The organism is Streptomyces sp. OZ13 (assembly GCF_052068155.1).
Taxonomy (GTDB): Bacteria; Actinomycetota; Actinomycetes; order Streptomycetales; family Streptomycetaceae; genus Streptomyces.
This window is the reverse complement of sequence record NZ_JBQHCZ010000007.1, coordinates 1-55049: the sequence shown is the minus strand read 5'-3', so window position 1 is coordinate 55049 and position 55049 is coordinate 1. Positions and strand designations below refer to the sequence as shown.

The following is a 55049-nucleotide window of genomic DNA, read 5'->3' as shown; positions in this document are numbered from 1 at the left end:
TCAGTGCCGACGACGCCCGGCTCCTTGCGCTCGAGTCGGCGGCGATCGCCGGTCACACGCTGAAGATGATCGTGCTTGAGCCGAGTGACGTTCCGCTCGACCTCGATCGACTTCGGGAAAGCGTCGACGCGAGGCTACGTGCCGGATCACGCGGCCGCGAGCGGGTGGCGCTCCCCGACGCCCACTGGGTCACCGACGACGCGTTCGACATCGCCGCCCATGTCCGCCGCCGCGACGGCACCGCCGGCATCGACGAGCGGAGCGCCTGGGCGGTGACGGGCGAGCTGATGGCCGAACGCCTCGACCACCGCCGCCCGCTGTGGGCGTTCGACGTCCTCGGTCCGTTCGCCGACGGCCGCGAGGCGGTCGTCGCCCGCATCCACCACGCGATGGCCGACGGGATCAGCTGCCTGCGCTTCCTCGACGAAGTCATGTGGGAGCCGTCGGGCGACGTGCCGTCACCCCCTCGTGGAGGTGCGTTCCTCCCCGCGGTGGCCGGATCGCGCGGCCACGAACTGCGCCGGCTTCCGGCGACGCTCTTGCGCGAGCTCGGACACCGGGCGGGAGACTCGGTGCTCGACCGCGGGATCGGCACGGCCCGCGAGCTCGCGTTCGCCACCGCGCCGCTCGGTGAGCTGAAGGCGATCGGTGCCTCGCGACCCGGCCGGGCCACGGTCAACGACGTCCTGCTCGCCTCCGTCTCCGGCGGCTTGCGCGCCTGGCTGGCGGCCGCCGGCGAGCGCGTCGGCAGGATGCGGGCCCAAGTGCCGGTCAGCCTCCACCATCGCGACGAGGGGCCGGCCGAACTCGGCAACCGCGACTCGTTCCTGAACGTCGACCTGCCGCTCGCCGAGGCCGATCCGCTGGCCCGCCTCGATGGGATCAGCGCCGGCACCGCCGCCCGCAAGGCCGCCGGCGACGCACAGGAGCTCTACGACCTCTTCCACGCGCTCGCCCGCTGTCCGCCGCTCGAGCGCGCGGTCGAACGCATCGCCGCCGGCCCGCACGAATTCAGCCTCGCCATCTCCAACGTGCCCGGCCCGCGTGCGGCGCTGGCGGTGACCGGCCGACCGGTCGAGAGGCTGTATTCGGTCGCCGAACCGGCGCAGCGCCATGCGCTTCGGGTCTCGGCGATCTCCTACGCGGGGACGGTCGGCGTGGGGATCTGCACCGATCCCGAAGCGCTGCCCGGGATCGCCGGGCTGGCCGACGCGATCAGCGGCTCGATCGCCGAGCTGCGGCAGGCCGCGATCGGATAGCACCCATGCGGGCGAGGTCCAGGCGCGGTGCGTGGCGCCTCCGGTCAGGGGCGGCGGCTCGCAAGGACGCAGAACTCGTTCCCTTCCGGGTCGGCAAGGGTGACCCAGCTTTCGTCGCCCGTTCGGCCCACGTCGGCGTGCCGGGCCCCCAGGGCGAGCAGTCGGCGGACCTCTTCGTCCTGCTCCCTGTCGGTCGGGTTGACGTCGATGTGCAGCCTGTTCTTGACGATCTTGCCCTCGGGTACCTGTGCGAAGGTCAACACCGGCGGCACCGGGCCAAGTTGATCCTTGCGTTCAGCCGCCACAGGAGGGCCGATGGTGACGATTCCGTCGTCTTCGTCCTGCACCTCGTAGTCGAGGACGGAGCACCAGAACCGGGCGAGACCTCCGGGATCGGCACAGTCGATCGCAAGCTCGGTCAACTTACTGGCCATGTGTCAGGACCTCCCGGTCGAGTAACGGGTCCGCCGAAGGCCACGCTAGTCGCTGCGGGGGTGTTGCCGTTGCCGATGGGTCCGTATGCGGCCGGCGGTCCCGCGCGGCCCCGGCCGAGCGAGCCCGGACGAACCCTTGGTGGCCGGTCCCTTCGGCGGCCTTCAGCCGAGCTGCACAGCGTGCCGCCGAGCACCGTAGGCGTGACCACAGAGGTAGCCGCGGGCGCGGAGGGGCGCGGATCCTTCAATATCGGCACGCCTCCCGATCGATGGCGGGCCGGCCGGCGGGCGCTGTGGGGGCCGGCCTCACCAGAGGCCCAGGAAGCTCCGGACATCGTCGAGACCTTCGAGGGCCCGCCCGTCCATGTCCGACGGATCCGCGTCGGCCCGTGCCGCCAAGGAGCGCGCCGGCGAAACGGCCTCATCGCCGAGGTGGCCGAACCGTCCAGCGGTATGCCCCAGACACAGGCCGGTGAGCAGCGGGCTGCCGGGCACGGCTCGCGTTCCGACCTGCACGCACCAGTGCTCGACGAACGGGCGATCGTCGTCGTTCAGGGCAGTCCCGACCAGAGCGTCCGCCGCCTCGGCCTCATGCGCCCGGTCCCCGAGCGCCCGCTCCAGCGTCTCGACCACCACGTCGTGCGGGAGGGCGGGAGGGCGGGAGGGTCGTGGAAGCTCAGGTGTGAGTGCATGCCGCGAGACTACGCATTCGACCGCGGCGCCCGGTCCCCGTGCGTGCGCGCATCCACGGAGGGGTCGCCGTCGGCGACGATCCGGCACGGCATTCGTGACGACCGGGTGCCCTGACCGAGCGGGTCCGCCTCGGGGCCGCCCGGCAGCGGTACGAGAGTGCCGTCGGCGTGCGGGGCCTGGGCGCGCCCGGACCGGGGCCGCCACGGTGCACGGCGGGGCGACTTGATAGGCAAGTGGCTGCTTGCCTATGCTGTGGGTGTGGCCGACGACATCTTCAAAGCTTTGGCCGACCCCACCCGCCGTACCATCCTCGACGAGCTCGCGGAGAAGTCCGGACAGACACTGTTCGAGATCTGCTCCCGACTGAGCATGAAGCACCAGCTAGGCATCTCGCGGCAGGCGGTCTCCCAGCACCTCGCCGTGCTGGAGGCCGCCGGGCTCGTCGGGACCAGGCGGGAGGGCCGCTACAAGTTCCACGACCTGAACACGGCCCCGCTGCGGCAGATCGCCGAGCGATGGCTCGTGTCGGACACGCCCGGACCGGAAGAGAGCACCTCATGAAGATCCACCTGACCAGCGTCTTCGTCGACGACCAGGCCAAGGCCGAACGCTTCTACACCGAGATCCTCGGCTTCGTGAAGAAGCACGACGTCCCCGTGGGCGGGGAGGACCGGTGGCTGACCGTCGTCTCGCCCGACGAGCCCGACGGCACCGAACTCCTCCTCGAGCCCGCCGGCCACCCGGCCGCCAAGACCTACCGCGACACGCTCGTCGAGGACGGCATCCCGCTCGCCCAGTTCGCCGTCGATGACGTGAACGCGGAGTACCAGCGCCTGCGCGGCCTCGGTGTCCGCTTCACCCAGGAGCCCCTGGAGATGGGCCCCGTCACCACCGCCGTCTTCGACGACACCTGCGGCAACCTGATCCAGATCGCGACCAAGCCGCAGTAGCCGTGGCCGTGTGCGCAGCTCGGCCGCTGCGGCGACCGGCGCTGCGCTGCCCGGTGGCGCATCCCCGCGCCGTCGCGCCACGCGTCGGCGTCGCGGTTCTGCTGCCGGCAGACCGGCTGGACAGCACGTCGCGGACTGTCAGAGTGGCTGTATGGGGATGAACACGGCAGTGCGCCGACTCGACCTGGGCTACTTCGTCCGACCGGCTTCAGAAACAGGCGGGCCGCAATCGCGAGTTGAGCCCGTGCTCGCCTATCTGGTGCAGCACGACCGGGGACTGATCCTCTTCGACACCGGCATCGGCATCGCCGACTCCGGGACCGAAGCGCACTACCGACCCCGGCGGCGTCCGCTGCAAGAGGCGCTGTCGGAAGCAGGAGTCACCCTCGGAGACATCTCTCTGGTCGTGAACTGCCACCTTCACTTCGACCACTGCGGCGGGAATCCTCTTCTCGGCGGCAAGCCGATCCTGGTGCAGGAAGTCGAGCTGGCCGCCGCCCGCCGGGGCGACTACACCGTTGACGAGCTTGTCGACTTCCCCGGCGCAACCTACGAGGAACTCTCTGGTGAGGCCGAGATCCGGCCGGGCGTCTGGATCGTCCCGACCCCCGGGCACACCCCAGGACATCAGTCGCTGGTCGTTCGGCAGGGTGACGGCACGGTGATCCTCGCCGGCCAGGCACACGACTTCGCATCCCGGTTCGCGTCCGACCACCTGGCCCGCCGGGCCGCGCTTCACGGCGTTGAGCAGCCGCTGCCCGACTACGAGCCTTGGTTGGACCGGCTCGCACAGTTCGACCCACGGCGTGTGCTCTTTGCCCACGACTGCTCGGTCTGGGAACCCTCGCACAGCGACTTCTGGAGCTGACCGGGCGATTCGACCCGCCGGTTCCCGTTCCACCAGGTCACCCGTACCGTTTTTGCGGCTGGACATCGAAGAGAGCCATGGAAGGCGGCGGTGGGGCAAGCACTGCGCGCAGACCGGTGAGCATCACTTGCCATCGCTTCCGGTCCTCAGCGTCGACCCGGTTCGAGGCCGGTCCATCCTCGTCGCCGGCAATGCGGGCGAGGGCTTCGTCGGCGATTGTCCGAACCGGGCAGGCGGGAGCCGGGCGTCATGCATCATCCGACAGCGGATGATCCGCGCTTGGGGACGGGCTGAATCCGGGGCCCGCCCGATGCCCGTACCCGGCCCTCCTCGGACGCCGGACGCCGGACACGGCGGCCGGCGTCCGAGGGCGGGTCACGGACGGTAGGTCAAGGTGGTCATCATGCCGGATTCCGAGTGGTAGATGTTGTGGCAGTGGAGCATCCACAGACCGGGATTGTCGGCGTCGAAGTCGAGGACCAGTTTGTTGTGGGGCAGGACGGTGGCCGTGTCCTTGCGGGCCCCTAGGGAGTCGATGCCGGCGAGGGCGTAGGTGTGGCCGTGGAGATGGACGGGATGCCACATGTCGGTCGCGTTGATGACGACGAGGCGTACGCGTTCGCCGCGTTCGATGTGGTGGACGCGGTCGGGCGAGTAGGGGCGGTGGTCGATGCCCCAGTCGTAGTCCTTCATGCCGCCGGTGAAGGTGAGTTTGACGATCCGGTCGGGTCTGCGCCGGTCGAGTTCGACGGATTCGTGGGGCCGGAGCCGGCGCGCCGAGGGTAGAACGTCGCGCCGCAGTTCGGCGGGGCGGACGGTGGGGCCGGGCAGTGCGCCTCCTGCCGTGCGCAGGACGGCCATGGCGGCGCCGTTCTTGCCTTCGGCGAGCGCTGTGAGCGGGAAGACGCCGTCCTTCGCGGTGATGAGTACGTCATACCGTTCGCCCATCCCGAGGAGCAGGGAGTCGGTCCGGTGGTGGCGCACGGGGAAGCCGTCGCTGTGGGTGATCGTCATCCGGTGACCGCCGAGTGCCACACGGAACGGTGTCTCGGCGCCGGCGTTGATGATGCGCAGCCGGATCCGGTCGCCCGCTCTGGCCCTGAACTGGGACGGGTCGTCGGGTGTGCGCCCGTTGATCAGGTAGTGCGGGTAGGCGACGTCGCCGGCGTGGCCGCCGAGCAACGGGCTCTCGGCGCCCGTCATCAGCCGGCGGGGTCCCTTCCGCTTCGGAGCGGGTGACGCGTCGTCCCGCTCCGGCGCGCGGGCCGCCGGCGGCCCGTAACCGGCCGCGATTCCCCCTGAGGGTCTCGACGGTGCGGCCCCGGATCCGTGGCCGCCCCCACGCCTGTGCGGGGAGCCGTGTCCCATGGCGGGCTTGCCCTTGCGGAGCTGGTCGAAGACATCCTCGGGGCTGGAGCCGTCGACCCCGTCGATCCAGTCGTCCAGCAGGACGATCCACTCCGCGTCGTAGGCGAGAGGCTCGTTGGGGTCGTCGACGATCAGCGGAGCGTACATCCCGCGGTCGATCTGCAGGCCCAGATGCGGGTGGAACCAGTACGTGCCCGGGTGCGGCGTCCGGAAGCGGTACGTGAACGAGCCGCCCGGCTTGATGGGCGGCTGCGTCACCTCGGGTACGCCGTCCATGTCGTTGCGCAGCGCGATCCCGTGCCAGTGCACCGTGGTGGGTTCGGACAGATGGTTGGCGAGCGTCAGCTCGAGTGTGTCGCCGGCGGTGACCCGGACTTCCTTGCCCGGCAGTTCGCCGTTGTACGTCGAGGTCCTGACGGTGCGTCCGCCGCCGATCCCGACCGTGGCCGGTGTAGCCGTGAAGGTGAGGCCGCGGAGCTTTCCTTCGGGGCTGGGTGTCCATGTGGGCCGGAGCTTCTTGCCGTCCGCAACGGCGGATCCTTCTGCGCCACGGGCAGCGGCCTCCCGTCCGGCGCCGCCTGCGTGGTCCGCGCCGCTCCCCGAGCAGGCAGTGGACAGCGCGGATCCCGCCGCTGCGATCCCGGCGCCGAGCACGGCGCGCCGGGTCGGAGAGGCGGGACGGGTGTGATCCTGGCGGTACATGGTCCTCCGTGGGTCGGATCCGCGGGTCCCGCCCCGGCCGAGAGGGACGGTGCCCCGGGCGGGGCCTGACGCGGCACGAACCAGCATGGAGCATCACGCCGAAAACATGCGGTAAGTCCGCATATGTCATCCCTGTGGTGCCGCCGGAATTCCCTTCGTGACGGCGCGTCGCACCCACGGACGGCAGATCGGCGCACGCGCGTGGCGTCACCGACGAGGGCCGCTGGGGCGCGCCTGCGAGCCGTGCGCTGCTGTGCGCGGGTGGCAGCAGTTGAAGTCCGGCGGGAGGAGTCAGCTCAGAGACGCGAGCGTGAAGTGCCGGACCTGAAGCGGTGCCACCAGGTATTCGTCCTCGCCCGGCAGAACCACGGGCTGGTCACGCCAGTTCTCACCCGCGTAAGCGGCCAGGTCCTCCTCGCTGCGCCAGCGGCTGACGTACAGCAGTGAGCCGGGCGGCGCGAGAAGCACCTCGTGGTCCACCAGTCCCGGGTAGCGGCCGGGGAACTCCCGAACCGCGGAGACGATCATGTCGCGGAATGCTTCGAAGCGTTCAGGACGTACGTGTGCCTCACTCACCCTGATGATCACGGCCAGAAGAGTGGCACACAAGCAGACCGGACGGCAACGATTTGACCGGGTGCCTCGACGATTGGTTGTGAGGTCCGGCTGGGGCCCGTTTCCGCCGGAGAGTGATCGGCCTCGCGATGGTGCCCTCACCTGTGGCGGACGACAGGCCGGCTCCGCCGGAGCGGGGGCGGTCGGGCTCACGTGTCGCGCAACGGGCCCTCGCCACCCTCCGCCCCGGACTTCGCGGCGGCCGGGGGCCGGATAATTCGATCGCTTGGCACGCGAGTTGAACGGGTGCACCAGGACGTGTATTGAAAGTGGACACGCGACCGTCATGCGGCGGGATCCACGTTCCACGCCGCGGACAGATCACTGCCGCAGAGACGCAGACGAGAACCGGGCCCCGGCCCCAGCACGTCGTCTTCGATCAGACGGTCGGGTCGGGCATGATCTCCCGGACCTCTTGCGCGCAGCGGCACGCAGCAGCGATCTTGGCAGCCCACTCCAGCGCCTCCTCACGTGAGGGCACATCGATGATCGAGAACCCGCCGAGCACTGCCTTGGTCTCCGGGTACGGGCCGTCGGTGACGGTCCCGTCAGTGAACACGACGCTCGCCTGCTGCCTTTCCAATCCACCACCGAAGACCCATACACCGGCGCCCTGAGCCTCCCGCACCACCTCGCGCGAGGCCTCGGCCACGTGGGGCAACTCCTCCTCTGGGAAGGTCATCGCGCCGTCATCGAACGAGATCAGATACCGCGTCATACATGGCTCCCGTGGTCGTTGGCCCTTTTCGGCCGTCCCTCACCATACGAGGAACGCCACCCTTGAGAACCGACACTTCCCCTGGCTGCTGGAGTCGAGACAATTCGCGCGGTGTGCGAGCGAATTCTGCAGGAGCTGATCGAGGAGGAGGCCACCGCCCGGATCGGCGCCGAGTGGAACGAGCACACCGAGTCGCGCACCACGTGGCGCAACGGGCGCCGCCGTGAGAAGACGCTGACCGCGCAGGCCGGCGACGCGGAGCCGGCGATCCGGAAGATTCGGGTGGGGAGCTTCTTCCCCTCGCTGCTGGTGTGCCGCCGCCGGATCGACCGGCCTTGTTCTACGGCCGCGTAGCAGAGCCGGACGAACACCCTGAGATCCGCGTTTCAATCTCACTCAGTACGCAATCCGGTGACGTACGGTCAGGACACTCGATTTCGGTGCCGGCGCGATGTGCAAGAGGTGTCGTGGTGTCAGGCAGAGTCGATCATCCGGTCGGCCGTCGTCATTGCTTTCCCCTCAAGGAGTGTTCGTGAAGCTCTCCCCCCGTCCTCTTCGAGCCGTATTGGCGGGAGCGTCAAGTGCCGCGCTGGTCATGACGGCGTTCTCGGGACCGGCTCACGCCGAGTCCGAGCGCGGTCCGGAAGTGCGTCAGGCGGGTGCGAGCGCTCTCGCCCCGTGCGGCTTCTTCCGGTACGGCGTCCGCGAGTCCCGGTTCGCCGCGTACAACCACTGCGGCGGGACGACGGTGCGGGTACACGTCGACGTCAGAGGGGGCGGTAGCACGAATGACTACCATCTCTGCGTCAGCCCCGGTCCCACGCAGCTGCCGGGCGCAGGTCCGAACTATCTCAACGCGTACTACATCGGCGGTGCCGGCTGCCGGAGCGGAGATCGCACCGGGCACACTCCTCACTGAGTCTTTTATCCGACTTCGGCAGCAAACGGTCCGGGATCCTGTTCGACCCTGTGGACCCGTTGCTCGAGCGGGTCGCACAGATGATCTGCCTGACTTCGCGGAACGGAAACGACTGCGCAGAGCCGCCGGACCGAGCCAGGCCCAGGTCGCTGCCGCCCTGAACGACCGGCGTGAAGCTGTAGGGAACCGAAAAGTCGGCCGGACTGAGGCGCGGCCGCTGAAGCGCGCCGCTCATGCCCGGCTCCTCGAGGGCCACGCCGCGCGCTTTCCCGCGCCGGCTGCCGAGCCTGTCGGGGGAGTCCCTGCGGCGGCGGAAACCTTCACCGGCCGAGACACACCGGCGGATAGGCCGTTCCCGTCCTGCTCGCGCCGCATTCCCTTCAGCCGGCGGACGCTTTCACCGGTCCGGCAAGGCAGCCGACCCCGTACTCGTTCTCACCGATGCCGCCGCCGAACACCACGGCCGTGCCGGTCCGGGTGTCCGACGACGAGCGCCGCGTCGGCCGCCGAGCAACTCGCCAAGGAGCCGGCCATGGCCCGCCGCAGCGGGCCGTGACCGGCCGGCGGGCCGGTCCGCCGACTGACCCTCCCCGGATCCGGTCGATCATCTCAGCGCTAAGATTCTCAGTGCCGTGACAAACTGCGGCTGTCCGGCGGAGCCGTCGCCGGTTTCGACGTGCTGACCGCGCTGCGGCGGACGGGTGCCGTGCTGGCTCACGGCGGGCCGGCTCGCCGACTCGGGACTGGTGTCGTCCGCCGGAGTGACCCTGCGGACGACCGCTTGGAGAAGGACGGCCTCATTGTGCGCGAGCGGACGCGGACGACCGCAGAGTCGATACAGCACTGCTGCCGCGGAGCGCGAGGTCGGCGCCGCCCGACGTGCCGTGCTCGCCGACATCCCCGGCCCCGGGGTCGTGGCACGCGAGGACTTCGCCATGCTCTGCGAATCGCTGCCGGCCCTGTACCGGGTCTCGCCCTGACCGGCGGCCTGCTGTGCGAGAAAACGGCGTTCGACGACGAGCTGCCGGTCTGTGCGCGGCGCTTCCTGGCAACCGGGCGGTAAGGCGCCGATCCGCAGCCGACACACAACAGTAGGAACGCAACGGTGCCCGCGGGCCTGTTGAGCCCGTGAGGAAAGGACACACATGCTGGAGGCTTTGGGCCTAAGCAGGGCCGAGTCGCAGGTGTACCAGATACTGGTCGGGTCCGGGCGCTGCCCGGTGGACGCGCTGGAGCAGCAGACCGGGCTGGTCGGGGGCCGGCTCGATCAGGCGGTCGCGGCCCTGGTCGCGAAGGGGCTGGTGACGCTCACCGGCGACCTGCCCGCGCAGCTGGTCCCCGCCCCGCCGGACATCGCCGGGGAGAGACTGCTGCTGACGCGCATGAACGAACTGCATTCCGCCAAAAGCCTCCTGCAACGGCTCACCAAGCAGTACCGCGAGGCACTGCGGCCGGCGGCACTGGATGAGATCGCCGAGATCGTGCCGGCCGAGACGCTGTCGCACCGCTACGAGCAGCTCCAACTCCGGGCCCGCCAGGAAGTGCTGCGCTTCGACGCCCCGCCCTACCTGCTGATCGACGAGTTCAACGCCGCCGAGTTGGAACAGCTGGCAGCGGGCGTGCGCTTCCGGACGGTGTACGACCGGGCAGCGATCGACGGGCACGCGGCGCAGTTGGAGATCCGCCGGTACATGGACGCCGGTGAACAGGCTCGCGTGCTGGCCAGACTCCCGGTCAAGCTGATCATCGTCGACCGGTCCACGGCCATGCTGGCGGTGCGGACGGAGGACGGGCAGGCGCCGGGCGCCGTCGTGCAGATCCACCAAGGGCCCCTGCTCGACGCCCTCCTCGCACTGTTCGAGCTGGTGTGGGTCACCGCGCTCCCCCTGGACCCTTCCCCCCGCGAGACGCACCGGGGCGAACTCTCCGGTTCGGACACGTATTTGTTGCTCCTGCTCCTGTCCGGTCTCACCGACGACGCGATCGCCCGCCTCATGGGGATCGGCAAGCGGACGGTCAACCGCCGGGTGCGCGGCCTGATGGATCTCGCGGGCGCTTCGAGCCGGATGCAGTTGGGCTGGCAGGCCCACGAACGCGGCTGGATCACCGCACAGGACCTGGAGGGACTGCAGCCGCCGGGGGGCGATTAGGGCGACTCGGGCCGCATCGACGGCCGGTCGGTGCCCGGATCGCGGACCCGTGTGGCGGGCATGCGCCATGTGGCGCCTGTCCGCCACCGCGCCTCTGGAATACACCCCGACCGGAGAGCTAGGTTCCGGGCTGCGCGCGGAGTCGGCCGGACGTTCGGTCGGTCCCCCTCGGCATCAATTGCCCCGCGACGCCGACCAGTTGAGCGTGAAAGGACAACCGATGCAGAGAGCCCGCCCCAGACGGAGGCGCTCCGCCCTCGTCAGCGGGATCGCGGTGACAGTCGCCCTGTCACTGACGAGCCAGCTCCCCACCGCGACAGCAGCCCCATCCCCGGCGGTCCAGGACCTGGACGGCCGGCCGGCGCCGCAGAAGCGGGCTGAGACGACGACGGCCGTGACCCTGATAACCGGCGACAAGGTCTCGCTGACCACGGGGCCCGACGGCAGGCAGGCGGTCTCCGTCCTCTCCGGGGCGGGGACGTCCAAGACGTTCGAGACCGTCAGCGGACAGAACGGCGACCTGTACGTCTACCCCGACGACACCTCGGCCGCGGTCGCCTCGGGCACGGTGGACCGTGAGCTGTTCAACGTCAGCCGGATGATCCGGGACGGATACGGCGACGCCAAGGCCGACGAGATCCCCGCCATCGTCGACTTCCAGGGCGCGCCGTCGGCCACCGTCCTGAAGCAGAGGGCCGAGGATCTGCCGGGCAGCCGGAGCAAGCGCGTCATGCCCAGGCTGGGGCTGTCCTCCGTCCACGTCGACAAGGACGGGGCGAAAGGCTTCTGGCACGCCGTCAAGCCGACGGAGGGCCCGGCCCGCGGCAGTGGCGGCACCGTGGTGCCGGGCAGCGCCGGGGTGGCCAAGCTCTGGTACGACGGCATCGCGAAGGTCGCTCTGGACAAGAGTGTGCCGCAGATCGGTGCCCCTGCGGCATGGGCCGCGGGCTACGACGGCAAGGGGGTCAAGGTCGCCGTACTGGACTCCGGCGCGGACCTGAACAACGCCGACATCGCGTCCGAGATCACGGCAAGCCAGAGCTTCATCAACGGCCAGTCGGTCCAGGACGGCCACGGCCACGGCACCCATGTCGCCGCCACCATCGCGGGCAGCGGCGCCAACTCCGGGGGTACGCACAAGGGCGTCGCCCCCGGAGCGGAGCTGCTGGTCGGCAAGGTGCTCAGCAACAGTGGGCAGGGCCCGGCCTCCAGCATCATCGCCGGCATGGAGTGGGCGGTCGCCCAGGGCGCCGACATCGTCAGCATGAGCCTCGGCGGCGCCGACGCTCCCGGCGAGGACCCACTGACCATGGCGGTCGACTCACTCAGCGCCTCGTCGGGCACCCTGTTCGTCATCGCTGCGGGCAACGACGGTCCCGGCGACAGCACCCTGGGCACCCCCGGCTCCGCCGACACGGCCCTCACCGTCGGCGCCGTCGACAAGTCCGACGTGATCGCCCCGTTCTCCAGCCGCGGCCCGCGCCTCGGCGACATGGCGATCAAGCCGGAGATCACCGCACCGGGTGTGGGCATCGTCGCCGCCCGCGCGGCCGGCACCGCCATGGGCACGCCGGTGGACGCCCACTACACGGCGGCCAACGGCACCTCGATGGCAACGCCACATGTGGCCGGCGCCGCGGCGATCCTCAAGCAGCGCCACCCGGACTGGACCGGGCAGCGCATCAAGGATGCCCTGACGGCACACGCCAAGTCCTCCGCCGGACTGACCTCGTACCAGCAGGGCTACGGCCGGGTGGACATACCCGCCGCGCTCGACCCGTCGCTGGAGCTGTCCGGCACGGCCGACTTCCGCCTGATCCCGTGGCAGAAGGGCACCTACGAGAAGCGGACCCGCACTCTGACGCTGCGCAACAACGCCACGACCGACACCGTCGTGACCCTGGCCGCGTCGGCCGAGGACGCGAGCGGCGCCGAGGTTCCCGCAGGGTCCCTTGCCCTGTCAGGGACAGGGCTGTTCGAGGGCCGGCTCACCGTCCCGGCGGGCGGTACCGCCGAGGTCGTCCTCACCCTCGACCCCAACGGCCTGAAGAGCGGGGGGTACAGCGGCTCCGTCACCGCGACCGCCGCGAGCGGTGAGTCGGTGCACGCCGCGCTCGGCTTCGTCACCGCCGTCGAGCAGCACGACGTCACGCTGAACATCACCGACCGCTTCGGCAAGACGCCCCACGCGTTCAAATTCACCCTGCACGGATTGGACAACACCGTCTGGGAGAGCCGGACCCTCTACGACACCGGCACGGTCACCGTGTCGGTGCCGCTCGGCCACTACTCCGTCGAGGGCTCGGTCTACTCGGCGGCTCCCACCGGCGGCGCGGTCTCCCACGCGGCAGACCTGTTCGCCGTGCCGAACATCGAAGTCGCCGACCGGGACCAGAGCTTCACCGTCGACGGCACCACCGCCACCGACGCCACCGTGAAGATCGCGGGTGAGAAGCGGCCGCTGGAGACCGGCCAGGTGGCACTGCAGATCGTCCGCGACGACGGCACGATCAACAGCCACTCCAACTTCGTCGGCGTCAGCGGGTCCGGCAACAGGTCCGACACCAGGTTCGGCGCCATTCCGAGTGCGGGCGCCACCACCGGCGCACTGCGGGTGGAGACCTTCCTGACCCGGCGCGAGCCGCTGGTGCGGCTGGAGGTCACCAGCCCCGAACACCTCAGCATCCCGCTGAAGACCTCGGTTCTCGCGAAGCGCTTCGAGGGCACCGAGCGCACCGAACTGGTCGACCTCGGCGCGGGCGCCGAGCAGGACTTCACCGGTGCCGACGTCAAGGGCAAGACCGTCCTGGTCTCCGTCGCCGACGTCACGAAGGCCGGCGACCAGGCCGTCAGGGCCGCGGCCGCCGGGGCCGTCGCGGTGATCGTGGCGCCCGCGGACCCGGGGCCGAGCGGCAGCGGCGTTCCCGCGGGCCAGGCCGTCCCGGTCGCCCACGCCTCGTACGACAACGCCGCCGTTCTCAAGACCGTGCTGGCCAAGGGCGAGGTCCGGATCGCCCTGCAGGGAGTCCTGGAGTCGCGCTACAGCTACGCTCCGCACTTCACCGACGACCACGTCCCCGCCGACCTCGCCAAGACCGTCGCCGTGGACGCTTTCGCCAAGGTCAGGAACACGTACCGCTCCGACGGGGCGCGGCGCCTCGGCGCCGAGTACCTGCCGGCGTGGGGTCCGAAGCAGTGGACCGCGATCAGTGACGGTCAGCCCCTCTACCAGGGCGTCTCCCGCGACGACTACTTCCTGGCGGGCACCGGGGTCTCCTACATGCCGAGGGTGGCCGCCAGCTTCCACACCTTCACCTGGTCGATGTCCGATGTGCGCACGACGTTCGAAACGCCGGGCAAGTCCTACACACGCAGCTGGTTCGGCGGACCGATGCGGCCGTCACCGTACGAGTTCGGGCCGTGTGTGTTCTGCCGCACCGACGTCTGGCAGAAGCTGCCCGGCAGCAACGGTGGCGACAACGAGCCCACCCACACGTTGTCGGGCGTGACCGGCACCTGGAGCCTCTACCGCAACGGGCAGCCGATCACCGGCTTCGGCGAGCTGGTGCCGGAGAAGGCGGACTACCGGTACGTGCTCGACCAGAAGCTGCCCACCGACGTCCCAGGCGTCGAGCTGGGCAAGCAGGTCCGCACCGAGTGGAACTTCAGCCAGGCGGCGCCGACCACCATGGCCGTCAAGAACTGCGACACGGCGTTCATTCCCACTCCCAAGGTCTGCGAGCCCATGCCCGTGGTGCTGCTCGACTACGACCTGCCGCTGAACGAACTCAACCAGGCGCGGGCCGGCCTGCCGTTCACCTTCACCGTGGACGGCACCAGGGCCAAGGGGTGGACCGGCTCCACCGCGATGGCCGGCGCCAAGGTCTCCGTCTCGTACGACGACGGTGCCACGTGGAAGCAGACCAAGGTGCTGCGCAAGGACAGCAACTCCTTCCAGGCGCAGCTGTGGCACCCGAAGCTCGCGGCCACCAACGGATTCGTGACCCTGCGGGCCGAGGCGTGGGACGCGGACGGCAACCGCACGGTCCAGACCATCACCCAGGCCTACGCCCTCGAGTAAGCACCTGAAAGATCCCTTGTGCGAGCGCCCCGTACCGGTTCGAGAGGCCGGTACGGGGCGGTCTCGCCCCTACTCGTCGCCGAGTCGCTCGGCGAGGCACAGAGAGCTTTCGGTGTCGGCGCGGCATCCAGGGCCCGCTGGTTCCGCGTGGCCGCCCGGCTCGCAGAAGCCCGCGCCGCACGAGGCCCGACCGCTTTCGACTGGCTGGTCGAGATCATCGAGGACGAGCTTCCCGGTGGCCTGCGGCTCCGGTAGCCGGACGAAGGCCGAAGGCTGGCCGCCATCCACCGGGCGGACGCGCCTCCGACGTGCCGGCATGCCACTACGGCCGTTTCGCCGGTACGGGCCGAAGCGTGGGCCAGCGCGCGAGCATGCCTCGGCGCATGGCGGTGCTGAGGCTGCTCACGCCGCTGAGAGACGTGTGGCCGGCCGTCATCCGGCCGACGACCCCGAGCCGGTGGACGAGCCGTTGCCGGGCGGTCACGGTGCCCCACGTCCAGTCCTGCTGCGGAATGCGGGCCAGGTGATCGATGCTTTCACGGTGTGCCCGCTCGACCAGCGCGTCGCCGCGGAGCAGCCAGCCGGCGCACGCGTCGGCGAGCCCGTCCTCGGTTTCGGAGCCGGTCGCGGCACGCCACTCCTCTCGGTAGGCGCTCTCCGCCCGTTCCAGCAGCGGCTCCGACGCCGTAGTGACGCACCAGCAGGTCGGAAATCCGATGCGCAGGTAGGCGAGTTCCATCAGGCCGCTGCCCAGCGACGCTTGTTCGAAGTCGATGAATCTGACCCCCGCGGCGGTGTGGAGGTCATTGCCGGGGCAGGGATCCCCGTGGAGCAGCGCATGCCCAGAAGCCCGGGCGAGCCGGTTCACGAGTTCGTCGAGCTCATCGGAAACGCCAGGCGTGACAGGGACCTCCAGCGCTTCGGCCAGGCGCAGGAAGGATTCGATGTCGGCCTGGTTCGGGCCCTGCCACCGAGGAAGTACCCCGTCGTCCTCCGCACGGGCGGTGGCATGCAGCCGCGCCAAGGCGGCTGCGTAGCCGACGATCCAGTCGCCGGCCGGGCGCCGGTGGTCCAGATGCTCCAGCACCAGGACCCGCGCGCCGGGATCGGTGGCCAGCAACGCGGGCACCACGGGAGGTTCGGCTCGGGTGGCGAGCCGCAGGGCGGCCACCTCGCGGGCGTAGCGCTCGTCGGCGTCAGGACCGTCGACGATCTGCTTCACGACCGCCCTCGCCGCGGGCAACTCGACGCGCCACACGCGCGAACGAGGGCTGCTGTCCAGTCTGCGGGAGCGCCCGGGAGCTCCCAGCTCGGCCCGTAACTCGTCCCCGAACGGCAGTCGCGACTCCATGGACTCATCCTTCCACGCCGCCGAACGGGCATGCGGCCACTGCCCACAGGCCGTTCCACCACCCCATGGTGGCGCACCTGTCAGCTGTGAAACCGAGGTGCCTCGACAGGCGTCGGTCGGGTACCGTGCGGGTCATGTCGAGCCCTGAGTCGGCCGAGGTGGGGGCTTTCGGTCACGCCGTCAGCCCCCTGAGCCACTGAGCCTGTAGTTCCGCCGTCCCGCCGCGTTCCGCGGCCGGACGAGTGCGCCCTCGGGTGCCGACCGCGGTGACGAGACGACCTTGTCGTGCTTCTCCTCACCTCGGAGCCTCTCGATGCCTTTCCCGTTGTACCTGCTCGCCATGGCCGCCTTCGCCATGGGCACCTCGGAGTTCATGCTCGCCGGCCTCCTGCCGGACATCGCCTCGGACCTCGGCGTCACCGTCGGGACAGCAGGCATGCTCACCACCGCCTTCGCGATCGGAATGACCGTCGGCGCACCGCTCATGGCCGGACTCGCCCGCAACCGGCCCGCGCGGTCCGGCCTGCTCGGGTTCGTCCTCGTGTTCTCCGCGGCCCACGCCGTGGGCGCCGCCACCTCGAGCTTCCCGGTCCTGTTCGCGACCCGGTTGGTCGCGGCGCTCGCGAACGCCGGCTTCCTCGCCGTGGCCCTGACGACTGCGGCCACGCTGGTCTCTCCCGACAAGAAGGGACGCGCACTCGCGGTGCTGCTGTCGGGCACCACGGTGGCCACCATCGCCGGCGTCCCGGGCGGAGCGGTACTCGGCACACTGCTCGGCTGGCGGGCCGCTTTCTGGGCCGTCGCCGCTCTGTGCCTCCCGCCGGCCATCGGCGTCCTCATGAGGATCCCGGCGCGCCGTCTGCGTGAGGGCGCGGCCCACGGGCCGGCCCTGCGATCGGAGCTCGCACAGCTCAACCGCCCCCGGCTGCTCCTGGTCATGCTGCTCGGCGCGCTGGTCAACGCGGCGACCTTCGCGAGCTTCACCTTCCTCGCCCCCGTCGTCACCGACACCGCCGGGCTGGGCAAGCTGTGGATCTCCGTCGCCCTGATGCTCTTCGGCGCCGGCGCGTTCGCCGGGGTCACCGTCGCCGGACGGCTGTCCGACCGGCATCCCGGCCGGGTCGTCGCGATCGGCGGTCCGTTGCTCCTCATCGGCTGGCCGGCCCTGGCCGTGCTGGCCGACAGGCCGGTCGCTCTGCTCACCCTCGTGTTCGTCCAGGGCGCGCTGTCGTTCGCGCTGGGCAGCACGCTGATCACGCGGGTCCTGTACGAGGCCGCGGGAGCCCCCACCATGGCCGGCTCCTACGCGACCGCCGCACTCAACGTCGGTGCTGCCACCGGTCCCGTCGTCGCCGCGACCACCCTCGGCACCCCGGCCGGGGACCTCGGGCCGCTGTGGGCGAGCGGACTCCTCGTCCTGGTCGCGCTACTGGTCGCGATCCCCCTGCGTGGTGCGATCGCAGCCGGCCGCGGCAGCGAGGTGCTCCGCTGACACCCGCTGTGAGTGTCGGCGCGTGGCAGCTTCCGGACTTCCGCATCACGCCCGGATCAGACCTGCGCCCCGTCGTGCCCCGGCGTCGTGACCCCCCGGGTCCACGCCGCCAGGGCCTCGGGCGTACTGGGCCCCTCGTCGGAGGGGCCCAGCAGCCCATGGGCGCGGAGCACCTCCGCGACCGCCGTGCCCCACGGTCTGCGCAGCCGTGCCGAGTCCAACAGGGCCTGATCGGAGAGGAGTTCACCGACCGGACCGGTACGCAGGCCGTCCGGCGAGAGCACGGCCGCGTCGTCGGCCCAGCGCAGCGCCAGGTCGACGTCGTGCGTCGCCATCACGACCGTCGTCCCGGAGGTGCGCAGCCGGCCGAGGACATCGAGCAGCCGCTCCTGGCCGTGCGGGTCGAGTCCGGCGGTCGGTTCGTCCAGGATGAGCACCCTCGGCCGCATCGCCACGGCGCCCGCGATCGCGGCCCGTTTGCGCTGGCCGTACGAGAGGAGATGCGTGGGCCGGTCCCGCAGCGCCACGATGTCCATCGCGGCCAGTGCCTCGTCCACCCGGGCCCGTACCTCGTCCTCGGCGAGGCCGAGGTTCATCGGGCCGAATGACACGTCCTGCTCGACCGACGCCGCGAAGAGCTGGTCGTCCGGGTCCTGCACCACCAGCTGCACCGTCGTACGGAGCCGGGTCAGACCGGCCCGGTCGTAGGTCACCGGCTCGCCGTGCAGGCGCAGTCGGCCCGTCGCGGGCCGCAACCCGCCGCTCAGCAGCCGCAGCAGGGTCGTCTTGCCGCTGCCGTTGCGACCCAGCAGCGCCGTGGAACGGCCCTCCGGGAGACCGAGATCGACGCCGCTGAGCACGGCGGGCCCGTCCTCGTACGCGTAACCCGCGTCGACGAGCTCCACGACGGCCGGTCCCGCGGGGGAGTGGTTCACGGCAGACACCTTTCGAGCACGAGAGTGAGGGCGACGATCCCGGACAGCAGCGCGGCGACCATGGCGAGGAACGGTCGCGAGACCGCCGCCCGCGGTACCAGCACCCGCAGCGTGCCGTCGTATCCGCGGCCCGCGAGCCCGGCCTGCAGCCTGCCTGCCCGGTCGAAGGCGCGCACGAAGGCGGTCGCGCCGAGGCCGGCCAGCGACCGCCAGGCGGCCGCCCTGCTGGCATGGCCGAGACGGGCGGCCTGCGCCTGGCGGATGTGGGAGACGGCGTCCAGCAGCAGGAAGCTGATCCGGTACATCACGAGCGCCACGTCCACCACGGCCGGCGGCACGCCGGCGCGCACCAGCCGCGGGAGCACGTCCGACACGGGTGTCGTGAACGCGAACAGCAGCACACCCAGCGACGCGGCGGAGGTGCGCAGCAGCAGCCGCGCCGCGTCCCCGGGCCCGCCGGGCGCGAAGGCCACCATGCCGTCCGGACCGCCCACCGCGAACAACAGCGGTACGGCTCCGGTGACACAGAACCCGAGCGGGACGCGGAACGCCCGCCACAGCTGGCGCGGTGCCACACCGGCCGGTCCGAGCAGGATCACAACCGTCGCGGCGGCGACGAGGACGGCACCCGGCCAGGGCGGCAGACAGACGGCCGTGACGGTCAGACCGAGACCGAGGACGGCTTTTTCACAGGGGTGGCGGCGGCGCCAGCGACTGCTGTGCGCCGCCGCGTCGATCGGCAGCATCCGCTAGGGCGCCGTCGTCGTGGTGTCCGGGCCCTCGCTCCGCGACCCGGGGACGGAGGGGGCGGTTGCCGCGCCGTCCGGCGTCCTGCTGGCGGCCCGCTCGGCCGCCGCCCGCTCCTCGCCCTGCCGACGGCCCTTGCGCAGCCCGAAGTAGTACGCCAGGACGCCCGCGCCGAGCGCCGCCTGGAGGGAGAACAGCGCCGACTCGATCTCGCCGGACGGCGGTTCGTACAGCGGGGTGAACCACGGCTCGTAGTCCGGCTCGAGTTCCGTGATCGCCGCCTCCGCCTCGCCGTCGGCCCCGGTGAACGGCTCCTCCTTGTGGTCTCCGAGCCCCAGGACGAGCGGCAGCACGGCCAGCGCCGCGACGGCCAGCAGCAGCAGGGTGTTGATCCTCGCGTTACGGCTCATCGGGCCGACGCCTCCTTCTTCGCACCCGTGACCAGCACACCGAGCCTGGTCAGTTCACCCTTGCTGGACCGGCTGAGCAGCCGCATCACCAGCACGGTGAGCAGTCCCTCGCTCACCGCCAGCGGAAGCTGCGTGACGGCGAAGATGCCGCCGAACTTCGCCAGAGCGCCGGGGATGCCACTGCCCGGGTCGGGGAAGGCCAGCGCCAACTGCACACTGGTGACGCAGTACGTGGACAGGTCGGCGACGAACGCGCCCAAGAACACGCTCACCATCAGCGGCACGTCGAAGCGGCGCAGCAGCCGGTACACCCCGTACCCCGCCCACGGCCCGACGACCGCCATGGAGAAGACGTTGGCGCCCAGCGTGGTGAGCCCGCCGTGGGCCAGCAACAGGGCCTGGAACAGCAGGGTGATGGTGCCGAGCACCGCCATGATCGGCGGTCGGAACAGAATGGCCCCGAGGCCCGTGCCGGTCGGGTGCGAGCAGCTACCCGTCACCGACGGGATCTTCAGCGCCGAAAGGACGAACGTGAACGCCCCGGACGCGCCGAGCAGCAACGTCGACTCCGGATGGGACTTGACCTCGCGGTTCAGGGCGCGTACGCCGTGGACGACGAACGGGGCGGACGCGGCGCCCCAGGCGACCGCGTGCAGCGGGGGCAGATACCCCTCGGCTATATGCATGATGTGGGAGACCCTCTCCAGCACCTCGTGGATGGACAACGCACCCTGGCCGGTCTCCTGGCTGACGGGTCATGCCGCCCGGACTCCGCCTTCCCGGGCACCGCGCGTACACGCGGTGTCCCAGTGGCTCCCCGTGAGGGGGTGGAGCCGGACTTCCCGATCACAGTGGCGAGGGCCGCACCGGTACCGCACCGGTTTCCCGAACACCAAGGCCCCGTGACAGTAATGCGCCGACCAGCGACATCACAAGCCGCGCACGGGCGCACCGGCGGGCGGCGGGGTGAGCCGTTCGCCACATCCGCCGCCGCGCCGCCCGTCCGTCACTGCTTGCGGTAGCCGTACGCCTCCGACGCCGCGGCCTCCACCGCGTCCAGGCCGGCGCCGGCGGAGGCCGTCACCACCGCCGCGACCGCGCCCTCCACGAACGGGGCGTCCACCAGGCGGGTACCGGCGGGAAGTTCGTCACCTTCGGCGAGCAGCGCCTTGACCGTCAGGACGGCGCTGCCCAGGTCGACGAGGACGGCGACGCCCGCGCCGCCGTCGACCTGCTCCGCCGCGGCCGTGATCAGTTCGGAGCTGGTGCCGAGGCCACCGTCGGGCGTGCCGCCCGCCGCGGCGACCGGGGCCGTACCGCCGCCGCCCGCGAGCCCTTTTGCCAGTTCGGCGACCGCGGTGGCGACCTCCCTGCTGTGCGAGACCAGCACGATGCCGACCTGCTTGCCGTCGCTCATCCGGCCGCCCCCTCCGCCGGGTCCGCCGTCTCGGCGAGCGCCGCCAGCAGCAGCGCCGACGACGTGGCGCCCGGGTCCTGGTGGCCGATGCTCCGTTCACCGAGATAGCTCGCCCTGCCCTTGCGGGCCTGCAACGGCACGGTGTCCGACGCCCCCTGCTCCGCCGCCTCGCGGGCCGCCGCGAACGACTCCGTGCTGTCGCCGAGCGCCGCCACCGCCGGTTCGAGGGCGTCCAGCATCGTCTTGTCACCGGCCTTCGCCCCGCCGAGCTGGGCCACCGCGGCGACGCCGGCCCGCAGTGCTTCGGCGAGCTGCCCAGGTGTCACCGCGGCGTCGTCCCCCAGCGCTTTGCCGGTGCGCCGCAGCAGCGTCCCGTACAGCGGGCCCGACGCCCCGCCGACCGTCGACACCAGCTGCCGTCCGGCGAGCATCAGCACGGCGCCCGGCGTCGCCGGGGGCTCCTTCTCCAGCACCGCTGCGACGGCCGTGAACCCCCGTTTGAGGTTGCTGCCGTGGTCCGCGTCGCCGATCGCCGAGTCCAGCTCGGTCAGTCGGTCCGCCTCCCGGTCCACCGAGACGGCGACCGCGGCCAGCCAACGGCGGAAGAATTCGGCGTCGAGCACAAGCACTCCCTGGGATCGGTCGGTTCGAACGGTGTGATCTCGAGGCTCCAGCGCTCTCAGCGTCCCCATCGCAGCGCCGGAGTCTGCACCGGCGCGTCCCACAGCCTGAGCAGCTCCTCGTCCACCTGGCAGAGCGTCACCGAAGCGCCGGCCATGTCGAGAGAGGTCACATAGTTGCCGACGAGGGTACGGGCCACCGCCACGTCCCGCTCCGCCAGCACGCGCTGGACCTCGGCGTTGAACCCGTACAGTTCCAGCAGCGGCGTCGCGCCCATCCCGTTGACCAGGGCGATCACCGGGCCGGAGGGCCGCAGGTCCTCCAGCACGGCGTCGACGGCGAAGTCGGCGATCTCCCGCGACGTCATCATCGGGCGCCGCTCCCGCCCCGGCTCGCCATGGATGCCGATGCCCAACTCCAGTTCGCCGGGGGGAAGATCGAAGGTGGGGCCGCCCTTCGACGGCGTGCTGCACGCGCTGAGCGCCACGCCGAAGGTGCGGGAGGAGTCGTTCACCTGCCGGCCGATCGCCTCGACGCGCTCCAGCGGTGCCCGCTCCTCCGCGGCGGCCCCGGCGATCTTCTCCACGAACAGGGTCGCCCCGGTGCCGCGCCGTCCGGCGGTGTACAGGCTGTCGGTCACCGCGACGTCGTCGTTGACGAGAACCTTCCCCAGCCGCACCCCCTCGTCCTCGGCGAGCTCGGCCGCCATGTCGAAGTTCAGCACGTCACCGGTGTAGTTCTTCACGATGAACAGCACGCCCTCGCCGCTGTCGACGGCGGCGGCGGCCCGCGCCATCTGGTCTGGCACCGGGCTGGTGAACACTTCCCCGGGGCAGGCGCCGTCGAGCATCCCGTGCCCGACGAAACCGCCGTGCAGCGGCTCGTGCCCCGAGCCGCCGCCGGAGACGAGCGCCACCTTCCCCGAGACGGGCGCGTCACGCCGCACGATGACCCGGTTGTCCACGTCCACGGCCAGATCGGGGTGGGCCGCCGCCATCCCGCGGAGGGCGTCCGCGACCACGGTCTCGGGAACGTTGATCAGCATCCTCATGGGTATCTCCTGGGAAGCTCGGCAGGGGTGGTGGTTGCCTGCGCTGGGCGTCTGCGTATCGGAGGGAGCCCTGCAGGGGCAGTATCGACCTTGCCGCTGCGAAGGTCACGTCAGGCAACATTCCGAGTGTGCCGCGCGCTCCGCCGCCGTGCGGTGGCACGGCCGAACTGCCGGCGGCCACCGCGACCGGGGACGCCGGGCCGGGCGACGGCACCGGGCCGCGTCCGGTCCTGTGCGCCGGATCCGCCCGGTCAGCAGGGCTCGCGCCAGGTGCCCAGTTCCGGCTTCTTGAGCATCGACGACAGCCGCAGCCCCCGGGCCGCCGGGCAGAAATCGGCCGTGCGCTCCGCGTACTCCACGTGGAAGACGGCCTTGCCCGCCGCGATGAAAGGTTCGAGCAGCGCGCATTCGCCGTACTGTGCGCACTCCTCGTTGACCGCGAAGTCGAAGTCGTCCAGCAGGTGCGGAATCTGCGCCAGGTCGTTCTTGAGGCCCACGGCCAGACCCCGCTCGTGCGCGATGTCCGCGATCATGCGGTTGTACCGGAGCTGGTCGTGCGCCGTGAGCGGGAAACCGGTGTCGTTGCCGTAGCCCTCGACCAGATCCGGTTCCACGGCGTCGAAGCCCTTGTCCCGGCACATGTCGAACCGGCGCTCCATGACGGGCCGCAGCGTCGATACCTGGCGGATGTCCAGCCAGCGCTCGCCGTGCCAGCCGTTGGGCCTGCCCAGCACCTCGCGCGGGAAGGCGTGCCGGTCGGGGCGGAAGTCCTCCCAGGCTCCCACGTTGACGTAGCAGATCACCTTACGGCCGTCCCGGTGCAGACGGGCGACGTCCGAGGCGGTGTTCTCGAAGCCGTCGATGTCGTAGACGGGCACGTCGACCGACGGGTCGACCCTGCCGTCGAGCTGCCACTGCCAGGCCAGTCCGGGGCGCGGCTGCCACGGGCGGCCGGCTCGCGTGGCCGCGCCGTCGTGGCCGCCGGAGCATGCCGCCAGCGCGGCCACGGCGGCCAGCGCGGCCATGACGGCCACAGCGACGACGAGGACCGGCGGGAGCCGCCTCATCGGTCCGTCGCGGTCAGCGCGGGCGTCAGCCGGGACCAGGGGTTGGGCGGTTCTCCCGTCACGGGACCGCACACGGCCGCCCCCCGCTCGCGTGCGGTGCGCACGGCGAGCGGCACGAGCAGTTCGGGCACCCCGTAGACGAGGTGGCACAGCCGTTCGGGCGGCTGCCGCGCGGTCCACGAGGGGCGGTTGAACGCCGACACGTACGTGGACCAGTGGCCCTCGAAGGTGACGGTCAGGTCGGCGAGCCGCGCGTAGCCGGGAGCGGGATGCACGCCCGGGTTGAGGACGACGGTCGACGCGCCGAGGCGGCGGACGGACCGCACCAGCCGACGGCACGCCGGCAGCCCGTGCGGCCCGGCGGTCACCTGGTCCAGGAAGCAGCCGTCGATGGCGTACCACTCCTGGTGTCTGCGGACATCGGCCGCGACATGGGCCGGGTCGCGTGCGCCGTAGTCGGTGTCGACGTAGCCGAGCAGCCGGGCCCCCGCCGTGCGCAGCGCGTCGGCCGCGGCGGCGAACGCCGGATCCGGAACGTGGCCGGGCCCGCTGGCGGGGTTGAGCACGACGGCCCAGGTGCGGGCGGCCCGGGTGATGAGGCGGTGCCACGCGGCCGGGTCCTCGGCCGGATGGACGTACAGGGGAATCAGCAGGCTCACCGCGCCGAAGCCCTCTCCTCGCTGCGGGAACCGGCCGCCCACAGCGCCGCCAGCGACGCGTCGAGGGCATACGACGGCCGCCAGCCGAGGGCATCGCCGGCGGCGGTGATGTCCGAGCACTGCCACGACACCCGCGGGGACCGCGCGGACCCGCCCGCGCCGCCCTCCTCCACGATCCGCCCCCCGAAGCCGGCCACGCCGGCCAGCGTCCGCACCAGCTCGCGTACCGGGACCGCCTCGCCGCCGCCGATGTTGAGGACCGGCGGCAGCGGTCCCGGCGTGGTGGCCGCGAGCTCCGCCGCCCGGGCCACGTCGCGTACGTCCACGAAGTCGCGGTGGGCGGACAGGTCACCGAGCCGCAAGGTCGCGTCCGGATCGCGCCCGGCGTCCGCGAGCAGGGCGGTGACCCGGCCGGGCAGCCCGGTCCGCGGCGCTCCCGGACCCACCGGGTTCCCCACCCTCAGCACCACCGCGTCCAGGCCCGACGCGCCCACCGCCATCGTGCCCGCCAGCTTCGTCGCACCGTACGGGCCGGCCGGGCGGGTCGCCGCCGACTCCGCCACCCGCCGGCCGGGCGTGCCGGGGCCGTACTCGGCGGCCGATCCCAGATGCACCAGGCGGGCCGCGGGAGCGGCCTCCAGCAGCGCCGCGCACAGCACGGCGGGGCCGCGGGCGTTCACCTCGGCGAGGGTGACGGCGTCGGCGCCGGTCTCGCCCGCGCAGTTGACGACGGCGTCGGGCCCCGCCGACGCCAGCGCCCGCGCAAGCTGCCGCGGGCTGTCCGACGCGAGGTCGACGGTGACGTCGGCGGCGGGAGAGCGGCCGCCGACGAGCACCCGGGTGCCCGGCAGGGCGCGCAGCCGCTCGGCGACGTGGCCGCCCAGGTATCCGGTCGCGCCGAGAACGAGGATGCGCATGTGTGCTCAGGCTCCCTTGAGCAGAAGCGACTTGCGGCTGGTGAACTCCGCGTTGGCACGGTCGTAGTCGTCGGGGCGGCCGATGTCCAGCCAGTAGCCGTCGAACTCGTAGGCGTGCGGCGGCCGTCCGGTGGCGAGCAGGTCCAGCACCAGTTCGTCGAAGCCCAGCGGCAGACCGGGTGTGTAGCCGTCGAGGGTCGCCCGGGAGACGCCGTAGACCCCCATGGACACCCGGTAGTCGATGCTGGGCTTCTCCGTGAAGGCGACGACCCGGCTCGCGTCCGTGGTCAGCACACCGAAGTCGATGTGCACCTTGCGGGCGTAGGTGGCGATGGTCAGGGGCGCGCCCGACGTCTCGTGCCGGCGCAGCACCTCGGCGTAGCAGAGGTCGGTGAGCACGTCGCCGTTCATGACCAGGAAGTTCTCCGGCAGACGGTCGCGGAGCGTGAGCAGCGGGCCCATGGTGCCCAGCGGGCTCTCCTCGGTGGCGTAGTCGATGCTCATGCCCCACTGCGAACCGTCGCCCACGTAGGCGCGGATGATCTCGCCCAGATGGCCGATCGCGATCGTGCAGTGGGTGAAGCCGGCCGTGGACAGCTGGCGCAGCACGATCTCCAGGATGGTGTGCTGGTCGCCGATGGGGACGAGCGGTTTGGGAAGCGCCGTGGTGTACGGCCGCAGCCGGACGCCCTTTCCTCCGGCCAGGATCACTACGTGCATGGGAGTACCTCCTGCGAGTGGGAGCCGGTCGGGTCAGATGTTGTAGATGCCGGTCTTGTAGCGGGCCAGGTTGGCCGGATCGCCGAACCACTCCACGGTCCGGGCGATGCCTTCCTCCAGCGTGTGGCGGGGCTGCCAGCCCGTCGCCGCCGTCAGCCGGGTCGCGTCCGCGACGAGCCGCATCACCTCGGAGCCGGCGGGCCGCAGGCGCTCGGGGTCCTCACGCACGTCGAGCGGGACGTCCATCACCTTGCCGATCAGCGCGACCAGGTCGCCCACGGAGATCTCCCCGCCGGTCCCGGCGTTGAGGGTACGGCCCACGACCTGCTCCGCCGGTGCGGTGCCCACCGCGAGGAACGCCCGCGCCGTGTCCTCGACGAAGGTGAAGTCCCGGGTGGGGCGCAGGTCGCCGAGGGTGATGGTGCGCTGCCCGGCCGCCACCTGCCCGATGACGGTGGGGATCACCGCCCGCATCGACTGGCGCGGCCCGAACGTGTTGAAGGGCCGCAGTGTGACCACGGGCGTGCCGAAACTGGCGTGGTAACTGTCGGCCAGCCGGTCCCCGCCCGCCTTCGAAGCGGCGTACGGGGACTGGGTGTTGACGGGATGGTCCTCGGTGATCGGCACGGTCTGCGCGGTGCCGTACGTCTCGCTGGTCGAGGTGTGCACCAGACGCGGCGTCCCCAGCGCGCGCACCGCCTCCAGCACGTTGAGCGTGCCGGTGACGTTGGTGTCCACGTAACTGTGCGGGGCCTGGTAGGAGTACGGGATCGCGATGAGCGCGGCGAGATGGTACGCGCAGTCCGCGCCGTCGAGCAGGCCGCGCACCGAGCCGGGGTCGCGTACGTCGCCGAGGACGATCTCCACGTGGTCGAGGACGTCGGCCGGCAGGGTCTCCAGCCATCCGTAGGAGGAGAACGAGTTGTACTGGGCCATGGCTCTGACGCGGTGGCCGGAGGCGACGAGCGCCTCCGTGAGGTGCGAGCCGATGAATCCTTCGGCCCCGGTGACGGCGGCGAGCGGTGCGGAGGTCAACGCATGGGTCCTTTCGTCCGGTTGGGCTGGATGACTGTCTTCGGGTGAGCGGGAGGCATCGTGCGGTGAGCGGTGGTCAGGCGTGCGGCGAGGGTCTGCCGAGAAGTCGGATCGCGCAGGCCGCGAGACAGACCGCGGCCACGCCGCACCCCAGGGGCAGCACGGCCGGGCCCGGCGGCAGGTCCAGCCAGGTGACCGCCCCGGCGCCGCCCGCGGCCGGCAGGCAGAGCACGGCCGGCGGCCAGGCGACACCGAACGCCTGGAGGAGCAGAGCGGTCCACAGGGCCGCCGCGAGGAGCAGCAGCGCGGCCGGGTCGGAGCCGGTGAGCAGCGCCGCCGGCAGCAACAGCAGGAGGTAGCCGGTCAGGCACAGGCCCAGCACGGCGGCCGAGCGCAGCCGGAACGCCCCGGGCGTCGCGCTGGCCCGCAGGGCAGCGACGGACCAGCCCCGGTAGCGGTACAGCAGCCACTCCGCCGGGCCCATGCTCAGCGTCAGAGCGATCACCGCGTACGGGTGCCGCCGGCCCTCCAGCACGACGAGCACCGCCGCGGCCAGCCCGAACAGGCCGTAGGGAAGCGAGGAGTTCAGGCTCGGCCGCGGACCGTCGGAGGCGGCCGGGGCGGCCAGGCCGTCCCACAGGACCCGTGCGCAGGCGGCGAGCGTGGCCAGCACCGCCAGCAGGGGCAGGCCCGTGCGCAGCAGGGGGCCGGGCTCCCACCACGGCAGCACCGCGGCGCCGGCGATCAGCGGACCGAGCGCCGCCAGCAGCAGCCGCTCCCGGCCCAGGACGAGCAGCACGCCCGCAGCGGCCAGATACAGCGACTGGGCGGCGGCCACCGCGGTCACCGGACCGCCGCCGGCGGGCAGCGCGGCGAGGCCCGTCGCCACCGCCGCGCCCAGCACGGAACCGGCCAGCAGGGTGCGCGCCGCCTCCCGGCGTCCCGTCACCAGCCGCAGGTGCGCCCGGTGGCCCAGCGCCTGCCCCCACGCCCAGGAGGCGACAGCCGCCACGATCAGGACGGGGGCGTGCCGGTCGACGCGCCACAGGGGAGCGGTGAGCAGGTACGCCAGGGACGGCAGCGCGAACAGCACGCCCCGCAGCAGGCATCGCACCGTGTCCGGCCGCCAGGGGTCGGCAGTGGCGGGTGGTTCGGGAAAGGTGCGGGGCACCCTTTCGTACAGCGCGGAGGCGAGCGAGAAGACATTCTCATGCCCGTACCGGTGCCGGAGCACCTCGGCGGACAGCCCTTCGGCCTCCAGCAGCGCGGCCACCTCGTACGGGTGGACGGCCGGGCCGATGCGGTCGGCGAGGTCGGCGGCGAGCCGGTTGACCGCCTCCTCGTCGGGGCCCTGTTCGGGCAGCCGCAGGGTGAGCGTGCTGTCGTCGCCCCGGCCGAAGAGCGGGCCGGATCCGGCGAGCCGCAGCGCCAGCGTGTCCTGCTCCGCGCCGCCCGGCTCCAGAGCCATCGGTCCGCTCACAGCGCCACACTCCGTGTCTCCGTGCCGGCCGAGGGCCGCGGGTCCGGCGGGGCAGGGGCGGCGGTCCGGGGCCGCGCGGGCGCGAGGAGGGCGGGCTGCCGCACGGCCGCCGGCGCGGCCGACAGCTCCTGATAGATGGAGCGGAAGGTGTCGATGGTCCGGCGGAGGGTGAACTGCTCGATCACCCGCAGCCGGGCCGCCTCACCCATCGCCCGGCGGCGTGCGGGGTCACCCAGCAGCTCCAGCGCGGCGGCGGCCATCGCGGCCGGATCGCGCGGCGGCACCACGAGACCGGTGTCGCCGACGGCCTCCCGCACTCCGCCCACGTCGGTGGAGACGGTCGCCCGCCCGCACGACATGGCCTCGATCAGCGTGAAGGGGAAGCCCTCGCTGATGCTGGACAGCATCACCACGTTCCCGGCCGCGTAGGCGTCCTTGATGTCGTCGACGCGCCCCTCGAAGGTCACGGCGTCCGCGTGTCCCAGCTCGGCGGCCAGCGCCTCGCAGCGCTCCCGGTAGCCTTCCCCGCCCCGGGGCGTCCCGCCGAACAACCGCAGCCGCACCCCGGGCAGATCGGCCCTGACGAGGGCGAACGCACGGATGAGGGTCTCCAGGTCCTTGATCGGGTCGACGCGTCCGGCCCAGCTGAGGGTGGGGGTCTCCGGCTCGGGTCCGGCCGGCGGGAAGGCGGCGGGGTCGACGCCGTTGTACACGGTGCGGATCGACCCCGGGTCGGCACCGCCCCGTTCCTCCCAGAGCCGGTTGTAGCGGTTGCCCGGCGTGATCAGCGCGGCCCGGCGGTAGGTCTCCTCCGCCAGCAGCCGGAAGAATCCCAGGACCACCGCCTTGACCGGCCAGCGGTAGGGGGCGGTGCGATAGCCGAGGTAGCGCTCGCGCAGGTAGACGCCGTGCTCGGTCAGCAGCAGCGGAACTCCGTGCCGTTCGAGGGCGGCCAGCCCCGGCAGCACGGCGACGCCGCCGCTGACGGCGTGTGCGACCCCGTCCTCGGGCGCCGGCGCGGCCAGCGGGCGCAGGGCGTGTTCGAGCAGAGAGGTGGCGGTGAGCGCGTCGTGCAGGGTCGGCCCCGCCTCGCGCACGGCCGTACCGGGGCGCGTCCATACGGCGGTCAGGATCGCGATCGCCGTGTCGCCGCGCAGGAACGGGCCGAGCAGGCCGTCCGCCGCCGCCCGCGCCATGGTGTGCAGGGCGGGTGCGAAGCCGTCCTCGGCGCAGGGGTCGACCAGCGAGGTCAGGAACCGTTCGTACGCGCCGGCGAGCCGGCGGCGGGTACGGCCGCGGGGCGGCCGGCCCGGCGGCGCCTCGCCCCACATGGGGACGGAGAGCACGCCCGAGACATGGCCCGGCAGATCCCATACGAGCGGCTCCCGCCCGGTGCCGGTGACGGCGATGACGTCGAAGTCGATGTCGGGCATGCCGGTGACGAGCTGGTCGCACCAGACGCTCACACCGCCGTGACTGTGTGGATAGGTGCCTTCGGTGAGCAGGGTGACGCGCGTGGCTGCGGAGCGTCGCGCGCCGTGGTGAAGGTGCATCGGTGTGCTCCACGGCCGAGGTGTGGGGTGGTCGTGCCGGCCCCGGCCGCGCGTGGGCGGCCGGGGCCTCGCTGACGGTCGCGCCGGTCAGCTCCCCGCGGCGGGGGAGACCGGCTCGGCCACGCCCTCGGGCACGCGGGTGTCCGGTGCGGGGCCGGTGACCGGTGCGGAGGCGCCCGCGTCGGTGGCGGTGGCCGGGGCGGCGGACGGCGGCAGCGCGAGGGTGAGCGGTGCGGGAGCGGAGGACGTCCACCCGGAGCGTTCGCCCGCGTAGGCCTCGCCGAAGGGGGAGCCGGCCCGCGTGGTGCCCTCGGGCATCGTCGCGGGAACCGCCACCCCGTCCGGGCCCTCGACGGTGACGGTGCCGCCGACGCGGTAGGCCGTGACCTGTCCGCTCTGCACGGCCGCGCGCCAGGCGGCGCGCCGCCGGAGTTCGCTGCCGATGTCCTTCATCCGCGGATTGACCACCGGGGTGTTCTCCGCGAAGAGAGCGTCGTAGGTGTGGAGGACGCCGTCCAGGACCGGGTAGGCGATGCGGTCCTCCGCCAGGTTCGACTGGTGGATGAAGTGCGGCTTGGGGTCGTTGGCGAGGACGTGCCCGAGGGCGATCTGCCGCTCCAGGGGAACGATGTGGTCCGTGTAGCCGGTGGCGGTGTCGAGCGGGGCCGGCAGGCAGGTGGTGGTGGCCGGATTGTCCTCGCAGATGCCGCTGCCGCCCTGCGCGCGGCCGGTGTAGATCCAGTTGTACTCGTCGACCTGCTCGGCCGCCCGCCCGGCGTTGTAGAAGATGTTCATCGGGTGGCGCGGGACGGTCGTGGCCGCTCCGACCTGACGCTGGCCGGACTCGCGGGAGTTGTCAGAGGCCAGCCAGGTGATGCCGTTGTCGGCGAGGGCGGGCGCCAGGTTGGGGTTGTCGGCTGGCTGCTGGGGCAGGACCCGCAGCCCGGAGTGCTCGCCGGTGACCAATTCACCGTCGTCCAGGGGCAGTCCCGCGATGCGGCCCCAGACGCGGTTGTGGGCGATCTCGTCGGAGAGGTCGTCCCTGCCGACCCACTTGGTGCTTCCGTCCGCTTCGGTGGCGCACCGCCAGGGCACCACCGTGGTGTCCTGCTCACAGCCGAGGAAAGCGTGCGTGTAGGTGTGGTTGATCCAGCGGAACGCGCCCCGCTCGGCGATGAACCTGTCGGCGAGCGGGTCGGCGCCGTTGTTGTCCTCGCGGTGGTCGACGCTGCCGGCGCCGTTGTAGGCGAGGTCGAGGGTGAAGTCGTGCTCGCGCTGCCAGGCGGTGGCGTGGTCGACGTCCGCGGGCGTCATCCGGATCGGGTCGGGAGCGGCGTTCGGATCCGTGCAGTCGACGTCGCCGGGTGTGCAGTTGAGGGCGGAGTTCCAGCGGTCGTCGGCGGCGAACACGTCGTCGACGTGCACGGCGAAGTAGTTGCGGGAGACGCCGAGGTGCACACCGCCGGTCATCCACTGCACGATGCCGCGTGCCAGCAGCCGGAACTGCTGCTGGTACCGGTTGTAGACGAAGGTGACGACGAGTTCCCGCCGCCCGTCGTGCCGGTACTCGCCCACGAGGGAGCCCCGCCGGGCCGTTCCCGGGATCGGCGCCTCGACGTACGGGGTGAAGTCGGCGTCGGCGACCGGCGTCGACAGGTACGCGTAACTCTCTCCCACGGTCGGTGAGTTGTCCTCGAACGGAACCGTTCCTTCGAGGTACCCGAACGGTCCGGAACGGCCGGCGTCGGTCACCTCGGCGCGCGCCCCGTCGACGCTGCCGGAGTAGCCGCCGTACACCGGGTACTGGAGTCCGGCCTCGGGGCGGGCGTACGTGTACGCGTCGACCTGCGGGATGTCGTAGGTCTGTTCGTAGGCCACGAGCGCGGCCATTTCCGGCGAGTTCGCAGGGAACGGGTTGTCGTTGGGCAGGACGACGGCCTGGAACCGGGCGCGCTCCCGGCCGTCCACGGTGTCCGCGAGGTATTCGGCGTCGATCACGGGTCGGTCGGCCCGGGCGAGGTCGATCTCCGTGTACGGCGTGCCCGCGGCGTCCAGTTCGGCCGCGATGGCGTCGGTGGACGGGCCGCCGTCGCTCACGATGAGCACCCGCAGATCGATGCGGGGAGCCTGGGCGTCGGCGTGTGCCGCCGTGGTCGGTACGCCGAGGGCGGCGACGAGCGCGCCCGTCGTGAGCAGAGTGGTGCGTATGGTCCGCTTCATGCGGTGCTGTCCCCTCCCAGGGCAGGGGTGAGCACTGCTCCGCGGAGCGGACGCACCCCCTTGCGCGACGCCGGCTTCCCCCTCAGAGGCCGGTCGTCGACGCATCCGTCGCGTCACATCGTGAGGTGTCTGTGTAGCTTTTGTGGTCATGCTGCGAAACGTGACGGAAAAGTGCAGGTGTGCAACGGGCGTCAGTGCGAGGCGAGTTGCGCGTACGGCGGCCCGCCGCGGACGCCCGCCGGCGTCCGGCTTCAGCGGGTGCCGCCCAGGTTGGAGGGGATTGCGCCGCACCGGCGGGCCGCTGGGGCCCGCCGGCGCGACCGCAGTTGGTACAGACCGATCTGCCGGGCGGGCGTGGGCCGGTTTCCGGTCACCGCCCCGCACGGCGTGAGGTCAGGAGCAGAGGATTCGGGTCTCGGGTGTGTGGACCGGGCCGCCGCTAATGTTCGTGCTGTCGCTGAACTCGGCGTAGAAGTACGAGTAGAAGCCGATGTTGCCGTTGCAGCCGGAGTCGGCGGCGATCTGGAGCGTCAGCGTCACGGTCCGGCTCTGACCCGGCGGGACGGGGGCGCCGTAGTTGGTGCCGAGGTTCGCGGGGCCGGTGCCGGAACAGGCGGAGCTGCCGGTGGCCGTGGCGAGACTGCAGCCCGTGACGGAGTACTTGAGGTCGGGGCGCTGCGTGGTCAGCCAGGTGGGGTCGATGGTCTGGTGGACGAACCAGATGTCGTAGGTCTTGTTGTTCGTCAGCGTCATCGACAGGTTCACCGTGCCGCCCGGCGTGGTGGTGGCCGTGTCGGTGGTGAACGTCAGCTCGGCGGGGCCGGGGGCGGCGGCGCTCGCGGAGGGCGCCAGGCCGAAAACGGCGAGGAAGAGGGCGAGGACGGTGGTGAGACCGAGACGTCTCATCAAAGGTGATCGCATGGCCCGGGAGGCTAGGCAGGGGGCGGCCGCGCCGTCTGCACCGCGCCGGTGCCCGGGAACCGGGAACGACCGAAAGTGTGTCTCCTGTGAAGGATGTGCGGCGAAAGTGTGCCGGACGGTCGCCGATCGCATACGTGCACGGTGGAGCCGGTGCGGCGGGCCGGCCGGCGCGGCGGCCGCGCCAGGCGCCTCGACGGGCGGGCGGTGGAGGTGTTGGCGCATACCTGCCGTGCGGCCTTCGGCAAGGGCGAGGGGTCCACGTGTTCCGCCCGCCGGATGAGACGTCCGATGGGTGGTGCGGCTCCTGCGGGCGCTGCACAGTCCGCGGTGCCGTCCGCCGCGGTGCCGTCCGCCGTCCTGCGCACCCCGACCGGCGCGACGGGCCTCCGGGATCGTTTGTGCCGCGAGCGCTTCAGCCGGCCTCGAGTGTTCATCGGGTGTGAACGGCCTCCCGGCGGGGGATCCGACCCCCGACGGGGGGAACGCATGGGCGAAGAGGGCCGCAAAACCCGGGAGTTGCTGCGCGACGAGGTTGTACGGGAGCGGCGCGGGGCACTGTGCGGGCGGATCACGACCGCCGGGATCACCGTCCAGGACATCCTGTGCTGCGAGGACCGCGCCGGATTCGTCGGCCCCGGGCACGCGGACGCGTACACCGTGGTCCTCGCACGGTCCGGCGGCTACCTCCGCCGGATCGCCGGCGAGGAGTTCTTCGTGGACGCGAGCGGCGGCTACCTCACCCGGCCGGGCGACGAACACCGCGTTGCCCACCCGACCGGCCCCGGCGACCGGTCCACCGAGATCCGGGTCGGCGCGGAACTTTTCGCCGACCGCTTCGACGGCCCGCCGCTCTCCCGGCGCTTCACGATCACCGGCGCCTCCGACGTGCACCATCGCGCCCTGCTGGCCGCCGGCCGCCGCGGGGCCGACGACTTCGAACTGGCCGACCGGATCCACCGCCTGCTCGACGGCGTGGCCGCCTCCGCCGGGCACTGGCACACGGACACCGCCGCCCGCCCCGCCGCCGCCCGCGCCCACGGTCGGCTGGTCCGCGACGCCTGCGCCGCCCTGGCCGCCGGCACCCCGGGGCTCCGCCTCTCCCTGGAGGAGCTGGCCCGCACCGTAGGGGCCTCTCCGCACCATCTCAGCCGTGTCTTCCGCGCCGTCACCGGCACGACCCTCACGCACTACCGCAACGAACTGCGGATCCGCGGTGTCCTCCACGCGCTGGAGGAGGGCGAAGGCAACCTGCGCGCACTCTCGTACGCTTACGGATTCGCCGACCAGGGCCATCTGACCCGTGTGTGCCGCAGCCATACCGGCCACGTACCCAGCGCCTTGCGGAGCCTTCTCGCGGATCGCGCATGAATGTCCAACGCCCCGGCGGAGGGCGTGCCACAGGATGGCGGCGGCCGGAAAGCCGGCCGGTGCCGTGCCGTCCCCCGGGGCCCGACGCGGCGCCCGTCTTCCGAGTGGGGGAACGCGACGATGACCTTCCTGACCAGAGCCGGTACAACCATGGCGGCAGCCCTGACAGCCGTCGCATGCGTGGGCTCCGCACCGGGCGCCGCCCCCGGCCCGTACCCCCCCACCCCGTCCGCCGCGGCGGCGCGCCCGTCAGTGGCGCGGGGGCTCGCCGACCCGCGCCCCTGCCCCGGGCAGACCGAGGTGACCTGCGCCGACCTGACGGTGCCGCTCGACCGCACCGGAACCGTGCCGGGCACCCTGCAACTCCGGATCGCGGTCTTCGGCAAGGCCGACGCGCCCAGGGGAACCCTCCTCTTCCTCACCGGCGGTCCCGGCCAGCCGGGCGTCCCCTACGTCCAGCGGATCCGCGACCGGCTCCCCGAGGCACTCGCCCAGTACCGGCTCGTGATGATCGACCAGCGCGGCACCGGCGGCGCGGCCATCGACTGCCCCGAACTCCAGAAGGAGGTGGGCAGCAGCGACACCGTCGCCCCCACGCCCGGCGCCGTCACCGCCTGTGCCGAAAGCCTCGGAGCGAAGCGGAACTTCTTCACCACCGCCGACACGGTGGCCGACCTGGAAGACCTGCGACGCGCCCTCGGCGTCAGGTCCTGGACACTCGACGGAGTCTCCTACGGCACGTTCACCGCCGGCCAGTACGCCCTCACCCATCCGCATCGGGTCCGCAAGCTCGTCCTCGACTCCGTCGTCCCGCTCGACGGCGCGGGCGTGCTGTACGAGGACGCCCTCGGCCACTCCGCGCGAGTGCTGCGCACCGCCTGCCGGGAGCAGCAGTGCGGCTTCGACCCGGCACGCGACCTCGCAACGGTCGTCCGCCGCGACGGCAACGGCGCCGGCGTCTTCAACCTCCTCGTCATTGCGAGCATCATCGACCCGAAACTCGACAACCCGAGGTTCGGCATTCTCAACGCCATCCACGCCTCCGCCGCCGGCGACCGGACCCGTCTCGACGGTCTCGTCGCCGGGTTCTCCGCGCCGTCCGAAGAACCCCCTTCGGAGTTCAGCTCCGGACTGCACGCCGCGACGCTCTGCGCCGACTCGCGATGGCCCTGGGGCGACGCCTCCGCTCCCGTCGAGGAACGTGAACTGGCTCTGAAGCGGGCCGTCCAGCGGATCAGGCCGGCGAAGGTGTGGCCCTTCGAGCGGGAGACGGCGGGCGCGCAGGGCATCCCGCGGACCTGCCTGCCCTGGCCCGCCTCGCGCCCCAACGATGCGGCGCCCCGCCACACCCTGACCATGCCGGTGCTGCTCCTGGCCGGCGACCGGGACCTGTCGACGCCCGTGCAGTGGGCACGCGACCTCGCCGCCGTGACCCCGAGGGCCGAACTCGTCGTCGTCGAGGGGGCGGGCCACTCCACACAGAGCCGCAGCGACGCGGGAGCCCAAGAGGCAGAGAAGTTCCTGCTGCGCTGAGGCATGTCGGCGATCCGGGACTGCGGGTTCGGCACCTTCACCTGCTGTCAGGACGTCGGTGAGAGCAACGGACCGGCCCGAGAGGCTGCCGCACATGGCGGAATGGGTGGAGTCCCGGCGCGGCTGCACGCTCATCTGAGTGCGGCGGTGATCTGTTCAAAGACCCGGGCGCCGGCGCTGCCGGCCCCGGTCCTTGTACGAATTGCGCTGCCCGGTCCCACGGCCCGCCGCCGGACCGCAGCCGTGGCCCGCTCTTTCGTGGCTGCGCGCGCGTCACACCGGTTCGTTCTCCCGGGCGTGGGTCTTCCGTGAGCGGTCCTCCTTCCGCGCCGCGAGGACGACGAGCGCACCCGAGACGACGCCCGCGAAGTACGGGGACGGCACGAGCAGGACGCCGCCGACGAAGCACCATGCCGCGAGGCCCCAGCCGGCCCAGGCGGGCACGGCCACCCCGCGGCCCGCGAGGTGCCACGTCAGGCAGCCCAGCAGAATCAGGGGCACGGCGAAGCTTCCCGGACCGGCCCAGAAGGTGACCTCGTTCTGCAGGGACTCCACCGTCCGGTCGGCCGCCCCCTCGTTCGGTGCGAGCGGGACGGCTGCCCACACCCCGCGCTCCGCCCAGCCGTTGATGTCTCCCCAGGCGAACAGGGTCAGCAGCGACAGGTGCCCCGTCCCCAGCCCGACCATGATGCCGCTCGCCCAACGCAGCAGTCGCTTCTCCGCGTTCATCGTCGGTCAGCCCCGTTCCCCTTGCTGTGCCGCGAGGTCGTCGCGGTCGCGCCAGGCCCGTTCCCACTGCCGGGCCAGCGCCGGATAGACGATGAGATGCCGGAAGGGTGCGATGGCGGTCATGTAGAGCCGCCCGAACCGTCCGTTGGGCTTGACGAGTACGGCCATCCGCAGCTCGTGGTCACCCTCCGCCCCCTCCACCCAGCTGAGGTGCATCACGGTGTGCACGGTCTTGTTCGCCAGCTCACGGGCGGACTCCGTGGGAAGCTCGTAGAGCCCCTTCAGGGGCATGCTGTCGTTGTCCTCGCCCCGGGGTGCGTCGCGGAGGTCGCCGGGAAGGCGGTCGCGGAGCGGGGCGACCCGCGCACCGACGCCCGCCGCCGGGTCGTCCCAGCCGAGGAGCGCACCGAGCTTCCACCGGACGGCGAACAGGAACCGCACCGGCCAGGCCTGTTCGGTGAGGCTGCCGGCAGTCCGCATCGCCATCAGCATCGTGGGGAAGTCGTCGGGCCCGGCTCCGGGGGTCCGGAACGCCCACACGTCCTCGACCTCGAAGTCGGAGGTGAATTCGTGGATGCGCCACCGGTGCTCGGAAAAGGTGGACTTCGCGAGTCGTGCCACGCCTCGGCCTCTCGTTCTGTACGCAGCCGTACATTTCATCTGTACGATACCGTACAGAACCCGCGAAACGACACCCCCGAGAGCAGGTGAGCAGGTGCCCCCCGTCGCCCGCACCCCACGAAGTCGCTGGATCGAAGCGGGGCTTGACGCCCTCGCCAGGGGCGGACCGGACGCTGTCCGGGTAGAGGCGCTGGCTGCCGAGATCGGCGTGACGAAGGGCGGCTTCTACGGGTACTTCGACGGTCGTCCCGCGTTGCTCGCCGAGATGCTCGACGAATGGGAACGCCGTTGCACGGACAGCGTCCTCGAGCAGGTCGAGTCCGAAGGCGGGGACCCCGCGGAAAGGGTCCGGCGGGCCGGCCGACTGACCTTCTCGGACGACCTGCACCGGATCGATCTCGCGGTCCGCGAGTGGGCCCGGCAAGACCCGTCGGTCGCCGAGCGACTGCGGCGGATCGACAACGTCCGCATGGAGTTCCTTCGTTCGATGTTCCGCAGCTTCGTGGCGGACCCCGACGAGGTCGAGGCGCGCTGCACGCTGGCTTTCGCGCTCGCGATCGGCCGCCACTTCATCGCCGCGGACCATCCCGGACGCACCAGGCGCGAATCGATCCATCTGGCCGGAGAGTTTCTCCTGCGCCCCGGGCCGTGAACGCCTGAGGCTGTTGGCTCCTGCACCCCCGGGCCGTGAACACCTGAGGCTTTCGGATCCTGCGCCCCGGGCCGTGAACGCTGAGGCTGTCTGGCGCCGGTACCGCCCGGGTTGCGAACGCTTCAGGCTTTCCGCTCCTGGCGCGGGCGTCCACCGTTCCGCAGTCCTGGCGTCTCCGCCGAACGCCCCGCCGAGGCGCGCGGCGGTCCGGCGTCGGCCCGTGCGTTGCTCAGGACGGATGCCGGTCGGGGGCGACGCCCGGCGCCTCCTGCAAGGGAAAAGCCATCAGGCTCATGCCCACGGGCAGCGTTCCGGGCGTGCGGGGCGGGCGCGCGGCGTCGTGGAGCTCGGCCGCGATGCCGGCGAGCTGCCGCCTTGCCGCTTCCCAGATCTCCGGTTCCACCCACAGTTCGGCATCGACGGTCACACCCTCGCTCTCCGGGGCCCGGCGCACCGCGCGTTCCTGGAGGGTGTGGGCCAGGGTGGCGGCCAGCAGCTGCGTCCCCTCGCGCTGGTCGGACAGCGGTGATCCGTGCACGGTGCGGTAGCGGCGCTCACGGCCCCCGCGTCGAGTGCGCTCCTCGGCCAGTTCGACCAGTCCTGCGGCGTCCAGGCGCCGCAGGTGCCCGCTGGCCAGGGCGTGCGAGACGCCCAGCTCACGCGCGAGTTCGGCGGCGGACATCGGCCCGGGCCACATGAGCGTGAGCATCCGCAGCCGCAGGGGATGGGCGAGCGCCCTCAGAACGGGGTCCGGATCAGTCACACCGGCAAGTAAAGCGCATGCCGGCATGCGGATCCCTACCCCCAATCAAGTGATTGGGGGTAGGCTGCCGCGCAACCCGGACCGAGACATCGGAACGAGATGTCGAAGCAGGGCGACCAGGCACGGCATTGAACGAGGCACGGAGTCAAGGGGGCTCGGCATGGCCGGGGGCGTGTTCACGGTGCTGCGGAATCGCAACGCCCGTGTCTACCTGGCGGGAGTGATCATCTCCGGCTTCGGCGACTCGGCCATGCTGCTTGCCTCCGCGGTCTGGGTGAAGGAGCTCACCGGCTCCAACAGCCTCGCAGCCCTGGTGACTTTCTGTGCGTGGGCCCCGGCCCTGGCCGGACCGTTCATCGGCACCCTGGCCGACCGCATGCGCCGCCGCACACTCCTCATCGCGACCAGCCTGGCGCTGGCGGTCGTGATGACCGCGCCGGTCGCCGTGCGCTCTTCCGAGGACGTCTGGCTGCTCTTCACCGTACTGACCCTGGTGGGCACGGGAACCGTGCTGATGGACGCCGCCGAGACCGCGCTCATCGCCTCCGCCGTGCCGAGCGAACTGCGCGGGGATTTCAACGGCCTTGCCAGGACCGCGATCGAGAGCACGAGCCTGCTCGGCCCCCTGCTCGGTGCGGGCCTGTTCACCGTACTCGGCGGACCCACCGTCGCCCTGCTGAACGCCCTGTCCTTCCTCCTGGGCGCAGCCGCGTTCAGTCTCATCCGCGCGCGTGAACCCGCGCCCGCCGCCCGGTCGCGGCAGGGCTGGACCGCCGCCTCCGCGGAGGGAATCCGCTACCTCTGGCGGCACCCGACGCTCCGCCCCTTGGTGGTTGCGGGCGGCTGCGCCATGGCGGCGTCGAGCCTCAGCAGCACGGCCACGTTCGCGCTCCTCGATATCGGACTGGGCCAAGCCGCCGCGTTCGCAGGCGTCCTCAGCTCGATCCAAGGGCTCGGATCGGTCGTCGGCGGTCTGGCGGCCGGCGCACTCCTGCGCCGCATGCCGGCACGCGTCCTTTCGGCGATCGGCCTCGTCGTCTTCTCCGTCGGCGTGCTGGCCCGGATCAGCGGATCGGTGCCCGTCGTGTCGGTCGGCAGCCTGCTCATCGGCCTGGGCCTGCCATGGCCGCTCATCAGCGCTCTGACCACCGTCCAGAAGGAGACACCGGGCGAACTGCTCGGCCGGGTCGCAGCCACCGCGAACACTCTGGTCTTCGCGCCGACCGGCCTGGCCCTCCTCGCGGGCACAGCCATTGTGGCCACCCTCGACCACCGGGTCCAGCTCCTCGCCGCCGGCATCCTGGGCGTGACGGCGGCCGCGCTGCTCGCGGTCGGCGGCCGTGCCCCGCGCGGTACGGATCCCGCCGAGGAGCCCGAGGCCGCTCACCGACCGCGCGAAGCCGACGCCGTGGACAGTGATGCCGACGCCGTGGACCGGTGACGAGGAGGAAGGGTGCGACGGGCGTCTCCGCCCGGAGACCGGCAGCAGGCCCGGATCCGCCGGCCCGGCCGGTCCGAGTGTCACCCGCCGACCGGTGTGGCGGAAGCGACGAGGTGGCCGGTGAGCTCGGCGGGATGGGTGAGTTGGGGGTAGTGCCCGGCACTGTCGATCCCGGTCACCGGGTGGCCGGCGGCCACGACCGACGGCTCGGTGGAACCCACGACGATCCGGACGGGGACGCCGACCCGGCTCAGCAGCGTCCGCGCGCAGAGCCGCGACGACGCGGCGGGCCACCCCGGGGCGGCGCAGGTCCGCCGCGGCGCTCGCCACCTCCGCGCCCTCGGGGACGCCCAGTACCCGTGCCAGCCGGGCGGCGGACACGCGGCGCAGCATCGGCACGGCAAGACCCGACCGGGCGAGCCACGGGCCGGGCCCTGCCCGCAGGAACGACGGCGAGACGAGGACGAGTCCGCTGACGCGGTCCGGATGCCCGGCGGCGAAACGCACCGCGGGGGCGCAGGCCGGCGAGTGCGCGACCAGCACCGGGCGGGTGCGCACGGGGCTCATCAGGCCCTCCAGCCACGCGTCCACCGACCCGGTCGCGGCGGCCGAGCGTCCGAGGCCCGGCAGGTCGGCGGCGAGCAACGGGCCGGGCAGGCGGGCGGCGACGGGGGCCCAGGAGTCGGCGTTCAACGGCAGCCCGTGCAGCAGGACATGGCCGGGTCGGCGCCGCTCCCCGGTCACCCGGGTACGGCTGCTCGCCACGTCCCGGAAGCCGTACGGCTTCGACCAGGGCGACGCCGTCCCGAAGCGGGCGGCCACCAGGTCGTCGGCCCATGCGCGCAGGGCGTCGGCGGCCGGCGGCATCCTCAGGCCGGCGCTCGCCGCGAAGGCGTGGGCGGAGGCGGTCGGACAGCGGTCTGCCGACAGGAACGAGAGGGTTCTCGGGATCGGCTCGCGCCAACGCGCGCGGCAGGCGCCGCAGCAGGGCGACGGGTACGGTCCGGCGAGGCGCCCGAACGCTCATGTGGTCGGCGATCGTGCCGATCAGCTCGGGCAGCGGGGGAGTGGTGTCGTCGAGCACCCAGTGGCTCTCGCCCGGCGACGACGAGGGGACCTCCGCCAGGAACCGCGCGAGGTGACCGACCGTGACGATCGGGACGAACGTGTCGGGGCCGCCGGGCACGGCGGGGAGCCTTCCGTTCCACAGGTCGCCGACGAGACCTGCCAGGCCGATGTACTGGCCCGGCCCGATGACGGTGCTGGGATTGACGACGGTCAGCGGGACGCCCAACTCCCGTGAGCGGGCGCGCACCGCGAGATCACCCTCCTGCTTCGACGCCTCGTACGCCCCCGGCGCGTTGTCACCGTGGGGCCGCCGGCAGCGCTCACCCGGTACCCGCTGATGTGCACCAGGCATCGCAACTCCGGTAGCGCGGCGGCCCGTTCGAGGACGTTGAGCGCCCCGGTGACGTTGACCGCCCGTGCCTCCCGGCCGTCGAGGCCGAAGGCGAAGTGCCTCTCGTGCACCGACCCCGGGATCTGGTGGGCAGTGGTGACGCGCGCGGACAGTGGTCACTCCTGACCGCTGTCCGGCTCGTCGTCGTGGTTCTCGGGGATCGTGGACGGGTCCGGGGACGGGCTCGGGGAGGAACGGGACAGGAAGTCCTCGAACATTTCCATCCCGAGCAGGAGCAGCATCATCGCGATCGGTACGCACAGGGCCAGCAAGACCATGGGGCCTCCCTGAGGAAGCGCGGACTTTCTGCCTGGGGCCGGCGCGAGGGGCCGGCGGACCATTCATCAGTGTGGAGCCGAACGGAGTAACCCGCATCCGGGCACCGTGCGTCTCGTCCGCCGCGCGCTTCATCCGCTGAGCCTCGACTTGGCCTCACCGGGGCGGACGAGGGCCCGGTCGAGTAGTTGAATATGATTATCATCTGCTAGCGTCCTCGTCGCACAGGTCACCCGTCCGACGGAGATGAAAACCCCCATGCGCTGCCCCAAGTCCCTGCCTGTCGTCTCCGTGGCGGTCGCCTCCGCGTCGCTCATGACGGGCTGCTTCGCCTCCGGAGCGCCCGGCGCATCCGGTGGTCCCGACTCCGGCGACAAGCGCATCCGCGTGGTGATGATGCAGCCGCCGCGCTCCGGGCTCTCCCCGCTCAGCGACGACGCCTTCAAACTGTCCCGCTGGAGCACCGCGGAGACTCTGGTCACTCTTGACGCGAACGGCGACCCGCGTCCGGCCCTCGCCGAGAAGTGGGAACGCTCGGGCGACAGATCGTGGACCTTCACCGTCCGCGACGGCGTGACCTTCCACGACGGCACCGGGCTCACCGCCGCGGACGTTGTGCGTTCCCTCACCGAGGCGACCCGGGCGGCACCGAAACCGCGCATCCTCGACGGCGTCGAACTGAGCGCCACCGCCGAGGGCGACACCGTCACCGTCACCACGGCCGCCGAGGACCCGCTGCTCCCGCAGCGGCTCTCATCGCCCCAGCTGGCCGTCCTCGCCGCCAAGGCGTACCGGGGCAGGACGGTGAACCCGATCGGCGCGGGCACGGGCGCGTTCGTCCTGAGAAAGGTGAACGGCACCAGCACCGCCACGCTGGACCGGAACGAGAACTACTGGGGCGGCACTCCGAAGGCCGCCGGCATCGATGTGCGGTTCGTGCCCGACGGCACCGCGCGTGCCGCCGCGCTGCGCAGCGGCGAGGCCGACATCGTCGAGTCCGTACCGGTCTCGCAGGCCTCCTTGCTGGACGAGGACCAGATCACCGAGGTCCCGATGCCGCGCACCAACACGCTCTACCTCAACACCGCACGCGGCACCTTCAAGGACCCCTCCCTACGGGCCGCCGCCCGCGCCGCGATCGATGCCGGGCCCCTCGTCGACGGCGTCTACGAGGGCCGGGCCGACGTGGCGGAGGGCCTGCTCGGTCCCGCCCTCCCCTGGGCGAAGGAGCGCGCCGGCCGCACCCGTGACGTCGAGGCCGGAAACCCTCGGGGCAGGACCGTCACCATCGGAACCTTCACCGACCGTGCCGAGCTCCCCGAGGTCGCCGCCACCCTCCAACAGCAGCTCCAGAAGGCCGGCTTCGCGGTGAAGCTGGAGATACGCGAGTACGCGAACATCGAGTCCGACGCCCTCGCCGGGAAGTTCGACGCGTTCATCCTGTCCCGGGCCACCGTCCTGGACTCCGGGGACCCCGCCGCGTATCTGTACAGCGACTTCGCGAGCGAAGGCTCCTTCAACCTCTCCCAACTCTCCGACCAGAGCGTCGACAAGGCTCTCGAGAAGGCCACCACCACACCGGCGGGCGCGGCGCGCCGCAAGGCCGTCCTCGACGCGGAGACCGCCGTCCTCAACACCGACGCCGCGATCCCGATGCTCCACGAACGCGTCGTCCAGGGCGACGCCACCGATGTCGTGGGCTCCGCCAAGGATCCTCGCGAACGCCTGCTGGTCACCGTCGACACGTACGTCAAATGAAGACATCTGCACCCCGTACCGCAGCGGCTCGTGCGGCCGCGCTCGCCGGCGTCGTCGCTGCCGTCGGACTGCTGCCGTGGCTGTCGGGCAAGGACGCGGCACTCAGCGTGCTGCGCGCCCGGTCGGCCGAACAGGAGGCGACCGAGGAGGCGTTGGCCGCGATCCGCGACGACCTCGGCCTCGGCGCCGGACCGCTGACCCTGCTGGGTCACTGGACGGCCGGCGTCCTCCAGGGAGACCTCGGCGTGTCATGGGTGTCCGGCACCGATGTGCTGCCGTCCGTGCTCTCCGGGCTCGGCGTGTCACTGGCGCTGATGGGCGCCTCCCTGGCCGTGGCGCTGCTGGTGGCCCTCGCGCTCTGTACCGGGACGCTGGTCCGCGCCGCGCGCGGCGCACTGCGCGGCGGCAGCGGCGGAGCGCCCGCGGCGATTCTCGCCTCCGTACCCGAATTCCTGCTGGCGACAGTGCTGTTGATCGTGCTGGGCGTGTGGCTGGGCCTGCTGCCGACGTCCGGCTGGCAGGGCCTGTCCTCCATGGTGCTGCCCGCGCTGGCCATGGGCATTCCCGCCGGCGGGCTCCTCGGCCGGCTCGTCGACGACGCCCTGCCCGCCGTGGCCGGGGAGCGCTGGGTCGCACTGTGGCGGGCATCGGGCGTCTCCCCGTGGCGCATCGCGTGCGCGGTGCTGCGCCGGTCCATGCCCGCCGTCGTACCGCAGTTCGGCCTGGTCGGGGTGGGGCTGACCGGTGGCGCGGTCGCCGTGGAGACCGTCTTCGCGGTGCCCGGCATCGGCCGCACGGCCCTGGGCGCCGCCAAGGCGCAGGACCTCCCGCTGCTTCAGGGCGCGGTGCTGGCGCTGCTCGTCCTCGGCCTCACGGCCGGCGTCCTCTCCCACCTCGTACGCGCACGGCTGCTCGGACCCGGACTGGAGGACGCCGCTCTCGCGCTCCCGGCCCCTCCGCCGGCACCCGCGGCCAGGGCGGCGCGGGCCGTGCCCGTGGTCCTCGCCGGGCTCCTGCTGGCGGGCACCGGATGGGGCCTCGCGCGCGACCCGCTGACCGTGGACGTCGCCGCGCGCCTGCTCGCCCCGTCCTGGGCGCACCCGCTGGGCACGGACGGCCTCGGCCGGGACGTGCTCGCGCGACTCGGCCACGGCGCCGCCGCCACCGTGGGCGTGGCGCTGGCGGTATGCCTGATCAGCTGTCTCTTCGCCCTCGCCATCGGCTTCCTGCCGTCCCTGTCCGCCGGTGCGGCGGACATCGCCAACGCCCTGCCGCCGGTCGTCGTCGGCATCCTCGTCGCGGCCGCCCTCGGCCCGGGGACCGCCGGCGCGTCCGTCGCCGTCGCGCTGATCTCCTGGCCACCGCTGGCCGCACACGCCTCCGCCCTGGTGCAGGAGACCCGGGCCGCCGGATTCCTCACCGCCCAGAAGGCCATCGGATCGACCCCTCGATGGATCCTGACCCGGCACGTCCTGCCCGCCGTGGCCGGACCCGTGGCCAGGCACGCGCTGCTGCGGCTGCCCGGCATCGCCCTGGCCCTCGCATCGCTCGGCTTCCTGGGCCTCGGCGCACAGCCGCCCGCGCCCGAGTGGGGCCTGCTCCTCGACGAGTCGAGGGCCTATGTCGAGCGGGCGCCCTGGGCGGCCCTCGCCCCGGCGGCCGCCCTTGCCCTGCTGGCCGGCTTCGCCGTCTCGCTCGCCTCCGTGACGGCGCCCGGACGGCGTGCCGGAACCGTACGAGCCGGGGTGGCGGCATGACCGGGCGTTCCACGCTGCTGTCCGTCCGCGACCTGCGGGTCGGCTTCCCCGCCGACGGCCGGGACGCGGAAGTGACCGCCGTGCGCGGGCTGTCGTTCGATGTCCGCGAGGGCGAGGCGATGGCCCTGGTCGGCGAGTCGGGGGCCGGGAAATCCGTGACCGCGCGCGTCCTCCTCGGTATGGCGCCGCCCCGTGCGGCGACCAGCGGCAGCGTCCGCCTCCGGGACCAGGAACTCCTCGGCGCGCCACGGTCGTCGTACGCGCGGCTCTGGGGCCGGCGCATCGCCCTCGTACCGCAGGACGCGTTGTCCGTGCTCAGCCCCGTGCACACCGTCGGCGACCAACTGGCCGCCGCCGTACGCTCCGTGAGCGGCCTCGGCCGCGGACAGGCCCGGGCCGCGGCGGTGGCCGCGCTGGACCGGGTGGGCATCGCGGACGCGGCCCGGCGGGCCTCCGCGTACCCCCACGAGTTCTCCGGCGGTATGCGCCAGCGTGCCGTCATCGCGATGGCGACGGTCAACGAACCTGAGCTCGTCGTCGCCGACGAGCCGACCACCGCGCTCGACCCGGCCGTGCAGGAACAGGTCCTCGGTGTCCTGGCGTCGCTGCGGGAAACGACCGGCGCGGCGCTGGTGCTCGTCACGCACGACCTCGACGTGGTCGCCCGGCACGCCGACCGGATCGTGGTCATGTACGCAGGCAGTCCCATGGAGTCCGGCATGACCGAACAGGTGCTCACACACCCCCGGAACCCTTACACCGCGGGGCTGCTCGCCTCCCTGCCGCCCGGTCGGCCGGTCACCGACCGACGGCTCCCGTCCATCGGCGGCGCCCCGCCCTCGCCGTCGGAGCTGTCCCGGCTCGCCGGATGCGTCTTCGCGCCGCGCTGCCCGCTGGCCGGCGAGCGATGCCGCACGCACGAACCGGAACCGGTGGCGACGGCCGGCGGAGAACACCTGGTCTCCTGCCACCACTGGACCGATGTGCCCGACTCCGCCCGCGACCTCTTCCCCCTGAACGGTGCCGCATGAACGCCTTGTTGAGCGTACGGGACCTCACCGTGCGCTACCGGGGACACGCGCGGCGTTCCGCGTCCGTTCTCGCCGTCGACCGTGTCTCCTTCGACGTGTCCGCGGGGGAGACCCTGGCACTGATCGGCCCGTCCGGTTCGGGCAAGTCCAGCACGGCGGCCGCGGTGCTCATGCTGCGCCGGCCGGAAGGCGGCGAAGTTCGCTTCGAGGGACGCGAGTTGACCGCCCTCGACGAGAAGGCGCTGCGGTCCGTGCGTCCGGCGGTCCAGCCGGTCTTCCAGGACCCGTACGGCACGCTGAGCCCACGCCTTCCCGTACGGGACGCGGTGGCCGAGCCCCTGCGCGTCCAGGGACGGTGGGATCCCGTGGCCGGTCCGCGGCGGGTGGCCGAACTGCTGGAGACGGTCCGACTGGACAGGCGGCTCGGCGAACGGCTGCCCCACGAGCTGTCCGGCGGCCAGTGCCAGCGTGTCGGCATCGCGCGGGCACTGGCGAGCGAGCCGCGGCTTCTCGTCCTGGACGAGCCGGTGTCGGCCCTCGACCCCTCCGTACGGGCAGGCGTCCTCAACCTGCTCGTGGATCTTCAGGAACGGCTGGGGCTGGCGTATCTGTTCATCTGCCACGACCTGCCGCTCGTACGTCACTTCGCCCACCGCGTGGCGGTCATGGACAGCGCCCGCATCTTGGAGACACTGCCCGCGAGCGCCCTGTACACGAGCTCCCGGCCAGGTGACCGGGAGCGGCACAGCAGGTCCGCCGACGGGGTCCGCGCAGGTTCCTGAGCGGAGCGCGCCGCCGCGAGTGCGGACCTGCCCGCCCCGGCGCGGCCGCGCCACGCGAGAGGGGCGCGGCCGGGTGTCAGGGGCGACCGCGCGCCTCCTCCGCGGCCTGCTCGGCGGCCTTCCGCTCGGTCCGGGCGTCGGCGGTGCTCAGCCGCCCGCCACCGCTCTCGAGGTGTGCGCGCACGAACCACTGGAACAGCTCCAGCCCGCGCAACTGCTCGATGAGCATGTCCTGTGTGACGGGGTCGGGTTCGTCGGTCGCCTTCATCGCGGCGCGGTGCTCCTCGATGATCGACGTGTACACGAGGTCGAGCGCGCCGAGGTGTTCGATGGACTCCGCCCGGCCGATCGAGTAGTCGTCCCACGAGCGGTCCGAGACGAGTGCGCCAGGAGTGCCCTTCGGTACGCCGCCGAGCGTGGAGATGCGCTCCGCGAGGTCGTCGATCATCTCCCGGACCTGGTCCACCTGCGGGTCGATCATTTCGTGCACCGCGATGAAGTGGGGTCCCACGACGTTCCAGTGGATGTGCTTGAGGGTGAGGGCCAGGTCGTTGAGTGCGTGCAGACGCATCTGCAGCATCTTGATGATCGCTGCGCCGTCCTGCTTCGACATGCCCGGCACGGTGTAGTCGGGGGTTTCGGATGTCACGATCGCTCCTTGCTCTGCGGTTCCTCCGGTCAGGCAATCACCGGCGGCGGTGTCGCGCCCGGCCAGAACGAGACGGCGCTGCTCCGAACAGGGGACACGGTGCCGGCCCGCCGCGGGCGGCGTCCCGGCCCTCGGCACGAGAACGCCGCGCACGGAGAGGGCGTGCCGCGGAGGTCATGCCTCCGGCCGGTGCCGCGGGCGGCGTCCGAAGGCGGAGCCGCCGGGCTCAACGGCCTAGACTCGGCGGATGGCGAAGTATTTCGACGTGCATCCCGAGAATCCTCAGCGGCGCACCATCAGCACTGTGGCCGACAGCATCCGATCCGGGGCGCTGGTCGCGTACCCGACGGACTCCTGCTTCGCACTGGGGTGCCGGCTCGGCAGCCGTGACGGCATCGGCCGGATCCGGTCGATCCGGAACCTGGACGACCGCCACCACTTCACCCTTGTGTGCCAGAACTTCGCGCAGCTCGGCCAGTTCGTGCACGTCGACAACGATGTGTTCCGTGCGATCAAGGCGGCGACCCCCGGCAGTTACACCTTCATCCTCCCCGCGACGAAGGAGGTGCCCCGCCAGCTGCTGCATCCGAAGAAGAAGACGGTCGGCGTACGGATCCCCGACCATGTCGTCGCCCAGGCCCTGGTCGCCGAACTCGGGGAGCCGCTGCTCTCCAGCACCCTGCTGCTGCCCGACGAGGACGAGCCGCTGACCCAGGGCTGGGAGATCAAGGAACGGCTCGACCACGCGGTGGACGCGGTGGTCGACTCCGGTGACTGCGGCACCGAGCCCACCACGGTCATCGACTTCTCCGGCGGCGAGCCCGAGATCGTGCGCCGTGGCGCGGGCGACCCCTCGCGGTTCGAGTAGCAGGACCCTCCCGGCGGCCGGGCCACCGGCACCCGCCCGGACCGATGCACAGGAATGCCGGTTCGGACACGCCGGCGCACCGCTGGACCCGCCGTCCTGCGGTGCGCCCGTAGGGGACGCCGCCGAGCATCCACAGCCCCGCGACGCCCGCGGCACACGCTCGGCACGGGCGCGCAGTCCCCGTGCCGGACCCGGGTCCGGCACGGGGACTTCCCCTTTCCAGGGCGCGTGACCGCTACGTCCGCGACGGACCCCGCTTCGTCCCGTGAGGCCGCCCCGGCCGCCGTACGGGCTCCTTCCCCGCCAGGGGGACATCCGCCCTCGCCCGCCCTGCCCTTCGCACGGTCACGCCTGGGCCCGGGGGCCGGCGAGCGGCCGGTCGGTCCCACCAGGAGAACCGGGCCCGTACCGGCCCGCCGCCTGCGTACGGAGCGTGAGACCTGCCCGCTCACGGTGATTCCGGAGCCCTCGCGGATGCCCTCCGTTGTGATGCCGCGCATAGGGGCCAGATCACTTCCTAAGGGCGGTAGTGGACAATGCCCACCCGATGCGCCATGACGCGGGCCGGGAAGCGACCTTTCGGTCATTTCTCTTAAGTGGGGTAGTAGGTCACATTCTTGCGCCCCGCCATGACCGCCCCTAACCATGGCTGACGTCCCGGGAAGCACATGAACCGGACAGGGCGTCCAGCCCGTCCGACCGTGCCGGGCCACATGCGGAGAGTCTCTCCGCCCCGCCGAACCGCACGTCGGTCGGCCGCCCTGATGTCCACTGTTTGGAGAGTCCCATCCGTATGACCGCCTTCACCCAGACCAGCCGTACCGCCCGTCTCCGCAAGCTCTCGATCACCGGCATGGCCACCGCCGGCGCCGCCGCACTGGCGCTCACTCTGGCCCCCTCGCCCGCCAGTGCGGCCCCGGCCGCCGCGGACGCGTCGAAGGTCGCGGTCTCGGTGGCGGCCGACGCGCCGGCGGTGAAGACGGCGGAGAGCGCGAAGGACGCGGACAAGGCCAAGAAGGCCAAGAAGGCCAAGAAGAAGGCCTACGCCGACAACCTCGACGGCTGGATCAAGGAGGCCCTGGACATCATGAAGTCCGAGGGCATCCCGGGCAGCTACGAGGGCCTGCACCGCAACATCATGCGTGAGTCCAGCGGTAACCCGAACGCCCAGAACAACTGGGACGTCAACGCGCAGAACGGCACGCCGTCCAAGGGGCTGCTGCAGGTCATCCAGCCGACCTTCGACGCCTACCACGTCGACGGCACCCCGCACGACCTGACCGACCCGGTCGCCAACATCACCGCGGCCGCGAACTACGCCGCCGACAAGTACGGCTCCATCGACAACGTCGACTCCGCCTACTGATCCGCGCCACCACGCGCGGACGCCCGCACCCGACCCGGTGACGGCGCACCGTCACCGGGTCCGACGCCGCGGTCAGCGCTCTGCGCGGCCGCGGCGTCCCTCGTTCGAGCCGCCCTTGCCGCCCGACGCGGCAGCCCCCGCGCCCGTCGGACGTGACCGGCGCGGCGCAAGGCGCACCACATCCCGGCGACAGCCGGAGCGTGGTGCGCCTTGCGTTCGTCAGCGTCCCGCGCGGAAGCGGCGGTGCAGATCGCGCACCTGTCCGGCGAGCTCCGGTACGGGACCGTGCACCTCGAGGCCGGGCACGATCTCCTGGACCGGGAGGGTCCGCACCGGCGGGGCCGGTGCCCCCAGCTCGGCGAGCCACTCGCCGAGCTGCCGTGCCGAGACGATGTAGACGATGCGGCCGAGCCCCACCCAGCCGTGGGCGGCCGCGCACATCGGGCAGTGCTCACCCGAAGTGAAGACCGTCGCCGCCCGCCGCTCCTCCGCCGTCATGTGCTCGGCCGCCCACCGGGCGAGCGCGAACTCGGGATGCTGCGTCTGGTCGGCCAGCGACGTCTCCCGGTTTCGGTCCTCCGCGAGGACCCTGCCGTCGCCGTCGACCAGCACGGAACCGAACGGCTCGTCACCGGCATCCAGCGCCTCGGCCGCCAGCTCCACGCAGCGCCTCAGGTGCCGCAGCTCGGCCTCGTCGGTCATCGCAACCCCCATGGTGTGCTCCGTTCCGCCCGCATGCGCGGGCCCGTGCGGCGACGTTACCCCGCGTCATCACCCCGGCGTCATGTCCGCGCGGCCGGGCCCCTCACCGGTCCTGCGCCGGTCCCCGGGACGTCTGCCACCGTCGAGCGGCGTCCGCAGATGGGCCACGTCGCCCGGCGCGAGCTGCTCCACCACCTCCGCCAGGTCCGCGCAGACCTGCTCGATCTTGCGGCGCACGGCGTTCTGCTCCGTGACGATAGACGCCAGCAGCAGACCCGTCAGCGCCGCGCACCCGTTCAGCGCCTGGAGCACCACCATGACCTCCAGCACGCTGCGGCCGGCGAACGGGCCCATGCCGTCGGTCGCCGCGGAGATCGCCAGCACCGAGATCAGCAGCGCACACGGTGCCGAGCCGGGCAGCTGGAACCGCAGCGCCGCCCAGATCAGCATCGGGAAGACCAGGAACAGAAGGGACAGGGTCACCCGGGTGGCGAGCAGCGTCACGGCGACCGACCCCAGACCGAGGGCCGCCGCCTCAGTCCACCACCACGCCCGTGTGTCGCGCGGCAGGTGCGCCCGGCGCAGCACCAGCAGCACCGGTGTGATCACCAGAACGCCCATCGCGTCCCCGGCCCACCATGCGGACCACACCGGCCAGAACTCGCCGGGCGGCAGCGAACCGCTCAGGACCAGGGTGCACGCGCCGAACGTCGCGCTGACGAGCATGCCGCCCAGCGCACCGAGGAACACCAGCGCCAGCCCGTCCCGCAGGCGGTCCAGGCCGGTGCGGAAACCGGCCCGCCGCAGCATCAGGTAGGCGGCCAGCGGAGCGCACGTGTTGCCGGCCAGGATGCCCAGCGTGGCGAGGCCGACGGAGTCGATCGTCGCGATGGTCAGCAGCGCGCCGAGGAGGATGCCCGGCCAGACCCGCGCCCCCATCCACAGTAGACAGGCCAGCGCGATCCCGGTGGGCGGCCACAGGGGTGAGACCACCGCTCCCTCCACGACCACCTGCTGGAGCAGACCGATCCGGCTGCCTGCCCAGTAGACGGCGGCGACGGCGAGCACACGCAGCACTGCTGCGGCCGGACCCCGGACTTGTTCGCTGCGGACCACGCACGTCATCACACAGGAGCGTCGCCGCCGCGTCCTCGTGACACGCGCTGCCGACGCGCCGAACTTGCCGGGAGCTCTGCGCGCCCTGCTACGAGGGTTCGTGGAGCAGGACCAGCACGGCCGCGTCGTCCGTGTGGTCGGTGAGCGCCGCCGTACCCATCACCTGCGAGGCCAGTTCCCCCACGTCCGTTCCCTCCCGGACCGCTGCGCGGACCAACTCGGCGACCGCGTCCAGTCCCGCCTCGATCGGATACGAGGGGCCCTCCACGACGCCGTCGGTGAGCAGCACGAACGCACTGCCCTCGGACAGCCGCCGGTTCGCCACCGGATACACCTCGCCGGGCAGGATGCCGAGCGGCACGCCCGCCTCGTCCGCCACGATCCCGCCCTCGCCGCCGGACGTCGCCCACACGGCCGGCACATGACCCGCGCGGGCGCTCTGCAGCGCTCCGGTCGCGGGGTCGTAGCGCAGGAAGCTGCACGTCGCGAAGAGCCCGTGGTCGACGGAGAGCAGCAGTTCGTTGGCGCGGCGCAGCACCTCGCCCGGGTCGGTCGTGGCGGTGGCGACGGCGCGCAGCCCTATCCGGATCTGCCCCATGAAGGCCGCGGCCTCCACGTCGTGGCCCTGCACGTCGCCGATGGAGAAGCCCAGCGAGCCGTCCGGCAGGAAGAAGCCGTCGAACCAGTCGCCGCCGATGTCCAGACCGTTCCTGGCGGGCGTGTACCGGGCAGCGACCCGCAGGCCGGGCACCGTGGGAAGCTCTGCCGGCAGCATGGAACGCTGCAGGGCCTCGGCGAGTTCGACCCGTGCCTTCTGCCGTTCCGCGCCTTCGCGGGCACGGTCCGTGAGGCGGCCGAGCGTGGCCAGCATCTCGTCCGCGGTCGCCGATCGCACGGGACGACGCCGGGTCATGGACCTCTCCGAAGTGCCTTGGAAGGTCGACCGGCCCGGTCATGTGCGGCGCACAGGGGCATCGGCCGGCTGGGCCGTACAGCCCGCCCTCATTGTATTTCCGCCGCCCTGGACACGCTCGGGGCGCGCCCTCGGCCCCCGGTCAGGACGGCTCGGGGGGCGGGGGAGGCGGGGGAGGCGGTGCCATGGCCCACCGGATCGCGCCCGTGAGCAGCGTCCCGGTCGGGCTCACGCAGCACCTTTCGAACGCCGGCGCGTACGGCAGCCCGAGCGGCTGCCGCGCCCACGGCGGCAGCAGGGCGACGGCGTTCGCGGCCAGGACCGTGTAGGGGACTCGGGCGGGCAGGGGCAGCGGAGGATGCAGGAGCATGAATCGGGCCGCCGCCAGGGCCTCCCGCGAGGGGCGCAGTTCGGGGCGGTACGCGGCGATCCGCTCGGCCAGACCGGCGCGGTCGCGCGGCGGGTCGCTCACCCCGAGGGCGGCGGCGACCCGTGCCGTGTCGGCGATGTACCCGTCGCAGCCGGCGGCGTCCAGCGGGCGGGCGCCGAAGCGCTGATGGGCGCGCAGGAAGCTGTCGACCTCGGCGACGTGCACCCAGCCGAGCAGATGCGGGTCCGCGGCACGGTACGGCTCACCGGCAGCGGTCCGGCCCGTCACGCTGTCGTGGACGGCCCGGACCGTGTCCACCGCTTCCTGGGCGTCGTCGGCCGTGCCGTACGTCGTCACGGCCAGGAACGTGCTGGTGCGCTGCAACCGCCCCCACGGATCGCCCCGGTACCCGGAGTGGGCGGCGACGGCCGCCATGGCCAGCGGATGGAGCGACTGCAGCAGCAGGGCGCTGAGCCCGCCGATGAACATCGACGCGTCGCCGTGGACGGTACGGATGGGCCGGTCCGGCCCGAACCAGCGGGGCCCGGGCGTGTCATGGATACGGGCACGCGTCTGCGCCGCCGCGGGGCCTGCGACCCGGGTGAAGATGCTGCTGCCGAGTTGCCGCCGCAGACCGCGGATCCGGGGCGGTGCCTTGCTCACCCCACCAGTATCCGCCCGGCGGCGGGCGGGATCCCCGACTGCCGTGCCTCTGTCAGCGGTGGGCGGCCAGCAGGCCGGCGAAGGCGCACAGGACCGCGGAGACGAGGACCGCCGCGACACCCGCGCACAGCAGCCGGCGCCGTAGCTCCTCGTACCGCGCGGTGTACTCGAGCCGCAGCTCGTCGGCCCGGGACACCAGAGCCTCCAGCACACGCCGTGACAGGGCGATCCGGTCCTGGGTGTAGACCCGGACGACCTCCTCGCGCTGCGCGCTGGTCAGCCACGGCATCCGGCCGGCGAAGGCCTCCGCCTCCTGACGGGCTTCCTGGAGCCGGCTCTGCGCGAGCAGATAGCCCTCGAGCCTGGCGATCCCCGCGGCGACCTCCGACTCCGTCTGCCGCACCGGGCCCCTCACCGGTTGTCCTTCCCCTCGCCGAGGGGCGGGGCGATTCCCTTCCCCGGTTCGACGACGTCCCGCCGGCCGGTGTCCGAGACCTCGTCGAGGGTGGCGATGGCCGGGTGGTGGAGGTCGAACGCCGGCGATTCCGAGCGGATCCGGGGGAGCGTGGTGAAGTTGTGGCGCGGCGGCGGGCAGGAGGTCGCCCACTCGAGCGAACGGCCGTAGCCCCACGGGTCGTCGACCGTGAGCTGCCGGCCGTACTTCGCCGTCTTCCAGACGTTGTACATGAAGGGCAGCATCGACAGGCCCAGTACGAACGACGCGATCGTCGACACGGTGTTGAGCGCGGTGAAGCCGTCGACGGACAGGTAGTCCGCGTACCGGCGGGGCATACCCTCCGCGCCCAGCCAGTGCTGCACCAGGAACGTGCCGTGGAAGCCGATGAACAGCGTCCAGAACGTGATCTTGCCGAGCCGCTC

54 protein-coding genes, 3 pseudogenes and 1 riboswitch (1 of these 58 running past the window's edge) are annotated in these 55049 nt (G+C 72.2%); of the genes and pseudogenes, 22 read left to right on the top strand and 35 right to left on the bottom strand.

The window, feature by feature from the left end; genetic code table 11:
* Positions 1 to 1259: the 3' portion of a wax ester/triacylglycerol synthase domain-containing protein gene (locus ACTMTU_RS18185; RefSeq protein ID WP_441264520.1), read on the top strand. The gene continues 19 nt to the left of window position 1, outside the view; the window shows 1259 of its 1278 coding nt (coding positions 20-1278); its start codon lies off the left edge, out of view; the stop codon is at positions 1257 to 1259.
* Positions 1260 to 1303: 44 nt separating this feature from the next.
* On the opposite strand, the gene ACTMTU_RS18180 is transcribed toward ACTMTU_RS18185, so the two are convergent.
* Positions 1304 to 1693: a VOC family protein gene (locus ACTMTU_RS18180; RefSeq protein ID WP_441264519.1), complete on the bottom strand. Its 390-nt coding sequence runs from the start codon at positions 1691 to 1693 to the stop codon at positions 1304 to 1306.
* Positions 1694 to 1999: 306 nt separating this feature from the next.
* Positions 2000 to 2329, bottom strand: a complete 330-nt coding sequence (locus tag ACTMTU_RS18175; RefSeq protein ID WP_441264518.1) for a hypothetical protein — start codon at positions 2327 to 2329, stop codon at positions 2000 to 2002.
* A 315-nt stretch (positions 2330 to 2644) separates the two neighbouring features.
* Here ACTMTU_RS18175 and ACTMTU_RS18170 point away from each other — a divergent pair, with 315 nt between their 5' ends.
* From ACTMTU_RS18170 to ACTMTU_RS18160, 3 genes are all read left to right on the top strand, one after another.
* Complete coding sequence (locus ACTMTU_RS18170; protein WP_441264517.1) at positions 2645 to 2947, top strand: ArsR/SmtB family transcription factor; 303 nt, start codon at positions 2645 to 2647, stop codon at positions 2945 to 2947.
* Positions 2944 to 3336: a VOC family protein gene (locus ACTMTU_RS18165; protein ID WP_441264516.1), complete on the top strand. Its 393-nt coding sequence runs from the start codon at positions 2944 to 2946 to the stop codon at positions 3334 to 3336. Before ACTMTU_RS18170 ends, ACTMTU_RS18165 begins: the two co-directional genes overlap by 4 nt.
* 151 nt (positions 3337 to 3487) lie before the next feature.
* Positions 3488 to 4204 (top strand): N-acyl homoserine lactonase family protein, encoded by a 717-nt coding sequence (locus ACTMTU_RS18160; protein ID WP_441264515.1) that lies wholly within the window; start codon positions 3488 to 3490, stop codon positions 4202 to 4204.
* A 375-nt stretch (positions 4205 to 4579) separates the two neighbouring features.
* On the opposite strand, the gene ACTMTU_RS18155 is transcribed toward ACTMTU_RS18160, so the two are convergent.
* From ACTMTU_RS18155 to ACTMTU_RS18145, 3 genes are all read right to left on the bottom strand, one after another.
* Positions 4580 to 6274 carry a multicopper oxidase family protein gene (locus tag ACTMTU_RS18155; RefSeq protein ID WP_441264514.1) on the bottom strand — a complete coding sequence of 565 codons (1695 nt, stop codon included), beginning with the start codon at positions 6272 to 6274 and terminating at the stop codon, positions 4580 to 4582.
* Positions 6275 to 6565: 291 nt separating this feature from the next.
* Positions 6566 to 6862: an antibiotic biosynthesis monooxygenase family protein gene (locus ACTMTU_RS18150; RefSeq protein WP_441264513.1), complete on the bottom strand. Its 297-nt coding sequence runs from the start codon at positions 6860 to 6862 to the stop codon at positions 6566 to 6568.
* Between the two features lie 406 nt (positions 6863 to 7268).
* Positions 7269 to 7607: a YciI family protein gene (locus ACTMTU_RS18145; RefSeq protein WP_441264512.1), complete on the bottom strand. Its 339-nt coding sequence runs from the start codon at positions 7605 to 7607 to the stop codon at positions 7269 to 7271.
* Positions 7608 to 7688: 81 nt separating this feature from the next.
* On the opposite strand from ACTMTU_RS18145, the pseudogene ACTMTU_RS18140 reads away from it, so the two are divergent.
* The 7 genes and pseudogenes from ACTMTU_RS18140 to ACTMTU_RS18110 all read left to right on the top strand — a co-directional run.
* Positions 7689 to 7940, top strand: a pseudogene (locus ACTMTU_RS18140) (transposase); the annotation flags it as partial.
* A 118-nt stretch (positions 7941 to 8058) separates the two neighbouring features.
* On the top strand, positions 8059 to 8526 hold the full coding sequence (locus ACTMTU_RS18135) for a DUF6355 family natural product biosynthesis protein (RefSeq protein ID WP_441264511.1): 468 nt from the start codon (positions 8059 to 8061) through the stop codon (positions 8524 to 8526).
* Positions 8527 to 9178: 652 nt separating this feature from the next.
* Positions 9179 to 9340 (top strand): annotated as a pseudogene (locus ACTMTU_RS18130) (MarR family transcriptional regulator); the annotation flags it as partial.
* The gene (locus tag ACTMTU_RS18125; protein ID WP_441264510.1) at positions 9327 to 9506 is read left to right on the top strand and encodes a hypothetical protein; all 180 of its coding nucleotides are present in this window, start codon (positions 9327 to 9329) and stop codon (positions 9504 to 9506) included. The pseudogene ACTMTU_RS18130 and the gene ACTMTU_RS18125, both read left to right, overlap by 14 nt.
* Before the next feature lie 165 nt (positions 9507 to 9671).
* Positions 9672 to 10676, top strand: a complete 1005-nt coding sequence (locus ACTMTU_RS18120) for a helix-turn-helix domain-containing protein (RefSeq protein WP_441264509.1) — start codon at positions 9672 to 9674, stop codon at positions 10674 to 10676.
* Between the two features lie 220 nt (positions 10677 to 10896).
* The gene (locus tag ACTMTU_RS18115) at positions 10897 to 14757 is read left to right on the top strand and encodes a S8 family serine peptidase (RefSeq protein ID WP_441264508.1); all 3861 of its coding nucleotides are present in this window, start codon (positions 10897 to 10899) and stop codon (positions 14755 to 14757) included.
* 18 nt (positions 14758 to 14775) lie between these two features.
* Positions 14776 to 15012: a hypothetical protein gene (locus tag ACTMTU_RS18110; protein ID WP_441264507.1), complete on the top strand. Its 237-nt coding sequence runs from the start codon at positions 14776 to 14778 to the stop codon at positions 15010 to 15012.
* Between the two features lie 67 nt (positions 15013 to 15079).
* On the opposite strand, the gene ACTMTU_RS18105 is transcribed toward ACTMTU_RS18110, so the two are convergent.
* Positions 15080 to 16108, bottom strand: a complete 1029-nt coding sequence (locus tag ACTMTU_RS18105; protein WP_441264506.1) for an aminoglycoside phosphotransferase family protein — start codon at positions 16106 to 16108, stop codon at positions 15080 to 15082.
* A gap of 313 nt (positions 16109 to 16421) precedes the next feature.
* Between ACTMTU_RS18105 and ACTMTU_RS18100 the strand changes: the two genes are divergently transcribed.
* Complete coding sequence (locus ACTMTU_RS18100) at positions 16422 to 17600, top strand: Cmx/CmrA family chloramphenicol efflux MFS transporter (RefSeq protein ID WP_441264505.1); 1179 nt, start codon at positions 16422 to 16424, stop codon at positions 17598 to 17600.
* Positions 17601 to 17656: 56 nt separating this feature from the next.
* On the opposite strand, the gene ACTMTU_RS18095 is transcribed toward ACTMTU_RS18100, so the two are convergent.
* The 16 genes from ACTMTU_RS18095 to ACTMTU_RS18020 all read right to left on the bottom strand — a co-directional run bounded on the left by ACTMTU_RS18095 (position 17657) and on the right by ACTMTU_RS18020 (position 33338).
* The gene (locus ACTMTU_RS18095; protein WP_441264504.1) at positions 17657 to 18535 is read right to left on the bottom strand and encodes an energy-coupling factor ABC transporter ATP-binding protein; all 879 of its coding nucleotides are present in this window, start codon (positions 18533 to 18535) and stop codon (positions 17657 to 17659) included.
* Positions 18532 to 19281 carry a cobalt ECF transporter T component CbiQ gene (cbiQ, locus tag ACTMTU_RS18090; RefSeq protein ID WP_441264503.1) on the bottom strand — a complete coding sequence of 250 codons (750 nt, stop codon included), beginning with the start codon at positions 19279 to 19281 and terminating at the stop codon, positions 18532 to 18534. Before cbiQ ends, ACTMTU_RS18095 begins: the two co-directional genes overlap by 4 nt.
* 3 nt (positions 19282 to 19284) lie before the next feature.
* Positions 19285 to 19692, bottom strand: coding sequence for an energy-coupling factor ABC transporter substrate-binding protein (locus ACTMTU_RS18085; protein WP_441264502.1), 408 nt, complete (start codon positions 19690 to 19692; stop codon positions 19285 to 19287).
* Positions 19689 to 20378 (bottom strand): energy-coupling factor ABC transporter permease, encoded by a 690-nt coding sequence (locus ACTMTU_RS18080; protein ID WP_441264711.1) that lies wholly within the window; start codon positions 20376 to 20378, stop codon positions 19689 to 19691. Before ACTMTU_RS18080 ends, ACTMTU_RS18085 begins: the two co-directional genes overlap by 4 nt.
* Positions 20379 to 20408: 30 nt before the next feature.
* Positions 20409 to 20604, bottom strand: a riboswitch (cobalamin riboswitch).
* Positions 20605 to 20698: 94 nt separating this feature from the next.
* Positions 20699 to 21109 carry a PTS-dependent dihydroxyacetone kinase phosphotransferase subunit DhaM gene (locus ACTMTU_RS18075; RefSeq protein ID WP_441264501.1) on the bottom strand — a complete coding sequence of 137 codons (411 nt, stop codon included), beginning with the start codon at positions 21107 to 21109 and terminating at the stop codon, positions 20699 to 20701.
* Complete coding sequence (gene dhaL, locus ACTMTU_RS18070) at positions 21106 to 21732, bottom strand: dihydroxyacetone kinase subunit DhaL (protein WP_441264500.1); 627 nt, start codon at positions 21730 to 21732, stop codon at positions 21106 to 21108. Before dhaL ends, ACTMTU_RS18075 begins: the two co-directional genes overlap by 4 nt.
* A 56-nt stretch (positions 21733 to 21788) precedes the next feature.
* The gene (gene dhaK / locus ACTMTU_RS18065; RefSeq protein ID WP_441264499.1) at positions 21789 to 22781 is read right to left on the bottom strand and encodes a dihydroxyacetone kinase subunit DhaK; all 993 of its coding nucleotides are present in this window, start codon (positions 22779 to 22781) and stop codon (positions 21789 to 21791) included.
* 251 nt (positions 22782 to 23032) lie between these two features.
* Positions 23033 to 23848: an endo alpha-1,4 polygalactosaminidase gene (locus ACTMTU_RS18060; RefSeq protein ID WP_441264498.1), complete on the bottom strand. Its 816-nt coding sequence runs from the start codon at positions 23846 to 23848 to the stop codon at positions 23033 to 23035.
* Positions 23845 to 24507, bottom strand: a complete 663-nt coding sequence (locus ACTMTU_RS18055; protein WP_441264497.1) for a spherulation-specific family 4 protein — start codon at positions 24505 to 24507, stop codon at positions 23845 to 23847. The genes ACTMTU_RS18060 and ACTMTU_RS18055 overlap by 4 nt, the downstream gene beginning before the upstream one ends.
* Positions 24504 to 25424: an NAD-dependent epimerase/dehydratase family protein gene (locus ACTMTU_RS18050; RefSeq protein ID WP_441264496.1), complete on the bottom strand. Its 921-nt coding sequence runs from the start codon at positions 25422 to 25424 to the stop codon at positions 24504 to 24506. The genes ACTMTU_RS18055 and ACTMTU_RS18050 overlap by 4 nt, the downstream gene beginning before the upstream one ends.
* Before the next feature lie 6 nt (positions 25425 to 25430).
* Positions 25431 to 26144, bottom strand: a complete 714-nt coding sequence (locus tag ACTMTU_RS18045) for a nucleotidyltransferase family protein (protein ID WP_441264495.1) — start codon at positions 26142 to 26144, stop codon at positions 25431 to 25433.
* A 33-nt stretch (positions 26145 to 26177) separates the two neighbouring features.
* The gene (locus tag ACTMTU_RS18040; protein ID WP_441264494.1) at positions 26178 to 27179 is read right to left on the bottom strand and encodes a GDP-mannose 4,6-dehydratase; all 1002 of its coding nucleotides are present in this window, start codon (positions 27177 to 27179) and stop codon (positions 26178 to 26180) included.
* A gap of 76 nt (positions 27180 to 27255) precedes the next feature.
* Positions 27256 to 28659 (bottom strand): hypothetical protein, encoded by a 1404-nt coding sequence (locus ACTMTU_RS18035; RefSeq protein WP_441264493.1) that lies wholly within the window; start codon positions 28657 to 28659, stop codon positions 27256 to 27258.
* Positions 28656 to 30212 (bottom strand): GT4 family glycosyltransferase PelF, encoded by a 1557-nt coding sequence (gene pelF, locus ACTMTU_RS18030; protein WP_441264492.1) that lies wholly within the window; start codon positions 30210 to 30212, stop codon positions 28656 to 28658. Before pelF ends, ACTMTU_RS18035 begins: the two co-directional genes overlap by 4 nt.
* 87 nt (positions 30213 to 30299) lie before the next feature.
* Positions 30300 to 32432: a hypothetical protein gene (locus ACTMTU_RS18025; protein ID WP_441264491.1), complete on the bottom strand. Its 2133-nt coding sequence runs from the start codon at positions 32430 to 32432 to the stop codon at positions 30300 to 30302.
* Between the two features lie 393 nt (positions 32433 to 32825).
* Positions 32826 to 33338 (bottom strand): hypothetical protein, encoded by a 513-nt coding sequence (locus tag ACTMTU_RS18020; RefSeq protein ID WP_441264490.1) that lies wholly within the window; start codon positions 33336 to 33338, stop codon positions 32826 to 32828.
* Between the two features lie 501 nt (positions 33339 to 33839).
* Between ACTMTU_RS18020 and ACTMTU_RS18015 the strand changes: the two genes are divergently transcribed.
* Both ACTMTU_RS18015 and ACTMTU_RS18010 read left to right on the top strand, forming a co-directional pair.
* Positions 33840 to 34721, top strand: a complete 882-nt coding sequence (locus ACTMTU_RS18015) for a helix-turn-helix domain-containing protein (RefSeq protein ID WP_441264489.1) — start codon at positions 33840 to 33842, stop codon at positions 34719 to 34721.
* Between the two features lie 120 nt (positions 34722 to 34841).
* Positions 34842 to 36254 (top strand): alpha/beta fold hydrolase, encoded by a 1413-nt coding sequence (locus ACTMTU_RS18010; protein ID WP_441264488.1) that lies wholly within the window; start codon positions 34842 to 34844, stop codon positions 36252 to 36254.
* Between the two features lie 273 nt (positions 36255 to 36527).
* Here the strand turns inward: ACTMTU_RS18010 and ACTMTU_RS18005 are convergent, their stop codons facing one another.
* The gene (locus ACTMTU_RS18005; protein ID WP_441264487.1) at positions 36528 to 36983 is read right to left on the bottom strand and encodes a DUF6463 family protein; all 456 of its coding nucleotides are present in this window, start codon (positions 36981 to 36983) and stop codon (positions 36528 to 36530) included.
* Positions 36984 to 36989: 6 nt separating this feature from the next.
* Positions 36990 to 37604, bottom strand: a complete 615-nt coding sequence (locus ACTMTU_RS18000) for a DUF2867 domain-containing protein (RefSeq protein WP_441264486.1) — start codon at positions 37602 to 37604, stop codon at positions 36990 to 36992.
* 94 nt (positions 37605 to 37698) lie between these two features.
* Here ACTMTU_RS18000 and ACTMTU_RS17995 point away from each other — a divergent pair, with 94 nt between their 5' ends.
* Positions 37699 to 38256, top strand: a complete 558-nt coding sequence (locus tag ACTMTU_RS17995; RefSeq protein WP_364594168.1) for a TetR/AcrR family transcriptional regulator — start codon at positions 37699 to 37701, stop codon at positions 38254 to 38256.
* Between the two features lie 229 nt (positions 38257 to 38485).
* Here ACTMTU_RS17995 and ACTMTU_RS17990 read toward each other — a convergent pair whose 3' ends face one another.
* Positions 38486 to 39019 carry an ArsR/SmtB family transcription factor gene (locus ACTMTU_RS17990; RefSeq protein WP_441264485.1) on the bottom strand — a complete coding sequence of 178 codons (534 nt, stop codon included), beginning with the start codon at positions 39017 to 39019 and terminating at the stop codon, positions 38486 to 38488.
* An 88-nt stretch (positions 39020 to 39107) separates the two neighbouring features.
* Here ACTMTU_RS17990 and ACTMTU_RS17985 point away from each other — a divergent pair, with 88 nt between their 5' ends.
* Positions 39108 to 40460, top strand: a complete 1353-nt coding sequence (locus tag ACTMTU_RS17985; RefSeq protein ID WP_441264710.1) for an MFS transporter — start codon at positions 39108 to 39110, stop codon at positions 40458 to 40460.
* An 80-nt stretch (positions 40461 to 40540) separates the two neighbouring features.
* On the opposite strand, the gene ACTMTU_RS17980 is transcribed toward ACTMTU_RS17985, so the two are convergent.
* The 3 genes and pseudogenes from ACTMTU_RS17980 to ACTMTU_RS17970 form a co-directional block, all read right to left on the bottom strand.
* A complete protein-coding gene (locus ACTMTU_RS17980; protein ID WP_441264484.1) occupies positions 40541 to 40681 on the bottom strand; it encodes a hypothetical protein in 141 nt (46 codons plus the stop codon).
* Between the two features lie 289 nt (positions 40682 to 40970).
* Positions 40971 to 41327, bottom strand: a pseudogene (locus ACTMTU_RS17975) (alpha/beta fold hydrolase); the annotation flags it as partial.
* Between the two features lie 708 nt (positions 41328 to 42035).
* Positions 42036 to 42197: a hypothetical protein gene (locus tag ACTMTU_RS17970; RefSeq protein WP_441264483.1), complete on the bottom strand. Its 162-nt coding sequence runs from the start codon at positions 42195 to 42197 to the stop codon at positions 42036 to 42038.
* A 256-nt stretch (positions 42198 to 42453) separates the two neighbouring features.
* Here ACTMTU_RS17970 and ACTMTU_RS17965 point away from each other — a divergent pair, with 256 nt between their 5' ends.
* The 4 genes from ACTMTU_RS17965 to ACTMTU_RS17950 are packed head-to-tail and all read left to right on the top strand — an operon-like array spanning position 42454 to position 47523.
* Positions 42454 to 43953 (top strand): ABC transporter substrate-binding protein, encoded by a 1500-nt coding sequence (locus tag ACTMTU_RS17965; RefSeq protein ID WP_441264709.1) that lies wholly within the window; start codon positions 42454 to 42456, stop codon positions 43951 to 43953.
* A complete protein-coding gene (locus ACTMTU_RS17960) occupies positions 43950 to 45710 on the top strand; it encodes an ABC transporter permease subunit (RefSeq protein ID WP_441264482.1) in 1761 nt (586 codons plus the stop codon). The genes ACTMTU_RS17965 and ACTMTU_RS17960 overlap by 4 nt, the downstream gene beginning before the upstream one ends.
* On the top strand, positions 45707 to 46741 hold the full coding sequence (locus tag ACTMTU_RS17955; RefSeq protein WP_441264481.1) for an ABC transporter ATP-binding protein: 1035 nt from the start codon (positions 45707 to 45709) through the stop codon (positions 46739 to 46741). The genes ACTMTU_RS17960 and ACTMTU_RS17955 overlap by 4 nt, the downstream gene beginning before the upstream one ends.
* Complete coding sequence (locus ACTMTU_RS17950; protein WP_441264480.1) at positions 46738 to 47523, top strand: ATP-binding cassette domain-containing protein; 786 nt, start codon at positions 46738 to 46740, stop codon at positions 47521 to 47523. The genes ACTMTU_RS17955 and ACTMTU_RS17950 overlap by 4 nt, the downstream gene beginning before the upstream one ends.
* Positions 47524 to 47599: 76 nt before the next feature.
* Here the strand turns inward: ACTMTU_RS17950 and ACTMTU_RS17945 are convergent, their stop codons facing one another.
* The gene (locus ACTMTU_RS17945; RefSeq protein ID WP_441264708.1) at positions 47600 to 48136 is read right to left on the bottom strand and encodes a Dps family protein; all 537 of its coding nucleotides are present in this window, start codon (positions 48134 to 48136) and stop codon (positions 47600 to 47602) included.
* A gap of 283 nt (positions 48137 to 48419) precedes the next feature.
* Here ACTMTU_RS17945 and ACTMTU_RS17940 point away from each other — a divergent pair, with 283 nt between their 5' ends.
* Both ACTMTU_RS17940 and ACTMTU_RS17935 read left to right on the top strand, forming a co-directional pair.
* The gene (locus tag ACTMTU_RS17940) at positions 48420 to 49040 is read left to right on the top strand and encodes an L-threonylcarbamoyladenylate synthase (protein ID WP_441264479.1); all 621 of its coding nucleotides are present in this window, start codon (positions 48420 to 48422) and stop codon (positions 49038 to 49040) included.
* Positions 49041 to 49833: 793 nt separating this feature from the next.
* Positions 49834 to 50406, top strand: coding sequence for a transglycosylase SLT domain-containing protein (locus ACTMTU_RS17935; protein ID WP_441264478.1), 573 nt, complete (start codon positions 49834 to 49836; stop codon positions 50404 to 50406).
* Between the two features lie 219 nt (positions 50407 to 50625).
* Here ACTMTU_RS17935 and ACTMTU_RS17930 read toward each other — a convergent pair whose 3' ends face one another.
* The 6 genes from ACTMTU_RS17930 to ACTMTU_RS17905 all read right to left on the bottom strand — a co-directional run.
* Positions 50626 to 51108, bottom strand: coding sequence for a nucleoside deaminase (locus tag ACTMTU_RS17930; RefSeq protein WP_441264707.1), 483 nt, complete (start codon positions 51106 to 51108; stop codon positions 50626 to 50628).
* A gap of 69 nt (positions 51109 to 51177) precedes the next feature.
* Entirely contained in the window at positions 51178 to 52224 is a 1047-nt protein-coding gene (locus ACTMTU_RS17925) for an MASE1 domain-containing protein (protein WP_441264477.1), read from the bottom strand.
* 88 nt (positions 52225 to 52312) lie between these two features.
* Positions 52313 to 53137, bottom strand: a complete 825-nt coding sequence (locus ACTMTU_RS17920; protein WP_441264476.1) for a PP2C family protein-serine/threonine phosphatase — start codon at positions 53135 to 53137, stop codon at positions 52313 to 52315.
* Between the two features lie 142 nt (positions 53138 to 53279).
* Positions 53280 to 54170, bottom strand: a complete 891-nt coding sequence (locus tag ACTMTU_RS17915) for an oxygenase MpaB family protein (RefSeq protein ID WP_441264475.1) — start codon at positions 54168 to 54170, stop codon at positions 53280 to 53282.
* 52 nt (positions 54171 to 54222) lie between these two features.
* A complete protein-coding gene (locus ACTMTU_RS17910) occupies positions 54223 to 54585 on the bottom strand; it encodes a hypothetical protein (RefSeq protein ID WP_441264474.1) in 363 nt (120 codons plus the stop codon).
* The coding region (locus tag ACTMTU_RS17905; protein WP_441264473.1) for a cbb3-type cytochrome c oxidase subunit I at positions 54582 to 55049 on the bottom strand (468 nt) is incomplete at its 5' end. The genes ACTMTU_RS17905 and ACTMTU_RS17910, both read right to left, overlap by 4 nt.

What these genes read in the sequence shown, in the direction of transcription:
- ACTMTU_RS18085 (WP_441264502.1), bottom strand. Translation starts at nt 19,692, where the DNA reads ATGAGCCGTAACGCGAGGATCAACACCCTGCTGCTGCTGGCCGTCGCG.
- ACTMTU_RS18025 (WP_441264491.1), bottom strand. Translation starts at nt 32,432, where the DNA reads ATGAAGCGGACCATACGCACCACTCTGCTCACGACGGGCGCGCTCGTC.
- ACTMTU_RS18180 (WP_441264519.1), bottom strand. Translation starts at nt 1,693, where the DNA reads ATGGCCAGTAAGTTGACCGAGCTTGCGATCGACTGTGCCGATCCCGGA.
- ACTMTU_RS18050 (WP_441264496.1), bottom strand. Translation starts at nt 25,424, where the DNA reads ATGCGCATCCTCGTTCTCGGCGCGACCGGATACCTGGGCGGCCACGTC.
- ACTMTU_RS17970 (WP_441264483.1), bottom strand. Translation starts at nt 42,197, where the DNA reads ATGGTCTTGCTGGCCCTGTGCGTACCGATCGCGATGATGCTGCTCCTG.
- ACTMTU_RS17965 (WP_441264709.1), top strand. Translation starts at nt 42,454, where the DNA reads ATGCGCTGCCCCAAGTCCCTGCCTGTCGTCTCCGTGGCGGTCGCCTCC.
- cbiQ (WP_441264503.1), bottom strand. Translation starts at nt 19,281, where the DNA reads ATGCTGCCGATCGACGCGGCGGCGCACAGCAGTCGCTGGCGCCGCCGC.
- ACTMTU_RS18105 (WP_441264506.1), bottom strand. Translation starts at nt 16,108, where the DNA reads ATGGAGTCGCGACTGCCGTTCGGGGACGAGTTACGGGCCGAGCTGGGA.
- ACTMTU_RS18165 (WP_441264516.1), top strand. Translation starts at nt 2,944, where the DNA reads ATGAAGATCCACCTGACCAGCGTCTTCGTCGACGACCAGGCCAAGGCC.
- ACTMTU_RS17950 (WP_441264480.1), top strand. Translation starts at nt 46,738, where the DNA reads ATGAACGCCTTGTTGAGCGTACGGGACCTCACCGTGCGCTACCGGGGA.
- dhaK (WP_441264499.1), bottom strand. Translation starts at nt 22,781, where the DNA reads ATGAGGATGCTGATCAACGTTCCCGAGACCGTGGTCGCGGACGCCCTC.
- ACTMTU_RS18020 (WP_441264490.1), bottom strand. Translation starts at nt 33,338, where the DNA reads ATGAGACGTCTCGGTCTCACCACCGTCCTCGCCCTCTTCCTCGCCGTT.
- ACTMTU_RS18045 (WP_441264495.1), bottom strand. Translation starts at nt 26,144, where the DNA reads ATGCACGTAGTGATCCTGGCCGGAGGAAAGGGCGTCCGGCTGCGGCCG.
- ACTMTU_RS18080 (WP_441264711.1), bottom strand. Translation starts at nt 20,378, where the DNA reads ATGCATATAGCCGAGGGGTATCTGCCCCCGCTGCACGCGGTCGCCTGG.
- ACTMTU_RS17945 (WP_441264708.1), bottom strand. Translation starts at nt 48,136, where the DNA reads ATGTCGAAGCAGGACGGCGCAGCGATCATCAAGATGCTGCAGATGCGT.
- ACTMTU_RS18120 (WP_441264509.1), top strand. Translation starts at nt 9,672, where the DNA reads ATGCTGGAGGCTTTGGGCCTAAGCAGGGCCGAGTCGCAGGTGTACCAG.
- ACTMTU_RS18060 (WP_441264498.1), bottom strand. Translation starts at nt 23,848, where the DNA reads ATGAGGCGGCTCCCGCCGGTCCTCGTCGTCGCTGTGGCCGTCATGGCC.
- ACTMTU_RS17930 (WP_441264707.1), bottom strand. Translation starts at nt 51,108, where the DNA reads ATGACCGACGAGGCCGAGCTGCGGCACCTGAGGCGCTGCGTGGAGCTG.
- ACTMTU_RS18100 (WP_441264505.1), top strand. Translation starts at nt 16,422, where the DNA reads ATGCCTTTCCCGTTGTACCTGCTCGCCATGGCCGCCTTCGCCATGGGC.
- ACTMTU_RS18010 (WP_441264488.1), top strand. Translation starts at nt 34,842, where the DNA reads ATGACCTTCCTGACCAGAGCCGGTACAACCATGGCGGCAGCCCTGACA.
- ACTMTU_RS18005 (WP_441264487.1), bottom strand. Translation starts at nt 36,983, where the DNA reads ATGAACGCGGAGAAGCGACTGCTGCGTTGGGCGAGCGGCATCATGGTC.
- ACTMTU_RS18075 (WP_441264501.1), bottom strand. Translation starts at nt 21,109, where the DNA reads ATGAGCGACGGCAAGCAGGTCGGCATCGTGCTGGTCTCGCACAGCAGG.
- ACTMTU_RS18145 (WP_441264512.1), bottom strand. Translation starts at nt 7,607, where the DNA reads ATGACGCGGTATCTGATCTCGTTCGATGACGGCGCGATGACCTTCCCA.
- ACTMTU_RS17940 (WP_441264479.1), top strand. Translation starts at nt 48,420, where the DNA reads ATGGCGAAGTATTTCGACGTGCATCCCGAGAATCCTCAGCGGCGCACC.
- ACTMTU_RS18155 (WP_441264514.1), bottom strand. Translation starts at nt 6,274, where the DNA reads ATGTACCGCCAGGATCACACCCGTCCCGCCTCTCCGACCCGGCGCGCC.
- ACTMTU_RS18135 (WP_441264511.1), top strand. Translation starts at nt 8,059, where the DNA reads ATGTGCAAGAGGTGTCGTGGTGTCAGGCAGAGTCGATCATCCGGTCGG.
- ACTMTU_RS17920 (WP_441264476.1), bottom strand. Translation starts at nt 53,137, where the DNA reads ATGACCCGGCGTCGTCCCGTGCGATCGGCGACCGCGGACGAGATGCTG.
- ACTMTU_RS18160 (WP_441264515.1), top strand. Translation starts at nt 3,488, where the DNA reads ATGGGGATGAACACGGCAGTGCGCCGACTCGACCTGGGCTACTTCGTC.
- pelF (WP_441264492.1), bottom strand. Translation starts at nt 30,212, where the DNA reads ATGCACCTTCACCACGGCGCGCGACGCTCCGCAGCCACGCGCGTCACC.
- ACTMTU_RS18015 (WP_441264489.1), top strand. Translation starts at nt 33,840, where the DNA reads ATGGGCGAAGAGGGCCGCAAAACCCGGGAGTTGCTGCGCGACGAGGTT.
- ACTMTU_RS17955 (WP_441264481.1), top strand. Translation starts at nt 45,707, where the DNA reads ATGACCGGGCGTTCCACGCTGCTGTCCGTCCGCGACCTGCGGGTCGGC.
- ACTMTU_RS17960 (WP_441264482.1), top strand. Translation starts at nt 43,950, where the DNA reads ATGAAGACATCTGCACCCCGTACCGCAGCGGCTCGTGCGGCCGCGCTC.
- ACTMTU_RS18115 (WP_441264508.1), top strand. Translation starts at nt 10,897, where the DNA reads ATGCAGAGAGCCCGCCCCAGACGGAGGCGCTCCGCCCTCGTCAGCGGG.
- ACTMTU_RS17935 (WP_441264478.1), top strand. Translation starts at nt 49,834, where the DNA reads ATGACCGCCTTCACCCAGACCAGCCGTACCGCCCGTCTCCGCAAGCTC.